Origin of the sequence: Lysinibacillus sp. NPDC095746 (assembly GCF_044763535.1) — a bacterium.
Classification (GTDB): Bacteria; Bacillota; Bacilli; order Bacillales_A; family Planococcaceae; genus Lysinibacillus.
In genome coordinates this window covers 1-57671 of record NZ_JBIWGL010000017.1, presented here as the reverse complement: position 1 = coordinate 57671, position 57671 = coordinate 1, and the positions used below count along the sequence as shown (strand labels likewise).

51 protein-coding genes, 2 rRNA genes and 2 riboswitches (1 of these 55 running past the window's edge) are annotated in these 57671 nt (G+C 38.7%); of the genes, 7 read left to right on the top strand and 46 right to left on the bottom strand.

Annotation, left to right across the window (positions count from 1 at the left end; translation table 11 throughout):
* On the top strand, positions 1–39 hold the 3' end of the coding sequence (locus ACIQ7N_RS13900) for a helix-turn-helix domain-containing protein (protein ID WP_132363424.1). It extends 351 nt beyond the left edge of the window; 39 of the gene's 390 nt are visible here — the last part of the coding sequence; the start codon falls outside the window, past its left edge; its stop codon occupies positions 37–39.
* Positions 40–159: 120 nt separating this feature from the next.
* Here ACIQ7N_RS13900 and ACIQ7N_RS13895 read toward each other — a convergent pair whose 3' ends face one another.
* The gene (locus ACIQ7N_RS13895) at positions 160–1035 is read right to left on the bottom strand and encodes a radical SAM/SPASM domain-containing protein (protein WP_402932973.1); all 876 of its coding nucleotides are present in this window, start codon (positions 1033–1035) and stop codon (positions 160–162) included.
* A gap of 186 nt (positions 1036–1221) precedes the next feature.
* On the opposite strand from ACIQ7N_RS13895, the gene ACIQ7N_RS13890 reads away from it, so the two are divergent.
* Positions 1222–1386: a hypothetical protein gene (locus ACIQ7N_RS13890; protein ID WP_402932970.1), complete on the top strand. Its 165-nt coding sequence runs from the start codon at positions 1222–1224 to the stop codon at positions 1384–1386.
* Between the two features lie 301 nt (positions 1387–1687).
* On the opposite strand, the gene ACIQ7N_RS13885 is transcribed toward ACIQ7N_RS13890, so the two are convergent.
* The 3 genes from ACIQ7N_RS13885 to ACIQ7N_RS13875 form a co-directional block, all read right to left on the bottom strand.
* Positions 1688–3085, bottom strand: coding sequence for a SpoVR family protein (locus tag ACIQ7N_RS13885; protein ID WP_402933085.1), 1398 nt, complete (start codon positions 3083–3085; stop codon positions 1688–1690).
* 31 nt (positions 3086–3116) lie between these two features.
* The gene (gene yhbH, locus ACIQ7N_RS13880) at positions 3117–4274 is read right to left on the bottom strand and encodes a sporulation protein YhbH (protein ID WP_248717192.1); all 1158 of its coding nucleotides are present in this window, start codon (positions 4272–4274) and stop codon (positions 3117–3119) included.
* A gap of 157 nt (positions 4275–4431) precedes the next feature.
* The gene (locus tag ACIQ7N_RS13875; RefSeq protein WP_402933082.1) at positions 4432–6327 is read right to left on the bottom strand and encodes a PrkA family serine protein kinase; all 1896 of its coding nucleotides are present in this window, start codon (positions 6325–6327) and stop codon (positions 4432–4434) included.
* Between the two features lie 586 nt (positions 6328–6913).
* Here ACIQ7N_RS13875 and ACIQ7N_RS13870 point away from each other — a divergent pair.
* A complete protein-coding gene (locus ACIQ7N_RS13870) occupies positions 6914–7912 on the top strand; it encodes a M23 family metallopeptidase (protein WP_402932968.1) in 999 nt (332 codons plus the stop codon).
* A 308-nt stretch (positions 7913–8220) separates the two neighbouring features.
* Entirely contained in the window at positions 8221–9915 is a 1695-nt protein-coding gene (locus ACIQ7N_RS13865; RefSeq protein WP_402932965.1) for a methyl-accepting chemotaxis protein, read from the top strand.
* Between the two features lie 164 nt (positions 9916–10079).
* Here the strand turns inward: ACIQ7N_RS13865 and ACIQ7N_RS13860 are convergent, their stop codons facing one another.
* The 6 genes from ACIQ7N_RS13860 to ACIQ7N_RS13835 form a co-directional block, all read right to left on the bottom strand.
* Entirely contained in the window at positions 10080–10763 is a 684-nt protein-coding gene (locus ACIQ7N_RS13860) for a hypothetical protein (protein ID WP_402932963.1), read from the bottom strand.
* A gap of 283 nt (positions 10764–11046) precedes the next feature.
* The gene (locus tag ACIQ7N_RS13855) at positions 11047–12543 is read right to left on the bottom strand and encodes a sodium:solute symporter family protein (RefSeq protein ID WP_402932960.1); all 1497 of its coding nucleotides are present in this window, start codon (positions 12541–12543) and stop codon (positions 11047–11049) included.
* A gap of 24 nt (positions 12544–12567) precedes the next feature.
* Positions 12568–13320: an SDR family NAD(P)-dependent oxidoreductase gene (locus ACIQ7N_RS13850; protein WP_402932957.1), complete on the bottom strand. Its 753-nt coding sequence runs from the start codon at positions 13318–13320 to the stop codon at positions 12568–12570.
* Positions 13320–15062 carry a methyl-accepting chemotaxis protein gene (locus tag ACIQ7N_RS13845; protein ID WP_402932954.1) on the bottom strand — a complete coding sequence of 581 codons (1743 nt, stop codon included), beginning with the start codon at positions 15060–15062 and terminating at the stop codon, positions 13320–13322. Before ACIQ7N_RS13845 ends, ACIQ7N_RS13850 begins: the two co-directional genes overlap by 1 nt.
* Positions 15063–15170: 108 nt before the next feature.
* A riboswitch (cyclic di-GMP riboswitch) is annotated at positions 15171–15256 on the bottom strand.
* Between the two features lie 213 nt (positions 15257–15469).
* Positions 15470–15664, bottom strand: a complete 195-nt coding sequence (locus tag ACIQ7N_RS13840; RefSeq protein WP_132363440.1) for a hypothetical protein — start codon at positions 15662–15664, stop codon at positions 15470–15472.
* Positions 15665–15928: 264 nt separating this feature from the next.
* The gene (locus tag ACIQ7N_RS13835) at positions 15929–16423 is read right to left on the bottom strand and encodes a YehS family protein (protein ID WP_402932951.1); all 495 of its coding nucleotides are present in this window, start codon (positions 16421–16423) and stop codon (positions 15929–15931) included.
* A 205-nt stretch (positions 16424–16628) separates the two neighbouring features.
* Here ACIQ7N_RS13835 and ACIQ7N_RS13830 point away from each other — a divergent pair, with 205 nt between their 5' ends.
* Positions 16629–16826 carry an alpha/beta-type small acid-soluble spore protein gene (locus ACIQ7N_RS13830; RefSeq protein ID WP_053483023.1) on the top strand — a complete coding sequence of 66 codons (198 nt, stop codon included), beginning with the start codon at positions 16629–16631 and terminating at the stop codon, positions 16824–16826.
* A 344-nt stretch (positions 16827–17170) separates the two neighbouring features.
* Here ACIQ7N_RS13830 and ACIQ7N_RS13825 read toward each other — a convergent pair whose 3' ends face one another.
* Both ACIQ7N_RS13825 and ACIQ7N_RS13820 read right to left on the bottom strand, forming a co-directional pair.
* Complete coding sequence (locus tag ACIQ7N_RS13825; RefSeq protein ID WP_402932948.1) at positions 17171–18385, bottom strand: MFS transporter; 1215 nt, start codon at positions 18383–18385, stop codon at positions 17171–17173.
* Positions 18386–18699: 314 nt separating this feature from the next.
* A complete protein-coding gene (locus tag ACIQ7N_RS13820; RefSeq protein ID WP_402932946.1) occupies positions 18700–18837 on the bottom strand; it encodes a response regulator in 138 nt (45 codons plus the stop codon).
* A 215-nt stretch (positions 18838–19052) separates the two neighbouring features.
* On the opposite strand from ACIQ7N_RS13820, the gene ACIQ7N_RS13815 reads away from it, so the two are divergent.
* Entirely contained in the window at positions 19053–19925 is an 873-nt protein-coding gene (locus ACIQ7N_RS13815; RefSeq protein ID WP_402933079.1) for a GNAT family N-acetyltransferase, read from the top strand.
* Between the two features lie 38 nt (positions 19926–19963).
* Here ACIQ7N_RS13815 and ACIQ7N_RS13810 read toward each other — a convergent pair whose 3' ends face one another.
* From ACIQ7N_RS13810 to ACIQ7N_RS13725, 18 genes are all read right to left on the bottom strand, one after another.
* The gene (locus tag ACIQ7N_RS13810) at positions 19964–20944 is read right to left on the bottom strand and encodes a tRNA dihydrouridine synthase (protein WP_402932943.1); all 981 of its coding nucleotides are present in this window, start codon (positions 20942–20944) and stop codon (positions 19964–19966) included.
* A gap of 274 nt (positions 20945–21218) precedes the next feature.
* Positions 21219–21407: a hypothetical protein gene (locus ACIQ7N_RS13805; RefSeq protein WP_132363450.1), complete on the bottom strand. Its 189-nt coding sequence runs from the start codon at positions 21405–21407 to the stop codon at positions 21219–21221.
* Between the two features lie 5 nt (positions 21408–21412).
* A complete protein-coding gene (gene rlmD / locus ACIQ7N_RS13800) occupies positions 21413–22780 on the bottom strand; it encodes a 23S rRNA (uracil(1939)-C(5))-methyltransferase RlmD (protein WP_402932940.1) in 1368 nt (455 codons plus the stop codon).
* A gap of 160 nt (positions 22781–22940) precedes the next feature.
* A complete protein-coding gene (cydS, locus tag ACIQ7N_RS13795; RefSeq protein WP_256469478.1) occupies positions 22941–23063 on the bottom strand; it encodes a cytochrome bd oxidase small subunit CydS family protein in 123 nt (40 codons plus the stop codon).
* 13 nt (positions 23064–23076) lie between these two features.
* Entirely contained in the window at positions 23077–24102 is a 1026-nt protein-coding gene (locus ACIQ7N_RS13790; protein ID WP_274068025.1) for a cytochrome d ubiquinol oxidase subunit II, read from the bottom strand.
* Entirely contained in the window at positions 24099–25445 is a 1347-nt protein-coding gene (locus tag ACIQ7N_RS13785; RefSeq protein ID WP_132363456.1) for a cytochrome ubiquinol oxidase subunit I, read from the bottom strand. Before ACIQ7N_RS13785 ends, ACIQ7N_RS13790 begins: the two co-directional genes overlap by 4 nt.
* A gap of 462 nt (positions 25446–25907) precedes the next feature.
* Positions 25908–26822, bottom strand: coding sequence for a diacylglycerol kinase (locus ACIQ7N_RS13780; RefSeq protein WP_402932936.1), 915 nt, complete (start codon positions 26820–26822; stop codon positions 25908–25910).
* Between the two features lie 134 nt (positions 26823–26956).
* Entirely contained in the window at positions 26957–27517 is a 561-nt protein-coding gene (locus ACIQ7N_RS13775; protein WP_402932933.1) for a thioredoxin family protein, read from the bottom strand.
* Between the two features lie 240 nt (positions 27518–27757).
* Complete coding sequence (gene gatB / locus ACIQ7N_RS13770) at positions 27758–29185, bottom strand: Asp-tRNA(Asn)/Glu-tRNA(Gln) amidotransferase subunit GatB (protein ID WP_132363462.1); 1428 nt, start codon at positions 29183–29185, stop codon at positions 27758–27760.
* 1 nt (position 29186) lies between these two features.
* Positions 29187–30650: an Asp-tRNA(Asn)/Glu-tRNA(Gln) amidotransferase subunit GatA gene (gatA, locus tag ACIQ7N_RS13765; protein WP_132363464.1), complete on the bottom strand. Its 1464-nt coding sequence runs from the start codon at positions 30648–30650 to the stop codon at positions 29187–29189.
* Between the two features lie 24 nt (positions 30651–30674).
* Complete coding sequence (gene gatC / locus ACIQ7N_RS13760; protein ID WP_010857153.1) at positions 30675–30962, bottom strand: Asp-tRNA(Asn)/Glu-tRNA(Gln) amidotransferase subunit GatC; 288 nt, start codon at positions 30960–30962, stop codon at positions 30675–30677.
* A 495-nt stretch (positions 30963–31457) separates the two neighbouring features.
* On the bottom strand, positions 31458–32591 hold the full coding sequence (locus ACIQ7N_RS13755) for a CamS family sex pheromone protein (protein WP_402932929.1): 1134 nt from the start codon (positions 32589–32591) through the stop codon (positions 31458–31460).
* A gap of 147 nt (positions 32592–32738) precedes the next feature.
* Complete coding sequence (gene ligA, locus ACIQ7N_RS13750; protein ID WP_402932926.1) at positions 32739–34745, bottom strand: NAD-dependent DNA ligase LigA; 2007 nt, start codon at positions 34743–34745, stop codon at positions 32739–32741.
* Between the two features lie 14 nt (positions 34746–34759).
* Positions 34760–37012: a DNA helicase PcrA gene (gene pcrA / locus ACIQ7N_RS13745; RefSeq protein ID WP_402932924.1), complete on the bottom strand. Its 2253-nt coding sequence runs from the start codon at positions 37010–37012 to the stop codon at positions 34760–34762.
* A gap of 227 nt (positions 37013–37239) precedes the next feature.
* Entirely contained in the window at positions 37240–37929 is a 690-nt protein-coding gene (pcrB, locus tag ACIQ7N_RS13740; RefSeq protein WP_132363472.1) for a heptaprenylglyceryl phosphate synthase, read from the bottom strand.
* 110 nt (positions 37930–38039) lie between these two features.
* On the bottom strand, positions 38040–38360 hold the full coding sequence (locus ACIQ7N_RS13735) for a YerC/YecD family TrpR-related protein (RefSeq protein ID WP_004225717.1): 321 nt from the start codon (positions 38358–38360) through the stop codon (positions 38040–38042).
* Positions 38361–38375: 15 nt separating this feature from the next.
* Positions 38376–39431: a DUF3048 domain-containing protein gene (locus ACIQ7N_RS13730; protein ID WP_402932922.1), complete on the bottom strand. Its 1056-nt coding sequence runs from the start codon at positions 39429–39431 to the stop codon at positions 38376–38378.
* A 49-nt stretch (positions 39432–39480) separates the two neighbouring features.
* A complete protein-coding gene (locus ACIQ7N_RS13725) occupies positions 39481–41202 on the bottom strand; it encodes an adenine deaminase C-terminal domain-containing protein (protein WP_402932920.1) in 1722 nt (573 codons plus the stop codon).
* Positions 41203–41402: 200 nt separating this feature from the next.
* On the opposite strand from ACIQ7N_RS13725, the gene ACIQ7N_RS13720 reads away from it, so the two are divergent.
* Entirely contained in the window at positions 41403–41858 is a 456-nt protein-coding gene (locus ACIQ7N_RS13720) for a YgaP-like transmembrane domain (RefSeq protein ID WP_402932917.1), read from the top strand.
* Positions 41859–42292: 434 nt separating this feature from the next.
* Here ACIQ7N_RS13720 and purD read toward each other — a convergent pair whose 3' ends face one another.
* From purD to ACIQ7N_RS13640, 16 genes are all read right to left on the bottom strand, one after another.
* Positions 42293–43552 (bottom strand): phosphoribosylamine--glycine ligase, encoded by a 1260-nt coding sequence (gene purD, locus ACIQ7N_RS13715; protein WP_402932915.1) that lies wholly within the window; start codon positions 43550–43552, stop codon positions 42293–42295.
* A 68-nt stretch (positions 43553–43620) separates the two neighbouring features.
* Positions 43621–45147, bottom strand: coding sequence for a bifunctional phosphoribosylaminoimidazolecarboxamide formyltransferase/IMP cyclohydrolase (gene purH, locus ACIQ7N_RS13710; protein ID WP_402932912.1), 1527 nt, complete (start codon positions 45145–45147; stop codon positions 43621–43623).
* A gap of 355 nt (positions 45148–45502) precedes the next feature.
* Positions 45503–46072, bottom strand: a complete 570-nt coding sequence (gene purN, locus ACIQ7N_RS13705; RefSeq protein WP_402932909.1) for a phosphoribosylglycinamide formyltransferase — start codon at positions 46070–46072, stop codon at positions 45503–45505.
* Positions 46072–47127: a phosphoribosylformylglycinamidine cyclo-ligase gene (purM, locus tag ACIQ7N_RS13700; protein WP_274068015.1), complete on the bottom strand. Its 1056-nt coding sequence runs from the start codon at positions 47125–47127 to the stop codon at positions 46072–46074. Before purM ends, purN begins: the two co-directional genes overlap by 1 nt.
* An 86-nt stretch (positions 47128–47213) precedes the next feature.
* A complete protein-coding gene (gene purF, locus ACIQ7N_RS13695; RefSeq protein WP_274068014.1) occupies positions 47214–48638 on the bottom strand; it encodes an amidophosphoribosyltransferase in 1425 nt (474 codons plus the stop codon).
* Complete coding sequence (gene purL / locus ACIQ7N_RS13690; RefSeq protein WP_402932905.1) at positions 48614–50848, bottom strand: phosphoribosylformylglycinamidine synthase subunit PurL; 2235 nt, start codon at positions 50846–50848, stop codon at positions 48614–48616. Before purL ends, purF begins: the two co-directional genes overlap by 25 nt.
* Positions 50835–51518: a phosphoribosylformylglycinamidine synthase subunit PurQ gene (purQ, locus tag ACIQ7N_RS13685; RefSeq protein ID WP_132363492.1), complete on the bottom strand. Its 684-nt coding sequence runs from the start codon at positions 51516–51518 to the stop codon at positions 50835–50837. The genes purL and purQ overlap by 14 nt, the downstream gene beginning before the upstream one ends.
* A 2-nt stretch (positions 51519–51520) precedes the next feature.
* Positions 51521–51769: a phosphoribosylformylglycinamidine synthase subunit PurS gene (gene purS / locus ACIQ7N_RS13680; RefSeq protein WP_079562648.1), complete on the bottom strand. Its 249-nt coding sequence runs from the start codon at positions 51767–51769 to the stop codon at positions 51521–51523.
* Positions 51770–51771: 2 nt separating this feature from the next.
* Positions 51772–52482: a phosphoribosylaminoimidazolesuccinocarboxamide synthase gene (gene purC, locus ACIQ7N_RS13675; RefSeq protein ID WP_142510087.1), complete on the bottom strand. Its 711-nt coding sequence runs from the start codon at positions 52480–52482 to the stop codon at positions 51772–51774.
* 171 nt (positions 52483–52653) lie between these two features.
* Complete coding sequence (gene purB, locus ACIQ7N_RS13670; RefSeq protein ID WP_248717224.1) at positions 52654–53949, bottom strand: adenylosuccinate lyase; 1296 nt, start codon at positions 53947–53949, stop codon at positions 52654–52656.
* Between the two features lie 13 nt (positions 53950–53962).
* Positions 53963–55087 carry a 5-(carboxyamino)imidazole ribonucleotide synthase gene (gene purK / locus ACIQ7N_RS13665; protein ID WP_402932901.1) on the bottom strand — a complete coding sequence of 375 codons (1125 nt, stop codon included), beginning with the start codon at positions 55085–55087 and terminating at the stop codon, positions 53963–53965.
* A complete protein-coding gene (purE, locus tag ACIQ7N_RS13660) occupies positions 55084–55572 on the bottom strand; it encodes a 5-(carboxyamino)imidazole ribonucleotide mutase (RefSeq protein WP_132363500.1) in 489 nt (162 codons plus the stop codon). Before purE ends, purK begins: the two co-directional genes overlap by 4 nt.
* A gap of 200 nt (positions 55573–55772) precedes the next feature.
* A riboswitch (purine riboswitch) is annotated at positions 55773–55871 on the bottom strand.
* A gap of 92 nt (positions 55872–55963) precedes the next feature.
* On the bottom strand, positions 55964–56158 hold the full coding sequence (locus ACIQ7N_RS13655; protein ID WP_132363502.1) for an NETI motif-containing protein: 195 nt from the start codon (positions 56156–56158) through the stop codon (positions 55964–55966).
* A gap of 454 nt (positions 56159–56612) precedes the next feature.
* Positions 56613–56891 (bottom strand): hypothetical protein, encoded by a 279-nt coding sequence (locus ACIQ7N_RS13650; RefSeq protein WP_132363504.1) that lies wholly within the window; start codon positions 56889–56891, stop codon positions 56613–56615.
* Between the two features lie 433 nt (positions 56892–57324).
* Positions 57325–57440: ribosomal RNA gene (gene rrf / locus ACIQ7N_RS13645) — 5S ribosomal RNA — on the bottom strand.
* Positions 57441–57577: 137 nt separating this feature from the next.
* Positions 57578–57671: ribosomal RNA gene (locus ACIQ7N_RS13640) — 23S ribosomal RNA — on the bottom strand; the annotation flags it as partial.

The window sequence follows — 57671 nt, the reverse complement described above, 5'->3', positions numbered from 1 at the left end:
GATTCACAATCAAAGAAAAACAGCTCCAATAATCAATAACGTTGGAGCTGTTTGATGGCTAGCCAAAAATTATTTTTTCAACCAATATCATCCATTGGTGATGAACCTGTTTTAACCATATAAAAGATCCATTTAGTCTACAACCAAATGGATCTTTTTTTACATTCCAAACTTTTGACGATAGCCACATTTTCTGCATAGCTCTTCTACAGCTTCTCTACGTGAAAATCCGTCGACAATATTATTTGCCCGTTGTCCTTGAACAATGTCTGTAAAGGATTGCTCATTCACATTTCCCAAATTAATAACGCCCTCACCATCAAGACAGCAAGGCACTACTGTACCGTCCACTAAAATAGCGGCTTGGCTTCGTAGTGCATGGCAAAAGCCTTTGCCTTCATCCTCCGCTTCCAGTAAACTTGGCCACTTGAATTCATGATCCTGATTTAAATAAATATTATTAGCAATCTTTACACCTTTACCAGGCTGCACTTTTTCTTCGATGCGATAATCAAGATTATATTCATTTTCTAGAATTTCAAGCGTTTCACGATTTCTCCGTGCCGCAAGATCTGTTACATGATCCTTTTGTAAATTCCATAATCGATATGAAATAATCGTATTATAGTCTTTCGAAGCACGCACAAAATCTAATATATCCCCTAAATATTTCTCACGATTTTCCGATCCCTCATGACCGTCGAAACTATGCAAAGAAAAATTGATTTGGCGTAAGGCTGGTTTCCCTAGTATCTTTTCACGATTCTTTTTAATCAGTGTACCGTTCGTTGTAATGTTAACTTTAAAACCTTTCTCATGTGCTGCGTCAAGTAGCTGATCAATACGTGGGTGTAATAGTGGCTCTCCTTTTACATGCAAATAAATATATTTCGTATGAGGCCGTACTTCATCCAATATTTTATTAAATTGTTCTACTTTAATAAGTCCCTTTGCACGAGCAGTTGGTGGACAAAAGCTACATGCTAAATTACAGACACTCGTTATTTCTATATAAACCTTTTTAAATGTTCTCAACGTTATTTCACCGTTCCAGTTCTTCTTATATTCAAATCCTATTCATTTTATCAAATTTTACGATAAGGAACAGTTTTTCAGTCTCCATCCCCTCACATTATTTATACTTTTTAGGGCTACATGAACAAGTAAGCTAGAGAAAGATTAATAACATAATAGTAATGCTAAAATAAGGAGGTGAAAATTATGCCTGATAATGAACAATCAAAAGATCCATCTAAAAATCATATTACCATCCATCTTACTATTAATATTGGCAATAAAGAAATCCATTTTGAAAGAGCTGAAGGTGGAGGACAAATAAATAAGGATGTCGGTACTAAGGCCAACGAAGGCGGTCAAAATGCATAAATGGCAGTACTAGAAATACAAACCCCTAATTTGCTGATGGGAACGGCTGAAGCGGTATTGCTGGTGACAATAACGATGAAGCTTGCGGGCAACAAGGCATAAAAGTAAGAGACAGTAAAGTGAATCATAGTGAAAGTAGTGAAGATGAAAATAACAACGGAATAAAGTTTACCGCGCTCATCGAACGCCTCCAGGAAAACGCCTTGGTGGAACATAGGCGATGAACCTTGATTCTGGGCTGCAAAAAACTTCTATCTGCAGGGATATTTCATACCACAGATAGAAGTTTTTTCGTAATACCTCACACATTGCGTTTATAATTTTTTGTCCCATCATATGAATAAAGCATTGGCTTTCCATCCACATTTGTTTCTAGATGTACAGAACGACCCCATAGCTGATAAATATATGGCAAAACGTTTTCTAAATAGTGTGGATCGAGCTCCATCCCTTCATAGCCATGTACTAAATAGAGCTCTCCGTTTCGAAGGTAATCTCCATTTTTAACGACGATATATGGGAATCCCCCGTTTACACGCATCGATACAAGCTGATCTCGTACCATTTCATGCTCTTTATCTGTAATACGGTATTCACTGCCCTTTTTCTGGAACAAATATAGATCTTCTCGTTTCGCTAAATCCTTCGTTAAATAGTTACGGATAAAAGAGATATCAGATTCTATCTCTCTAACCTCAAACATTTTCTCTCGACCAGAGTTTGGCTGAACACCTCGCTTTCTCATCTCTTCCGTTGGATGATTATAGCGGTTCTCAATATCCTCAAAAATTTTCACACCAAGGTAATAAGGATTAATGGATGTTTTTGAAGGCTGCACAACACCTGCATTTAATTTCGCATATTCAATCGTTTCCGCTGTTGTTAGCTTAAGCTCACGCATGATGCGTTGATGCCAAAAGGAAGCCCAGCCCTCATTCATTATTTTTGTCTCTAATTGTGGCCAAAAATAAAGCATTTCCTCACGCATCATCGTTAATATATCTCGCTGCCAGTCCTCGAGCTCTCGACTATGCTCCTCTAAAAATAGCAATATATCTTTTTCTGGCTTTGGCGGGAAGTGCTTTATTTTTCGCCTTACCGATCTATACTCACTTTCCTTATCGTCTAAACGCCAAAGATCATCATACGGTGACTTTACTTGAGGATTTTCCTCTTCAAGGTCATCTTCGGTATCCCAAGACAATTTTGGTCGTAAAAGGGAAGGATCGATATGCTCCTGAATCGCTAAAACCGCATCTAGAAACTGTTCGACCTCTTCCTTTCCATATTCTCTTTCATAGCCAGCTATCCGTTCAGCTGTTGCAGTCATACTCTCCACCATATCTCTTCTAGTATTGGAGAAGCGTACATTATTTTTAAAGAAATCGCAGTGGGCCAATACATGCGCAATAATCAATTTATTTTGTGTTAACGTATTAGTATCAAGTAAAAATGCATAACAAGGGTTAGAGTTAATCACTAGCTCATAGATTTGACTTAGCCCTAAATCATATTGAAGCTTCATTTTGTGGAATTGTTTACCGAAGCTCCAATGTGAAAATCGAGTAGGCATACCATATGCGCCAAATGTATAAATAATATCTGCTGGACAAATTTCATAGCGCATTGGAAAGAAATCTAAGCCAAAGCTTGAGGCAATTTCTGTGATTTCATCAATTGCTCGTTCAAGCTCGTTCATCTCCACTTTTCCGCCTCCTCCTTAACATGATTTAAGATTCATCTTTTTTGAAAAAGCTCTTTAAGGCATCATACACATCGCCTTTTTTTCTCAAAATATGATATCTAAATTTAGGATCATCTATTTTTTTGTAAGTGTACATAAGTGTAGAAAAGCGGTTATGCTGATTGACTTCACCATATCCAAACATGCTCGATACATCCATTAACTCTCCTACTAGCTTCAAGCACTTTTCATTATCCATTGATATATTTTCACCATCTGAAAAATGTACTGGATAAATATTATAGCGAGCGGGATTATACTTATCCCGAATTAGTTCCAATGCCTTTATATAAGCAGATGAACAAATCGTTCCACCGCTTTCTCCCTTCGTAAAAAACTCCTCTTCTGTTACTACTTTCGCCTCAGTATGATGCGCAATAAACTCAATTTCCACTGTTTCATACTTGGAGCGCAAAAATTTGGTCATCCAAAAGAAGAAGCTCCTTGCGCAATATTTTTCGAAGGAGCCCATGGAGCCACTTGTATCCATCATGGCAAGGACCACTGCCTTCGATTCAGGTTTTTCCACTTCATCCCACGTTTTAAAACGCAGATCATCATTATGAATTGGCGTAATGTCTGGTTTTCCTTGCATCGCATTACGCTTTAGCGCATTAAGGATTGTGCGCTTTTTATCGACATTTCCCATTAAACCTTTTTTTCGAATATCGTTAAACTCAATTTTTTCCGTCTTAATATCCGCTTTTTCTTTTTGCTGTAGGTTTGGTAGCTCAAGCTCGTTAAATAACACATTTTGAACCTCTTCAATGCTTACTTCAGCTTCATAATAATCCTGACCTGGCTTGTCACCAGCTTCTTTTCCTTTACCATTAGCCTGATTACCTTTGCTGGGATCACGCGCAACCACATCACCTACATTACTGTCTCCTTGACCTTGCCCAACATGCTTGGAGTTATCATAGTTATATCGAATTTTATATTCATCAAGTGAACGTATCGGTATTTTAATTACCTCGCGACCATTGGACATGACAATACTTTCTTCACTAACTAAATCAGGTAAATTATTCTTAATAGCATCTTTTACTTTTTCCATATGCCGTTGCTGGTCCTGGTGCCCTTTACGATGGAGGGACCAATTTTCCTGAGAAATGGCAAAACGTTTATGATCGTTTTCAGTCATTTTTATCCTCACCCATCTATCAAATTCGCTTTTTCTATACTATGCTAGTCATTCGCTTTCTTGAACTTATATGAAGATAAAAGGAGTGCCCTAAAATGGGACACTCCTATTCATTCCTATCAATAGTCTTATAGTTTCCACTGAATAGGTCAAAGCACTAACGATTTAACAGACTACCAACATACTGCAATAATTCATTAGCAGACGTTGTATTATAGCCATGCTCATCAACAAGTCTTGCCACAACCTCATTAATCTTTTTCAGCTGTGATTCATCCGGCATTTTTGAAGATGTTGTAATTTTTACGACATCCTTAAGATCCGCAAATAATTTTTTCTGTATTGCTTCCCGTAATCTTTCATGAGAATTATAGTCAAAACGCTTACCTTTTCGAGCATAAGCAGAAATACGGATTAATATCTCCTCACGGAATGCTTTTTTTGCATTTTCCGAAATGCCTATTTGCTCTTCAATAGAGCGCATTAACTTTTCATCAGGATTCATTTCCTCACCAGTCAGTGGATCGAAAATTTTATTTTTATTACAAAACGCCTCTACATTATCGAGGTAATTATTCATCAATGTTTTCGCAGACTCTTCATACGAATAAACGAATGCTTTTTGCACTTCATTCTTGGCAATTTCATCGTACTCTCTTCGAGCAACTGCAATATAGTTCATATATTTTTCTCGATCTTCCTGAGAAATGGAAGCATGCTGGTCAAGCCCATCCTTTAGTGCACGTAGAACATCTAACGCATTAATAGATGGTATCTCTTTTCGGATAATAGCAGAAGAAATACGATTAATAATATACCGTGGATCAATACCGTTCATGCCTTCGTTCGGAAACTCTTTTTTAAGCTCCTCTAAGTCAACGGAATTAAATCCCTCCACATTTTCTCCGTCGTACAGTCGCATTTTTTTAATAAGATCCACACCTTGTTTTTTCGGTACTTCCAGCCTTGTTAGAACCGAAAAGATTGCTGCGGCCTTCAATGCATGCGGCGCAATATGCACATGTGACATATCGCTTTCTTTAATCATTTTTTCGTAAATCAATTCTTCCTGACTAACTTTTAAGTTATACGGAATCGGCATGACAATAATACGTGAATGTAACGCCTCATTCTTTTTATTTGAAATAAATGAACGATACTCCGTTTCGTTTGTATGCGCAACAATTAACTCATCTGCACTAATCAATGCAAATCGTCCTGCTTTAAAATTACCTTCCTGTGTTAAAGACAATAAATTCCATAAGAATTTTTCATCAAGCTTTAGCATTTCTTGGAACTCCATCATACCTCTGTTTGCCTTATTTAACTCACCATCAAAGCGATAAGCACGAGGGTCAGATTCTGAACCGAATTCTCCAATTGTTGAGAAATCAATACTACCTGTTAAATCGGCAATATCTTGCGATTTTGGATCTGACGGCGTAAATGTTCCTATGCCCACACGTTTGTCTTCAGAAAAAGTAATACGTTCAATCATCACATTTTCAATACGTCCATCGTACTCTTTTTCAAGACGCATCGTATTTAAAGGCGATAAGCTTCCTTCAATTCGTATACCATACTCCTCATAAAAATCATTACGCAAATGATGTGGAATTAAATGTAGAGGATCCTCATGCATTGGGCATCCCTTAATTGCGAAAACTGCACCTTCATCAGTTCTCGAAAAATGCTCGAGTCCACGTTTCAGCAAGGTTACTATTGTTGATTTACCACCACTTACTGGTCCCATTAATAACAAAATACGTTTTCTAACATCCAATCTTCGCGCTGCTGGATGGAAATATTCCTCCACCAGTCTTTCAATTGCTGTTTCAAGCCCAAAAATTTCTTGCCCAAAAAATTCATACATTTTTTGCCCATCGCGTTCCTCTACACCAGCACTTTTTATCATATTGTAGACGCGTGAATGGGCCGTTTGAGCAACTTCAGGTCTTTCCTTGACGATGTTTAAGTAATCTGCAAATGTACCTTCCCACTTTAGCCGATTTTCTTCTTCGCGATAGCTTTTCACTTTATCTAAAATGTTGATAGCCTTCCCTCCATTCAGGGCTTGATTTATAACATAGTATGAAGGAAATGACATTATGATACCCATTACTTTTTCTTTGTCGAAATTTCTTCTTATTGCCTTTAATTTTTTCCTCTGAAAAAAAGAAGTTTAAACGCTAACGATAAAATTAAACGTTTCGCCTTTCGTTTTTCGGCTTATTAGTTGATTGGAGTGGAGAGTGCGACTCTTGGGGATCAGCAATAGCGGAATGAAGGCATACATCCTGTTGCTGCCGCTACGTTTCACTTCGCTTTCGCACAAAAAACATCTGTTGCTGCCGCTACGTTGACACTTCGCTTTCGCACAAAAAACATCTGTTGCTGCCGCTACGTTGACACTTCGCTTTCGCACAAAAAACATCTGTTGCCCCAAGCGGCTCGTCGGACGGCCCCCCAGGAAGCTTTGCTCTGAGCGAAAGCGAAGCGGCCAGCCGGAACGAAAATCAACATTACGTGCGTCGTCTTTTACAAAAATTGCTCATTTCTACCGCTTCATTTTCCCACAAAAAGTGCTGAATGAAGATTAAAAATTCGGTTATTCTAACGTTAGAAAGGAGGTCCACTATTTGAATCGCCATTTTATATTCCTTTTATTATGGATGTTATTATGGAGTTTTACTCTCCCCTCTGTTGCTTTAGCAAAAGAAGAACCCACCCAAGAAGAAATTGTGCAACAACGTATGGCCTATTATGTACAATTTGATGAATTACTTATTCCATGGCATTTTTTGGCAGCCATTGATCAATATGAACGAAATTTACAATCCGTTCGTAAAGATATTCCGAAACGGGATGGTATCATTGCCATTCAATTTTCTGATGAATATTGGTCAGGTGCTTTAAATCCTGTACGAGATGATACTCGCCCAGAAACAATTAGTTACTTTGGCGGGATGGGACTAGATGGCAATGGTGACGGAGTTGCTAGCCCAAAGGATGATGCCGATATAATTTTCTCCATGGCTACATTTTTAAGTAAATTTGGAACAACTGATGAGGACTTTAAATTAGCTTTATGGGAATATTACGGAAGTGAACAGGCCGTAAATCAAATCTTCACCATTTCCAAAATGTATAGTCATTTCAAATCAACTGAGCTCGATGACCACACATTCCCAATCCCTACTAATTACGATTACAGTTATCGGAGTACATGGGGAGATAATAGGGGCTGGGGTGGACGCCGTATTCATGAAGGAACAGATATTTTCGCTAGCTATGGTACTCCCGTACTTTCTACCTCTTATGGAGTAGTGGAAATAAAGGGCTGGAACCAATTTGGTGGTTGGCGCATAGGAGTTCGCGATAATCATAACTCATATCATTATTATGCCCATCTTGGTAGTTATAATAAGAAGATTAATGTAGGCGACTTTGTCGAGCCTGGAACTGTTCTCGGTTATGTTGGTAGTTCTGGTTACGGTAAAGAAGGAACGTCCGGAAAATTCCCGCCTCATCTTCACTATGGCATATATAAGTTCAATGGCCGTACAGAATGGGCATTTGATCCATATCCTTCATTACTACAATGGGAACGACTAGCTAAAAAAGCAAAACAACAATAATGACCAGCTGAAAAATGGCGAGATGAAGATGTGTTTTCTTTTCTGATTTGAGAGCGCTTGGTGCACTTGTGCAGCAAGTGCTTTTTCTTAAATAGGAAAAAATACATAAAAACAATAAAAAAAATCCATAATTGCGCATAAGACACTATATTTTTAACTACCTCCCCCATTAACACCAAAATATTTTTGTACTAAAAAACTATTTTTCACTTTTCCAATAAAAGGGCTTATTTATCTAAAGAATTAGTTATAAAATAATATTTGTACTATAACAACTTTATAGACCATTTAGCAAAGGGTGGGAAAAGATGAAAGGTATTTTTCAGTTTAAAACACTTAAAGCTCGAATATTAAGTGCATTTCTTCTTTTATTAGTATTAGTGGTTTGTTTTACAGCCTATTCTTATATTTCTAATAATAAGATGGAAAAACAAGCAGAAGGTTTAGTAAAAGAAGATTTACAAGTCTTAACGGCAAGTAAAAATTTAGCAATGTCTATGAGCGTTCGTCTCTCTGCAGCTTTAAGTTATGTTGTATCTGGTGATGAAAAATACATAGAAACGTTTAATGAATATCGTAAAATCGCAGAGGAAAATTACAGTATTGTAGAGAAATACGAAAATACACCTGAGCGTGATGCGCTAGTAGAAATGGCACGTACATGGAGCAATCGCGTTAACACCGAAGTATTCGATGTTTATAAAAAAGGTGATAGAGAATTAGCATTAAAAAATTTAACAGCTATGAATAATCTTGTAACCGAAGTTCGTATTGGTTATGAAGACTTAGCCAATAAACGCTCGGATGCCATTACTACGGTAGGTGATGACGTAGTATCCACAAGTTTAAGCAATAAAACAGTTGGACTGATTGTTAGCATCGTATTGACAATCGCAGGTGTCCTAATCGCTATTATCACTGCTAGAGATATTTCTAAGCCTATTACAATTGTCACAAAGCGTATGAGTGAATTAGCGGATGGCAATTTACAACATGAACTACTTCCAGTAACTCATCGTGATGAGATTGGTCAATTAATGCTTTCCGCCAATGAAATGAATGAAAAATTAAAGCAAACGATTAGCTCAATCTATACCATTTCCGAAACAGTAGCAGCGAGTAGCGAGGAGCTTGCCCAATCTTCGAATGAAGTGCAAACAGGTACAGAACAAATTACCGTGACTATGCAGGAGCTAGCCTCTGGCACAGAAACGCAAGCATCTACAGCAGGTGATTTAGCCGGAACAATGTCTTCTTTCCAACGTAGTATTCACGAAACAACACAGGAAGGCATTAAATTAAAAGAACATTCAAGTCATGTACAAGAACTAACAACAACTGGTAAAGACTTAATGATACAGTCAACACAACAAATGGCAGCTATTAATGAGATTGTGTTAAATTCAGTGAAAAAAGTTGAAGGCTTGAATGTGCAGTCTGCTGAAATTTCCAAACTTGTTTCTGTCATTGATGACATCTCAAATCAAACAAATTTACTTGCCTTAAACGCTGCCATCGAAGCGGCTCGCGCAGGAGAGCATGGTAAAGGTTTTGCAGTTGTAGCTGATGAAGTTCGTAAACTGGCAGAACAAGTACAATTCTCTGTCACTGATATTTCAACAATCGTCAACCGTATTCAAGGAGAAACTGGCAACGTAACAGCTGCTCTGCAATCCGGCTATGAGGAAGTAAAAAGAGGAAACGCCCAACTAAATCAAACAAACGAAACATTTGACCAAATTTCGGAAGCCGTTGAAGAAATGATCCTTAACATAAATACCATTTCAGGCAATCTTAATAAAGTTGCTCAAAATTCCGAGTCTATCAATGTCTCTATTGATGAAATGGCTTCTATTTCTCAAGAGTCTGCAGCTGGTGTAGAACAAACAACAGCAACAGTAGAGGAAACTGCCGCTACTATGGAGGAAATTTCAAGAAGTGCAAATCAACTCGCTAGTATGGCTGAAGAGCTAAATATCCAATTACAGCAATTTAAAATTTAAAGTACCGGTTCTTAATTTGGGGAATGTGAACGTGTTAGGTTTTTAACAGAGATTTCTTTGTACCCCGAGCAGTTTGGGACACTTACTTAAGGTTTAAAATATCAATCTATAAAAAAGCTATCTCGACATTACGTTCGAGATAGCTTTCATTTCTACATATTAATTTATTGCCACTGTCTAATGGGTACCCTTTCAAGCTCATAACGTTTGATAATAACACTGATCTTCTGAAACCATTCCTCACATAACTGTAATGCTTCTTGATACTCATCCTCTTCTCTTGATATAGGCTCACCATCATCGAGAAAATCATATTCTAGAATAGGATCAGATAAGTTATCAGCTACAATTTTCAACGTCAATTGAGACACAGCGGTATCCTCAAGGTCCTCATCATCGAACTCCTCTTCTATATCCAGATCTTCACCAAGTAATGAACCACCTATTAAACTATTGCTAGTCCTAGCAATATACATGTCGTCCTCTACTATAGCAACTTCATATATTTTATTGAATGGGATTTCTTTTTTAATCAAATCTTCTTCTAAATTTTCTCTACTTACGAGAAAAAGTGTATTTGTTAGTTCATTTAGTAATAAAGCATTTAAACAATCATTTGAGATGATGCAATGCGTATGAGGGATAGCCATAAGCTCCTCCTCACTCGCCTCTTTCATTTCATTTAATCTATCGTTATAGATATACCATTCTTTAACATATTGAATAATTCCTGCTATTAATACTCCTAAACCAATTAAAAAATAGATGTTGCTAAAGATAGCCGCTTCGACTAACTTTGCTAGTAATAAATAGGTCATTCCTAGAAATATAAGAAAAAAGGTTTTCATCCATATCCCACCCTCAAAAAGATAATCGATAGGTTTATTTCATCCATGTTAATAGAAATTTTATTCTAACGATTATCTTTTCATTCTTAATTTCTGCGGGAATCCGTTCTTCTGTCATTAGAATGGAGGATATCTTGATTGCCCCATCACGTACAGCCTTATTATCTATGTGAAAACTTACTTTTTTTTGGCCAAAACAGCTAGTGTTATTTTCCGCATAAAAAAACATGAGGGCATTGAAAATCAATGCCCTCATATTTCCGTTTTTATTTATCAATAATTATCAATTTGAATGTTCCTTTAATTCCTCTTTACTGCCTACATTGTCTAAAGTCTTATCTTTTTCAATTTTATGCATCTCGAGAACATGTTGTGAAGGTGGAATAATCAAACTAACAATAACAATTGTAATACCTGTGATCACAACGCCTGAGAAAACAGGTGCCTGCCACAGCTCATTTAATAAACCTAAAAACCCCTCTGATTGGATAGGAAGACTAGGCACATGTGTTAAAGATGTAAGAATGTAATAAACTAACCCGACAGATATACTCGCCCAAACTGCCGGTGTACTTACTCGCTTCCAAAACGGCCCTAAAACGATTGGCCAGAAAATTGTCACGAATATAATATCCCATGCCAAATATGCTAAATCAATTACTTTCTGGAAGCTGACCGCTAGAACTAAACCTAGCAAAGCGCTTAAAATAATAATAAGTCTTGAAAATCTTAATAGTTTTTTAGGATCTGGGTTACGATTAATAAAGTCTAAATAAATGTTTTTCGTAACAATTCCTGAAGTTGCAACATAACACGCGGCTACAGTAGACATCCCCATCGCTGCCATTGCTGTTAAAAAGATGGCTGCTAATAACGGTGGGAAATATCCTTGAGCAAAAGCAAGCATTAATGTCTCTGGATTTGTGCTACCAGGATAAATCGTTTTGAACGCTTCTCCTAACATACCCGGAATCCAGCTGATCGCGATAATAATAGTTCCAGCTATAATCATACTGCGCTGTGCTACTTTTGGACTTTTAGCCGCGGCTACCCTTTGTCCTAAGTCCACTGCCGGAATATCACCAAGTGCTAACACAAGATATAGCGTCCAAAACTCTGCTCCAGCCTTATTGAAGAGTTCACTAATATTCCACCACTCCGGGTTAAATGTTACATCAGGGTAATAGAATAAGATAAAAATTGTGATCCCTACTATACCTGCTACTGCCAGTGCCCCCTGAACAATTTCCGTATAGGCTACAGCCCATAGGCCACCAATTACAGAATATAAGGCAGTTAATGATACAAAAAGTAATGCTGCTGGAATGAAATCAATTTGCAACAGCTGCTGAATAATATACGTACCACCAACTGTTAACGCAGCAGCATTAAAGACTCCAAAGGCAATTGCCATGACGACGCCTGTATAAGCACCTAGCTTTTTACTGCCATATCTTAATCCATAGTAATCTGCCAATGTCCAGCCCTTTAATCTACGTAATGGCTTCGTCCAAATGAGTGCTCCAAGAATCATACAAGTCCCTAAACCGCCCATTGTCGCTGACCCTTCAAAGCCGCCACTTGTGTAACCAGAACCCACTGCTGCAAAGAAGAATGGGGCTGCTAATAAGGCAGCCACTAGACTTCCTGTGACAACAGATAAAGGCATGCTCCACCCAGCAACAATTAAATCCTCCGCAGTATTAACTCGTTTGTATCCTTTATATCCAATGTAATAAATAAAAATTAAGTATAAGCTAAAGATGATTATATTTAACATAGTATTGCTCCTCAGTTTTTCACATTAACCGTTCATAACGACTCCGCCATTTGGTGTTAATATTTGACCCGTATAGAAATTCGCATTTTCTGAAGCTAAAAATAATACGGTCTTTGCGATTTCTTCTGGTTGAGCCAATCGTTTTAACGGATATTTAGCAGACTCTTCCTCAACATAATTTTCTCCAAATTCCTTTAGGATGTCTGTAAATGTACCACTAGGAGCTACTGCATTGACTAGTATAGAAGGTGCCAACTCACGTGCTAAAGCCTTCGTAAATGCATTAATACCACCCTTTGCAGCAGAATAATGCGTAAATTCCTCACAACCTAAACTACCAATATCAGAAGAAATATTAATCATTTTTCCGTTGTTTCGTTCTTTCATTCTTTTTGCTGCTTCTCGACAATTGTAGAAACAACCATATAGATGAACTTTGATCATTTTATCCCACTGCTCATCTGTTAAATCCGTAATGCTTGAAGCCTGCGCGAACCCAGCATTATTGACAAGAACATCAATTTCGCCTAACTGTTTGTCCATATATTGATACATAGCTTGAACTTGTTGAGAATTCGATACATCTGCTTTATATTTTATAGCCTGTACACCAAACTTTTCTGCTTGCGCACGAACCTCCTCTGCCTCGTTTTCATCACCAATATAATTGATACATATATTGGCCCCATGCTCGGCAAAGCCCAAAGCAATGGCTTTGCCGATTCCTTTACTTGAACCCGTAATTAGTACATTTTTTCCTTTAAAATTAATGTCCATTATTGATCATTCTCCAATTTGAATTTTGCTACAAGTACTTGCAATTCTTCTGCTGTTTTTCCTAATGAAGAAGATGCTTCTTTCACCTCTTGCATGGTCGTCAATTGCTCTTGCGTTGCACTTGACACATTCGCCGAGAATTCAGAAGACTGCTCCGCAGATTGCTTAATATTATTGACAGATGCTGCTACTTCCTCCGAAGAAGCTGAAATTTGTTGAGATGCAGCTGAAATTTCGCGTATCTGACTGGCAACTTCTTCTGATGAAGTGAGAATTTCTTTAAAGATTTCCCCTACTTCGTTTGTAAACTCCATACCAGCCTTTACATCTTCTTTCCCTTTTTCCATAACAGTGATAGAGGCATTTGAATCAGCTTGTATTGTACTAATTAAATTGTATATTTCCGTCGCAGACTGTGATGATTGTTCCGCTAATCGTCTAACCTCATCAGCGACAACCGCGAAGCCTTTGCCATGCTCTCCTGCTCTAGCAGCTTCGATTGCCGCATTCAAAGCTAGTAAATTTGTTTGATCGGCTATGGCTGTAATAAGATTTACGATATCACTAATTTTTTTCGTATTGAGATGTAATCCATTTATTGTTGTACCGATTTGTTCAACAGAATCATTAATCAACTCCATTTGTGCAATGACCTGCTGAACAACATGATTTCCACGTTCTGAAGCTTGAGAAGCAGAAATAGATGATTCGGCTGCCGTATTAGCAGAGTCAGCAATTTGCTGGATGCCTGTCGCTGTTTCCTCCATAGCAGCAGCCGTTTCCTCAGTCATAACCATTGAAGCCTCAGCGTTTTGCGTGATTTGTCCCATGTCTTGGGCAATAATTGTTGAGCTGTTATATGTTTCTGCTGCATTAATAGTTAGCTGATTAGCAGCTGAAGAAACGTTGTCAGATGTATTTCTAATATTTAAAATAATATGTTGTAAATTGGAAACCATCGTTTGAATAGATTTAGATAAATTTCCGATTTCGTCCTTCGTTATTTCTAAATCTACATTTATTAATTGTCCATTCGCTACTTGATTTGCAGCGTTCACTACTTTCTTAAGTGGTTTTAATAGACGATCAATAATTATGTAGAGTAAAACTAATAGAAGTAAAATTCCAATAACAGCTAGAACGATTTGTTTTATGACACTTGTTTTAATGATTGTATTTATGTAGTCCGCAGAATAATCAATACCTAATAAAGCAATGAGCTTGCCATTGTCATCATTAATAGGGGTAAACACAGTTCGCCATGAACCATAAGGATCTTCGAAAATATCAGTTACAGCAGTGCTATTATTTTTAATTGCCAATTTAGCCGTTTTTACATGTTCATCTGCTAAATCAGTAAAGATTTCACCCGCTTCATAGACCTCGTTCAAATTAGATGTATAGCCGATCGGGTTAACGCCATCTGCGTCCTTCACATCCCAAATATAGCTCCAACTCATAATACCTTGTTCTTCTTGAATCTTATCGAGTTGCTTTTGAATTTTTTTAAATTTAGCATTCGTCTCTCCCTTTTCAGTCAATAAATCTTTAACATCATTCCTATCAAGATTCATAGCTGTCAATAAACCAACACTTTTCAACTCTTGCTCTAAATCAACAGACATTCGATTGTTTAATTCTCTAATACTTTGTGTAGTAATAATAGCAATTAGAAGCAAAACAATAATAGAAACCGTTAGTAAAAGTTTGCTTTTTAATGAAACATTTTTAAACAACTTCATGATTATTACTTCCTCCTTGATCGTATTTTGGGCAAAAAAAATAACCTATTTCAAAAGAAATAGGCATCAAAGAATATGACTAGCTATAGATGTACTTAACTAGTACTCCTTTGCAGCTCAGCCATCATAGTATTCATTACCTTAGACCTGTAGCTTTGCGTCTCTACCTTTCAGCAGATTTGCCCATCTTTTTCCTCCTCAAATTAACACAATGGGTAAAAGTAGTCAATGTAACTAGATAAAAAAACACATAATATTTACTATTTTACCAATTCAATAAAATGAATAATATTACACAATTTTCTCGGCACATCCACAATTCTCTTCAGGGAAATAAAAAACAGCTACAACGCAAAATTGTAGCTGCTACTATAATTTTTAAATAATCAATTACCCCTAAATGATTATTATTTTAGTGTCATGTATAAAACCGACGGTATAAATGCTAAAGCAAACATGCAGGAATACCACATAGATGTACGGCGTAATGAAAAACGAACTTGTTTCTTTTCTGCATAAAAAATGTCTAACATTACTGAAGCAACAACAAGCGGAATCGTAACACATGCGAAAGCAACTAATAAAATGTTTAATCCAAACATAAAAGCACCCCTCTGTTCGTGAACATTTATTTTTCCTCTTTGTGACAACTTTATGTATTTTTAGTGTACACAATTCCGTCACAAATTGTCAACTATATCCAACTAAGAAAAATGCGCTTTTTGCAGAATATTTTTATCACAACGAGTATTTTTACGTAAAATTTTTCACAAAAAACAACTGCAAAATTGCAGTTGCTTTGTTAATCATTAATCTATTAGTTTTTCTTTAAAATTCATACTTGACAATCCACAGTGAATGTTATTTTAATTTCTATACTTATCTGTCAGCCCTCTTAAAAAATTTCTCACAAAGCGATCGCCACATTCTTTATAGTTACGATGACTTGGATTTCTTAAAATAGCACCTAATTCGCCTTTCGAAACGCTAACGCCTCCATCATATAAAATATCGAGCATCTCCTCACTCGTTAAGGCTAACGCAATCTTCACTTTCTTTAATAGCATATTATTAGGGCTTTCTTTTCCTGAAACAGGTAGTGGTCCTTCTGCTTGACCTGGCTTAGGCTTTTGCGGACCTCGTTTAAATGTAATAAATCCATTTAAAAAAGCCTCTAACATTTTATTATTACATTTAATGTATTCTTCTGGTGCTTCTTCCTCATCATAAACTTTAATGAGCATGTTCAATACTTCTTCTTTCGTATAGTCCATGCCACCTAGCTGAAAAATTTTAACCATATCTGTATTTTTGATATCTAATGCATATCTTAAACGAATTAAAATATCATTGTTCGTCATTTTAACAACCTCCATTTTTAACGGTAAAAGCGCTTCTAATAATCCTATCCTAATTGAAGCATTACTTTATTATAGCAGAGACATTCACAATTTTAGTTAGCTTTCCAAAAGTTACTTTACTATAGTATTTAGAATGTGCATTTTATTTTTTAACATGTATGATTAGCTAACTCTCGACCATTCTAATCACAAGGAGGTGAGATAAATGGCTAATCGTAGTTCAAATAAGCTTCTAGTTCCCGGTGTACATGAAGCCGTTAATCAATTGAAATATGAAATCGCACAAGAATTTAATGTACAATTAGGGCCAGAAGCCTCTTCTCGTGCAAACGGTTCAGTCGGGGGGGAAATAACAAAACGCCTCGTAGAAATGGCTGAAAAACGTTCAAAAGGTTTATTATAATAATAAAATTAAAAAAGAACGAATCGCTTTTTTTAAATTGGCATTCGTTCTTTCATGTTTTAACTTCTTTCAGCATGTGTCTTTAAACATCTGTACCTGCCGCTACGCTTCCGGTCAAAAACATCCGCTGAAAGAGGTTAAAGCCTCCGGGAGATGTCACGGAATCGGAAAGAAGTTCTTAGAGAATGTCAGCGCATCCATGCGATAACAGCTAACTGACCTGCAACTGACCTGCATCGTGCTGTTGCTGACGCAGCGTTAGCACTACGCTTTTGCGCAAAAAACATCTGCAGGCCTAAGCACAAAGCCGATTCCAGACACAATTATGCCAAGGCATCATTGATTTATTTAATTCCAACCGGTTGTAAAGCCTCGCTTGCCCCTTTTTTTAGAGTAAGCATCACGATAAAGGAAATACAATATAGGGCAGCTAAATAGATCATAACGACCGTCATATCATAACTTTGAAGAATATAGCCGACAAAGATTGGTGAAAATCCTCCAATTGCTCTACCAAAGTTAAAAATCGTATTTGTTGCTGTACTACGAATTTGCACCGGATAGAAGCTACTAATTAAAGCTCCATACCCTGCGAACATCCCGTTTGAGAAAAAGCCGACAATTGCACCACCTAATAAAATTGCGAAACTACCTGTGGCATAGGCATATAAAAACACTGCACATGCAGAGGTAAGTAAAAAGATTCCGAATGCACGCTTTGCGCCAAATCGGTCCATAACTCGCCCAAATGTTAGCATCCCAATAATCATGCCAACTGCTGTGCTAATTGTCCAAAGTGCCGAGCTTGAAACGGATAGACCTTGAGATTTTTGCAACATAGATGGCAACCAAATCATTAAGCCATTGTAACCAGCAATTTGAACAGTTGCCATAACGATTAATGATATTGTCGTCATCGAAGTTCGAGGAGTTTCAAATAGCTGCACCAACTTACCTTTTTCATGTTGCTTATCGATTTTTTTATTTTTCTGAGCAGCCACCCACTCTGGTGATTCCTCAAGATTTTTTCGCACAATGAATGCGAAAATGACAGGTAACACTCCCACAAAGAATAAAGCTCTCCATCCTAAAGTCGGAAGAATAACGGCACTTAGTAACGCTGCTAAAATAACTCCATATTGAGCACCTACACTAACATAGGAAGAGGCTCTTCCTTGCTTATTCTTCGGCCAAGCCTCGGCAACAAGAGCCATACCAATACCGTATTCGCCCCCTGCACCAAGACCAGCGATAAATCTATACATATAAATTTGTTCAATATTTGTTGCCAATCCAGTTAAAGCTGTACCAAGCGCAAACAACAAGACGGTATAAGTAAATACTTTTACTCGCCCATACTTATCAGCTAAAACCCCGAAAATAATGCCACCTAACAGCATACCAATATTCGTTACGGAAGAAATGAGCCCACCTGTTGCGAAATCAATGTTAAATTCCGAAATAATCATTGTCATCGCAAAGGAGATAAACATAATGTCCATCCCTTCCAACGTTAAACCAGCTACTGAAGCTACCACTGTTTTCTTACGATAATCCATCTTTACAATCCTCCAGTTTCTTGTTGATAAAAAGCTCTTTTTGAGGGAATGGATTATACAATTCTTGTCCATTCTCTTTTGAAGCCTCACGGGACTCCATTAAAAGAGGTTGAATGCAAAATAAAAGCCCTCCTGTCACAGAGGACAAAAGGGCATGCCAAATCAAAGATATTATTAGCCTTAAAATATCAAGTAGCCCTTTTCAGCCTCTCTGGACCGTATTAAAGGAAATTTATTTCGTTCTTTTATGTTGTTCTACATTTTATAAGTTTATTATAAAAAAAGCAATGCTTTATAGTAGAAAAAATTACCTTCTAGTTAGATAGGAGGCCATTTTCATCTATAAAAAAAAAGTCTTCAGACTGTACAACAGTATACCCATAGCGCTCCAAGTTTTCTTGAATAAGCGCACTTAATTCAGTATCGTCTTCAATAAGCATAAGTTTGTACATCGTTAATTCTCCTTTTGGGCAATGGGTAACAGGCTATTTTAGAAAGAGTTATTTAAAGCACTCAAAATATTATTACATATAATACCATTTTATGATATATAATGTATAGATATCGCATAGCAACCTTCTAAACTGCGAAATCCCATACTACGAGGAGGATTATTTTGGGCCAATCATCAACAGAAATTTTCATACGTAATTTCGAACATGGAGACATGCCTTTACTTAGAGAATTGTACCAATCTGTAACAGCAAAAGAAAATGCGACATTTTGGTGGGTCGGAGACGAAGATAATTGGCGTAACGTTTATTGCGCATTTGAAAATGGGAAAATGGTCGCTAAGGGGCAAGTTAGCATCATTAACGTTGTACCCCCCGGTCGTTCAATAGAGAATAACCACTCAATATACGTTAATCTTAAAACCATTTCTGACAGAGAACATGACATTGCTCTGCTCGATAAAGTCTATCAATATCTTTTTACAAGAGCACAACAATTAAAGGAAACTTTGCCTAAAGAATATGGAACAATTCTTTGCGTTGGTAACGACTCAGAAGAAACTGCAAACAATCAGTTTTTTATCCAAAAAGGCTACCTCCCTTTAAATAGCCTATATCGTATGAATCGTGATTTGAATAAACCTATTCCTGCATTAACATTACAAGAAGAATTTCAATTCTCACACTGGAAGATGGAGACATCTAGCGAGGAAAGAGATTATCTCGATATAGAAGCCGAAATTTGGCCAGACACTCCACTTGGTCTAAATAGATTATCTGAATACAAGAACAACAAGCTATGGACATCCATGGTCATATGTCAAACAGACGTTATAATTGGCGGACTGATGGCATGGCAAGAAGAAGACTACGGTGTAATAGAGGACGTTTTTGTTCGTGAACCATGGAGAAAGCGAGGTATAGCCAAGTATTTACTTACACAGGCTTTAAAATATCTTAAATCTCATCAGTTACAAAATGCTACTCTCATGGTATTAACTACAAATAAGTCAGCTTTATCTCTATACGAATCTGTTGGCTTTTATACGGATAAAGAAGAGATAAGATACTTTACAAAACTGAATTAGGCAACAAAAAAGAGGGGTTCTTTTCCCCTCTTTGTTATCTACCGTTCATCATCATCAACATTATTTGATTCAAAGTTATCAAGCAACGCACGCACTTCATCTGTTGACTTCGTGTTCATCAATTGATTTCTTAATTCACCAGCTCCACGGAAACCTTTAACATAAATTTTGAAAAAGCGATGAAGCCCAGAGATTGAACGTGGTAGTACTTCTGCATATTGATCTTGAAGATCAAGCTGCAGTCTTAAAAGATCAAGATACTCTTTACTACTATGCTCTTTCGGCTCTTTTTCAAAAGCAAATGGATTTTTAAAAATACCTCGCCCAATCATAACGCCATCAATACCATATTGTTCAGCAAGCTGTTGCCCAGTTTGACGGTCCGGAATGTCTCCATTGATTGTTAGCAACGTATTTGGTGCAATACGGTCACGCAATTTTTTGATTTCCGGAATTAGCTCCCAATGCGCATCTACTTGGCTCATTTCCTTTCTTGTACGCAAATGAATAGAAAGGTTCGCAATATCCTGCTTTAAAATATGCGTTAGCCACTCCTCCCACTCATCTACCTCTTTAAAGCCAAGTCGTGTTTTCACGCTGACAGGTAGTCCTCCTGCTTTTGCTGCTTGAATAAGCTCTGCCGCAACGTCTGGACGCAGAATAAGGCCACTACCTTTCCCTCTCGATGCCACATTCGGTACAGGACAACCCATATTAATATCGATGCCTTTAAAGCCTAGCTCCGCCATACCAATACTCATTTGACGAAAATATTCGGGATTATCCCCCCAAATATGTGCCACCATTGGCTGTTCATCTTCTGTAAAAATTAAACGACCACGCACACTTTTCATACCCTCTGGATGACAATAGCTATCCGAGTTTGTAAACTCTGTGAAAAATACGTCCGGTCGACCGGCTTCACTTACTACATGACGAAAAACAACATCCGTCACATCTTCCATTGGTGCAAGTACAAAAAATGGTCGCGGTAAGTCACGCCAAAAATTATCTATCATGTCAAACTCAAATCCTCTCAACTTCAAGCTCTCGATCAAAATATATGAAGCCAAATGTTCTACTTCTTTTACACTTATATCATGCTCAATAACTGATTATCAAACACAAATACATTTGGCATTTATAATTTGTGAAAGTCGGTAATGTTTATTTTCATTCACATATATCAAAAGTAACCTCTTCTATTCAAGCATAAAATTCAACCAAAACCCTTCCATGCTTACACAAAAAGGATGGAATATTCACTCCATCCTTTCAGAGTTCTATCATTTACTAATCAATCACCCGAGCAACATCCCTACCACAAGTCTTGCATTTCCCCTTCAATACAGGGGCATATTCTCCCTCTTGTATCGTGTACTTCACAATTGTCGTTACACCACAATTGCCACAAAATACGTTTTTCACGAGCATTTCTCTAATATCTTTCGGGATTGAGAGCCATTTTTTTGCTGCGTCCATTATGATCACTCCTTTAGAGTTAGTTCCGTAACAACCTCCACATGCGTCGAATGTGGGAACATATCTACAGGTTGAATCTCCTGCGTTTGATAGCCTCCATTCTCTAAAATTCGAAGGTCACGTGCTAATGTAGCTGGGTTACAGGACACATACACAACACGCTTAGGACGTTGCTCTAAAATCGTCTGAAGAAGAGCCTCATCGCAGCCTTTGCGTGGTGGGTCAACTACTAAAACGTCCGCTTCTTTACCTTCCTTATACCAGCGTGGAATAACTTCCTCTGCTGGCCCAGCCTCGAAATACGTGTTCGTAAAGCCATTTAGTGCTGCATTGCGTTTTGCATCTTCAATCGCTTGTGGGACAATTTCAACCCCCATAACAGCCTTTGCTTTTTGTGCAAGGAATAAAGAAATTGTGCCGATACCACAGTATGCATCAATTACTCGTTCATCACCCTGCAAGTTAGCGTAGTCTAATGCTTGTTTGTATAGAACTTCCGTTTGCTCAGGGTTTACTTGGTAAAATGAACGGGCTGAAATTTCAAAGCGAACATCGCCAATTGTATCAATAATAACGTCCTTGCCCCACAGATTTACGGTTGCATCACCGAAAATAACGTTCGTTTTGTCGCTATTAACGTTTTGCATAATGGATGTAACATTCGGGACAAGCTTCTGGATTGTCGCAACAGCGGCTTCTTTTTGCGGGAATTTTTTCTTTTTAGTTACGACAACAACCATCACTTCACCAGTTGCTCGTGCTTTACGAATAACTACGTGGCGTAGCATTCCCTCATGTGTTTGCTCGTTGTATGGTCGAATACCGATTGCCGCTAATTCCTTTTTCAAACCTGCAAGAATAGCGTCCGCTTCTCCAGTCTGAATTAAGCATCGCTCCATATCCACAATACTATGAGACTTCGTTTTGTAGAAACCAGCAATTGCTTGTCCTGCTTCATTTGAGGAGAAAGGTATTTGCGCTTTATTACGATAATGCCAAGGCTCTTCCATGCCCTTCACTGGTAGAACAGGCGCGTTAATTTTACCAATGCGCTGCATGACATTACGCACCATGTTTTCTTTCCATTTTAACTGTCCTTCATAAGACAGGTGCTGTAATTGGCAGCCGCCACATTGTTTGAAATATTCACAAGGCGCATCTACACGATCTGATGATGGCTCGAGAATTTCTACGACCTTCGCAAAGCCATAGTTTTTTAACGTTTTTACAACATGTATTTCCGCCGTTTCACTAGGAAGTGCACCTTGGATAAATAATGGATAGCCATCGACCTTTGCGACGCCATTGCCATCATGTGTTAAATCTTCTATATAAACTGTTAGTCGGTCATTCTTTTTCACGGGTGCTGACATTCGTACATCCTCCATTTCAATCTCTTTATTGTAGCATGTTGAGGCGGATGAAAAAAGAACAAGGCTTCATATTAACGGCTCAAATGTGGTCGACTCCTCTTCTAACTGATCAGAAATCACTTCAAACTGATCACCTTTACACGAGTAGAAAAAAGAGCCGCTATTCGCGACTCTTCCCCTCTTTCCTTACTGTATGGTAATCTCTAGGTGCCCACCAGAAAGCAGCAACTACACCTAGGATGACGACTATAAATGGTGCATAAAAAATCAAAAAGCTTGTCATAGTTGTATCCCTCCTATGCGTGATTATCTTCTTTTCCTGTCACATAATTTTTGTTAAAAAGGAATAATTTCAACAGCAAGAACAGTGATGGAATAAGCAGACATAGTCCCAAAATAAACGCAATGACGAGTGCAATCGCCATTTGTGTGCTTGTAAAGCTATCGTAAATTGTTAAATACGGATACAGCAAATATGGGTATTGAGCAATTCCATATGCAAAGAATGCCACTGCAAATTGGGCAATCAATAAACTAACCGCAAGACCGTAATTTTTTCGCATCCATAGTAACACTACAGTAATAATAAATAGCACGGCAGATATGGCAAACATCCACCATAAATTAACTAGGTTATTGTAACTTTCAGGGTTAATGAATTTCATTTCGTACATAATGCCGAGCGCACTCACCATTAATGGTATCGCCCAAGCAAGTGCGTATTTTCGCATTAAATTTGTAGCTTCTCGATCCTTAGCTTTATGTGCATACCAAGTTAAAAACACAGCTGAAATATACAGTACCGCTGCAATGCTTAGCACGACAATACTCCAAGCAAACGGGCTCGTATACAACGTCCAATAATTCAAGAACGGTTGCCCGTCAGCAATATCAACATAGCCGCCAGCAGCAATCGCAAATACAACAGAGAGTGAGGCTGGAATAAGTAAGCCTGCTATGCCATACGTCAACGTGTAACCAATATGCCCACGTGCGCCATATGATTCAAATGCATAATAGGAGCCTCGTATTGCAAGAAGCACTAGCGAAATACTAACTGGAACAAGTAAAATCGTTCCATAATAGAAAGCTGTTTGTGGGAAAAATCCAACAATCCCAACAAAGAAGAATACTAAAAAGACATTGGTTACTTCCCAAACTGGTGATAAATAACGTTTAATAATATTTGTTAAAATATGATTTTTTCCGATTAGTAGGCTGTAGGCATTAAAAAAGCCTGCACCAAAATCGATTGAAGCTACAATGACATAACCAAATAGGAAAATCCATAAAACTGAAATACCTAAAATCTCTAATGTCATAGGATGTCACCGCCTTTTTCAGCATGGCGATCTTCTAACTCTCGCTCAATTGGATTCTTTTTGAACATACGAATTAAAACGACCATACTTCCTACTCCTAATACGGCATACACACCTGTAAACAACAGCATCATTAAATCTACATGGTCACTCGTCGTGGCCCCTTCTGGTGTTCGCATTAATCCATATAAGATCCAAGGCTGTCGTCCAACTTCAGCAAGCCACCATCCTGCTTCAATCGCAATAATAGAAAGTGGTCCACCTGCAACAACAATCCATCTAAACCAACGTGAATGAATAAACTGCCAATCACGTGCTTTCCCGCATACATAAACCAGTGAAACGAGTGCCATAAACATGCCGATAAACACCATGAGATTAAAAAGGTAATGGATATATAGTGGTGGTCGATCTTCTTCTGCAAATTGATCTAAGCCAATTACCTCTGCATTTGGATTATTATGTGCTAAAACACTCAAAGCATAAGGTACTTTAATAGCATATTTTACTTCTTCCCCTTCTAATACACCAAATAGTATAAGGGAAGCTTTGTCTGCCGTTTCAAAATGCCACTCAGCCGCAGCTAGTTTTTCTGGCTGATACTCCGCTAAATATTTTCCTGAAAAGTCTCCAATAATTGCTGAAGCAATGGAGAAAATCAGACCAATCTTCATAAGTAGTAATAAAGATTTTTTATGATATATATGCTTAGAGCCTCTAAGCATACGATATCCTGCAATTGCTGCTAACACAAATGCGGATGTCATATAGGCTGTAACGAGAACATGCGCTACCTTTGTCGGCATTGCTGGATTAAACATTGCTAAAAATGGTTGAATATTCACTAGCTGGCCGTCCACAATATCAAATCCTTGTGGCGCATTCATAAACGCATTGACAATTGTTATAAACACAGCTGACATCGATGCACCGACAGCAACTGGGATTAACAGTAGCATATGCTTCTTCTGACTATCGAAGCGATCCCAAGTATATAGGTAGATGCCTAAAAAGATGGCTTCAAAGAAAAATGCGAACGTTTCCATGAAAAGTGGTAAGGCAATTGTCTGACCAGCAAGCTGCATGAAATTCGGCCATAGTAAGGATAACTGTAAGCCAATTGCTGTCCCTGTGACGACTCCAACTGCAACCGTAATAACAAAACCTCGTGCCCAACGTCTTGCCATTAAAATATAGTGCTCATCATTCTTTTTATACCCAGTCCATTGTGCGATCATAATCATTAACGGGACACCAACACCAATCGTTGCATAAATAATATGGAAGGATAAAGTTAGTTCCGTTAATGCTCTACTCCAAAAGACTGCTGATTCATTCACCATGTCATTGCCCCCCTAACCTCCAAATATTCTTCCAAGTATGGAAAGTAGCATAATAATTGCAACACCAAAGCTTAGCCAAATGAGCTTTCTTTCCTGTGATTTATACAAAGGCAACACTTCCTTTCCCTTATCTCTACCCCATTTTCCACTATTGCAACGAAAAAAACCTTTATAATGGACCGGAATTTCGGCCTATTATAAAGGTTTCAAATTTTGTTCAAGTAATATACGCACATTTGCCAAACATTTTTCTTAATTCATTCACAATACCAATTAAAGGATGAAAATATTCATATATATGGAGATGAATCCATTAATATGAATCATCATCATAACATGTGTTTGATTTTCGTTCCGGCTGCACGCTTTGCTGGGGGGCGTCCAGCCACTTAACAAAAGTCATCCCCAACTTTTGGTGATAAGGCTCTCACCTTAAATTAAGCAGTGATCTTCATATGTTTATTACATACGGTCTTCTTCACGAATATCTGCTAGTGGAACAAAAATCTCAATATGGCGCTTTAAGTTTTCAAATGTAGCAGGCGCATCCCCACCGTACTCACCATCTAAGTTTAAATGAATTTCATCTTCAGTAGATACTTTTACAACACTTGCCTTTTTATAAATTACACGATCATCATTTAAATGCTCGCCTCTTAATGCCATTGCAGCAAGCTGAATAAATTCAGGTAAGCTTACTTTTTTCAATACTAATAAAGTAAAGTAGCCATCATTAATACTTGCATCAGGTGCTAGCTTTTCAAAGCCACCCACTGAATTTGTTAAGCCGCATAAAAACATCATGGCATCCCCATCAAACACTTCGCCATCATATTCGATACGCATATGAGAAGCTTTAATTGATGGGATCATTTCTACTGCTTTTAAGTAATAAGCTAGCTGTCCTAGCATTGTTTTCATTTTACTTGGCACTTCATAAGTTAACTCTGTAATACGTCCGCCAGCGGCAATATTAATGAAATAGCGTTCCCCATTTAATAAACCAACATCAACCGGCAACGTTTCGCCTTTAATAATGATGTCAACTGCAGCTTCAATATTTCGTGGAATATGCACGGCACGGGCAAAGTCATTCGTAGTGCCCATCGGAATTAAACCTACTTTCGGGCGGTTCTCAAATGAACTCACACCTGAAACAACTTCATTTAATGTGCCATCTCCACCAACTGCAATGATGATATCAAAGCCACGTTCAACTGCATTTTTTGCTGCAATGGTTGCATCGCCTTCACAAGTTGTTGCGTGACAAGATGTCTCATAGCCCGCTACCTCTAATTTTGCCAATACTTCTGGTAAATGCTTTTTAAACACTTCACGCCCAGATGTAGGATTATAAATGATTCTTGCTCGTTTCATAACATACCTTCTTTGCTTCATAAGATTCTATTTCTTTCAACGAACTATTCGTTTAAATGTTGCATTAAGCTTTCAATAGTCAACAAAAGTAAGGCATGTCCTTATTTTCTGATATGCAGCCTTACGATTTATAATTATTGTAATGCAGCTGTTACTTGCTTTTTGAAATCCTCATAGACAAATGTCCAATATGCTTTATTCGTAATATTCTCGTCACGAATTTCAGCATATAGTGCTTTTTGTGCATCTTCAAATGTAGGATCTTCTTTATCAGGTAAAGTAGCTCGCTTACTCACTACTAGTTCCTGTAATTCTGGTGCACGCGGTCCCCATTTTCCAACAACCTGCCCTGCATCATCTAATAAAATATAAATCGGAATTGCACGGCCACCGTTTGTTAAATAGCGATCAATTAAATCTGTATCAGCATCACGTAATACTGCGCGCATATCTAACCCTGCTGCCTCTGCAACTCGACGAATAACTGGATTGTTTAACATGGCGTCCCCGCACCAATCCTCAGTAATTGTTAAAATTTTTGGTTGCTTGTCCTTTAGTAGTTCGATAAAACCATCGTTTAATGGCACTTCGAAGCCATCATAAATACGGAAGCTTTCCTCTTTTAACGTCGTCATATTATCCATATATTGTTGAATCGAAATCGCATCATCGAAATATTGTTGTTCAGTTTTCATTGATTGACCTCCTAAAGCTATATCATGTTCTATACTATATTTTGCTATGAATACTCTTTGAAGACAACTATTAAGTGTTAATTTGGTATTTTTTAGTGTCGATTTACAGCAAATATCGTTTTACTTGGTAAGGCATTTATCTTTGTATAGATACCCTAAAGAGTCTTTTGTATGTATATTTTTTAAAATAAAAAGCCAAGAAAACGAATTTGCTCTCTTGGCCTTCTATAATAATTGCAATTAACGTTTTGCAATTTCTTGTTGTAATAATTTATTGACCATTGGTGGGTTCGCTTGACCTTTAGTAGCTTTCATAATTTGACCAACTAAGAAGCCGATAGCGCGATCCTTACCGTTTTTGAAGTCTTCGATTGATTGTGCATTGTTGTCTAGAACTTCTGTAACGATAGCAAGTAATGCACCTTCATCAGAAATTTGAACTAAACCTTTTGCCTTAACGATTTCTGCTGCGGAACCACCATTTTCTACTAATTCAGCAAATACTTTTTTACCGATTTTAGAAGAAATAGTTCCGTCAGTGATTAATTTCACCATTTCCGCAAGGTTTTCTGGCGTTAATGCAGTATCTTTAAGGTCTTTTTGTTCTGCATTTAAGTATGCAGAAACATCACCCATAAGCCAGTTTGCTGAAAGCTTTGCATCTGCACCTTTAGCTACCATAGCCTCGAAGAAGTCTGAGATTTCTTTTGAAATAACAAGAACTCCTGCATCATATGGTGTTAAGCCTAATTCATCAGCATAGCGTTTTTTACGAGCATCTGGAAGCTCAGGAATTTCTGATTTTACTCGCTCTAACCATTCATCAGAGATCGATAGACGAACTAAGTCTGGCTCCGGGAAGTAGCGGTAATCGTCAGTTCCTTCTTTTACACGCATAAGAATTGTTTTACCTGTTTTTTCATCGAAGCGACGAGTTTCTTGCTCAATTACCCCACCTGAAAGAAGAACATCAGCTTGGCGTAATTCCTCGTGCTCTATACCACGGCGAACATAGTTGAAAGAGTTAAGGTTTTTAAGCTCTGTCTTTGTACCAAATTCTTCTTGACCATATGGACGAATAGAAATGTTGGCGTCACAACGTAGTGAACCTTCTTCCATTTTACAGTCAGAGACATCTGTATATTGGATAATTGATTTTAATTTTTCTAAGTAAGCATACGCTTCGTTTGCTGTACGAATATCTGGCTCAGAAACGATTTCTACAAGTGGTGTACCTTGACGGTTAAAGTCAACTAAAGAGTGGTCACCAGAGTGAGAAAGCTTCCCTGCATCTTCTTCCATATGAAGACGCGTAATACCGATACGCTTTGTATAACCGTCTACCTCGATATCAATCCAGCCGTTTTTACCGATTGGCTTATCGAATTGAGAAATTTGATAAGCTTTCGGATTATCTGGATAGAAGTAGTTTTTACGGTCAAATTTTGTTTCTTGTTCGATTTCCATGTTAAGTGCAAGTGCTGCACGCATTGCGAAATCAACAACATTTTTATTTAGTACTGGTAGAACACCAGGATAACCTAAATCGATTACTGTAGTATTTGTATTTGGTTCAGCACCGAAATGAGCTGGTGCTGATGAGAAGATTTTTGAGTTCGTTTTTAACTCAACGTGTACTTCTAAACCAATGACTGTTTCAAAGTTCATGTTATTTTCCCTCCCAAATTTGAGGAACTTGTTTATGGAACTCGGTTGCTTGTTCAAAAGCATGAGCTACACGGTAAATTGTTGCTTCGTCGAAGTATTTACCGATAATTTGTAAGCCTAATGGCAGCTCATTTTCAAAGCCACATGGAATTGAAATGGCTGGCACACCAGCTAAGTTCATAGGAATTGTTAAAATATCATTTGCATACATCGTCATTGGATCATTAACGTTTTCACCAATTTTAAATGCTGGTGTTGGAGAAGTTGGTCCAATGATTACATCAAAGTCTTCAAATACTTTGTCATAGTCTGCTTTGATAAGTGTACGTGCTTGTTGCGCTTTTTTGTAGTAAGCATCATACGTACCTGCGCTTAATGAGTAAGTACCAAGCATGATACGACGTTTTACTTCATCACCGAAGCCTTGTGCACGTGTTTCTTTATAAAGGTCCATCAAATTATTAACATTTTCTGCACGGAAACCATAACGGATACCGTCAAAACGAGAAAGGTTAGAAGACGCTTCTGAAGAAGAAAGAATATAGTATGCTGCAAGTGCGTATTTCGAATGAGGAAGTGATACTTCTTCTACTGTAGCACCTAAGCCTTTTAATACTTCTAATGCTTCAAGCACTGATTGGCGTGCTGCTTCGCCAACACCTTCACCAAGGAATTCTTTTGGCACAGCGATACGTAAGCCTTTTACGTCGCCTGTAAGTGCTGCTGCGTAGTTTGGAACTTCTACGTTTGCAGAAGTTGAATCGTTTGGATCTAATCCTGCAATGGCTTCAAGTAAAAGAGCGTTGTCTTCAACATTACGAGTAATTGGCCCGATTTGATCTAAAGAAGATGCAAATGCAACTAAACCAAAGCGAGATACACGACCATATGTAGGTTTCATCCCTACAACACCGCAATATGCTGCTGGTTGACGGATTGAACCACCTGTATCAGAACCAAGTGAGAATGGTACTTCACCTGCTGCTACTGCTGCTGCAGATGCACCTGAAGATCCACCTGGTACGTGGTTTAAGTTCCATGGATTTTTTGTCGTTTTATAGTATGAGTTTTCATTTGAAGAACCCATTGCAAACTCGTCCATGTTTAATTTACCGATAGTGACCATACCTGCTTCACGTAGCTTTTTAACTACTGTTGCATCGTAAATTGGCATAAAGCCTTCTAGAATTTTAGAAGCACAAGTTGTTTCTAATCCTTCTGTCACGATGTTGTCTTTAACACCGATAGGAAGACCGAAAAGTGGTCCACGCTCTTCAAATGGCACTTTGTCCATTTCAACTGCTTGTGCAGTTGCTTTTTCTTCGTTTAAAGCAAGGAAAGCTTGTACATCGCCGTCAAGCTTTGCCACACGTTCGTATGCTTCTTTTGTTAAATCAGCGATTGTTAGCTTACCCGCTTTAATGTCAGCTTGTAGCTCTTTTGCTGAACGTTCAAATAACGTCATGAGGAATCCTCCTATGTTTTAGTATTACATGATAGCTGGTACTTTTACTTGACCATCTTCTTGTTCTTTTACGTTTAACATCATTACTTCACGGTCTAAGCCTTTTGTTGCCACATCTTCACGCATTACGTTTACTAGTGGTAAAACATGAGTTGTTGGTTCAACATTCGTTGTATCTAACTCGTTTAGTTGCTCTGCGAAGTCTGTAATTTTACCAAGCTGTTCAGCAAATTTTTCTGCTTCCTCTTCCGTAATTGCAAGACGTGCTAAATTTGCAACGTGTTTAACTTCTTCTTTTGTTAATTTTGCCATTTTTCCACACCTCCGAATACTCATTCAATTCATTGTTTTTGTCGATGACAATAGGGTTGAATAAAGTTAACCATGCAAATTATCATAACATTTTTCATATTAAAAATCACAACTTTCACCAAAAATAAAGAAACTTTCACTACTATGACGAAGTGTTGTCTTTAGGGACTGTCTTTAAAGTCCTTCATATAGACTTTGCTTTTCCATGGATTGTGTGCTGTGCTCTCGAGACAGGGAGGCTTTCCGTCGATTCGAAGACTTTATCCGTCGCTCCGGGGTTTCTTTCCGTCGCTTTTGCTTTTCTATCCGTCACTTCAGCAGGGCTATCCGTCGCCCTTGTTTCTTTCCGTCGGTTCGAAGACTTTATCCGTCGCTCTGACGAATCTTTCCGTCGCTTTCACTCTAAAGAGTCTATCCAACACTCTGATTAATTCTTCCAATGAACTCATTTTTCTTTCCACACAAAAATATAGTCAGCTCGAGGCTGACTATATGTTAATAGATATGGACGTATGGTTCCTTTTCGCTGGCATTTTTAACGATCAATGCCTCTGGACCGTTTATTGAGGTAATATTTACTTCAACATTGATGTTATCAAATTGATTGATCAGAACCCCTGTTAAATATTGAGTAAATCCTATAATCTCAGACTTGCCGTAAAATTGGATTGGCACTTCAATCGTTAGCTTTTGAATTTTTTTATTTTGATAGAAGCCTTTTCCTATTACACTCGTATAATTCGAAAAGTATTTATCTACATCTTGTTTAAAATTCTTAAAGTTATTGCTAACATCCCTGTATACATCCTGTGATTCACTAGTTGGGAATAGTACATATTCTTCGTCAATACCTTTCCAATCAGCTACGTCGTTTTGTCCTGCTTTTGCTACGCCATAGCTAAAATACGTTCCTGGAATAATATCATTGCGAGCTTTTTGTTTAAACAAGCCTACTACAATCGGTATATCTTTCAATTCATCACGGGTTCTTAAGCGAGACACAATTTCAGCGGCCATTTTCTTTCCTTGCTCAACGAGTTTTGCCTCCGGAATTGGTTGCTCATAGTACTCTCCATATTTTTCTTTTTGATAGTAATAAATAGAGTTTAAGGAAAGTCCTATTGAAATACCGCCTAATTTCACTTTATTATCACTAGTTTTTGTTAAATAATTTTGCTCAACAATATGTGATAAATAGATTGGGGCCTTCGTTGCACGTTCTTCTGCTGGCATTGAGTCCGTCGTTGGAGGATTTAAACCATCCTTCGTTTGTGAACTACGTGCAAGCCAATCTGTCACTGTGCTTTCAGCTAAATACTGCCCCTCTTGGAAGAAGTAGTTTTCTGTGTCAAACTCATTTTGAGAAAGACGCATTAAACCTGTTTCTACTTCCTTCATATCATATTTCGTAAAAATATTTGAAACTACTAATCCTCTGCTAGCACTTTGTTTATAAGGTGTTAGCGTCCTATAGTATGAATCATCAATCTGTATGCTTGGAATAATCGTTGTTTCCGCTTTTTCCTGTTGCGTCTCCTGTGTAAGCTCTGTTTCCTTCTTATTAGAAGGCACACAGCCGACTAGCATTGCAGCAGCGACAATTGCTGGAATGAGTCGAAATGACTTCATTATGTTTGTACTCCTTTACTGTAAATCAAATTGTGCTCGACGAATTGTTCATACCTTACCTGTGGAACGAAGAGACATTTATAAAATGCCTCTTCGTTCCACCAAGTGGCTAGGACAATTCATCATACTTATCTTCACTACTATCCTTTATTGGACGAGGTTAAGTTGTTCGATCAGGCTGTCTTCATTCCAAACTTCAATACCTAATTGCTCGGCTTTTGCTAGTTTAGAACCCGCCTCTGCTCCTGCAATGACAAGGTCAGTTTTTTTGCTGACACTACCTGTAACGATACCACCTAACTCTTCTATTTTCGCCTTTGCTTCGTTACGTGTCAATTGCTCAAGTTTACCAGTTAATACGATTGTTTTACCCGCAAAAGGATTATCCCCTACAGCTACTTCTATTTTTTTACCTTTATACGTCATATTGACGCCTACTTCAGCAAGGCGCCCTATGACTGCACGAGCATCCTCATTTGAAAAATACTCGACTAGCGATGAAGCCATTTTATCGCCGATTTCATGAATCGCCACTAGTTGCTCCTCTGTTGCTGCCATCACCGCTTCCATCGTTTCAAACTCCTCTGAAACAATTTTTGCTGCTTTTTCACCAACATGTCGTATCCCTAATCCAATTAGTAAACGCTCCATCGAATTTTCTTTGGAAGCCTGAATAGCACTGACTAAATTCGTCGCTGATTTTTCTCCCATACGCTCAAGCTCAACAAGCTGGTTTACAGTTAAGTGATACAAATCAGAGATATCATGAATTAAATCGGCACGTAATAATTGCTCAACGACTTTATCACCAAGACCGTCAATATTCATAGCATTACGCGATACGAAATATTTAATGCTCTCCGCAATTTGTGCAAAGCATGCTGGATTTACACAACGTAATGCTACTTCTCCTTCAATACGAATAAGCTCACTATCACAAACTGGACAATGTTCAGGCATTACATATGGCACTGAGTCCTCAGGGCGCTGCTCCAGTATTACACCTACAACTTGAGGAATAATATCTCCGGCTTTTCGGATAATGACAGTATCTCCTAGTCGAATATCTTTCTCTCGAATTAAATCCTCATTGTGTAAGGACGCACGTTGAACTGTCGTACCTGCCACTTGAACAGGCGTTAAAATAGCAGTTGGTGTAACAACACCTGTACGCCCAACGGTTAAATCAATATCAAGTAATGTTGTCACTACTTCCTCAGCAGGGAATTTATAGGCAATTGCCCAACGTGGACTCTTTGCTGTATAACCAAGCTCATCCTGTTGCGCATAGCGATCTACCTTAATAACAATACCGTCAATTTCATAGGCTAAATTCGGACGGTTGTCAGTCCATTTTTCGATAAAGGCTAGTACTTCTTCAATCGTTGAGCAGCGTTGACGCTCTTTGTTTGACGGGAAGCCTAGTCCCTCTAAATAATCGAGCATCTCTGCATGACCGTCAATACCATATGCCTCGCCATCTCCCCCAATTGCATAAATAAAGGTTGATAGCTGACGACTCGCTGCTATTTTAGGATCTAACTGGCGTAAAGAACCAGCAGCCGCATTTCTCGGATTAGCAAATAGTTCTTCTCCATTTTCAGTACGAAGGGTATTCAATTTTTCAAATGATTTTTTAGGCATATACGCCTCGCCACGTACTTCAATTGTAAGTGGCTCCTTCAATCGAAGAGGTATTGCTCGAATTGTTTTTAAATTTGCTGTAATATCTTCCCCTACAACACCATCTCCTCGCGTTGCTCCTTGTACAAAAACGCCATTTTCGTATTTTAATGAAATGGCAAGACCATCAATTTTCAACTCACAAACATAGGAAAAGTTATCACCGATTGCTTGGCGCACTTTACGGTCAAATTCACGTAAGTCTTCTTCATTAAAAGCGTTTGATAGACTTAGCATCGGATAATCGTGAGTCACCTTCTTAAAGCCTTCTACCACTGCTCCGCCAACACGCTGCGTAGGTGAATCTGGGTAAATAAGTGACGGATTCGCTTCCTCTAATGCAATAAGCTCATGCAATAATTGGTCATAAACACTATCTGCTACGACAGGTTTATCCAACACGTAATAGGCATGACCGTATTCGTGTAATAATTTATTTAACTCCATAACGCGCTGTTCAATTTCGTTCATTTAAGTTCCTCCGCTTACCCTTTTTCAATAGGGGCAAATTGTGCTAGTAATCGCTTAATACCAATAGGTTGTGGAAAGGCAATATCTAGCTCTGTACTATCACCCTCACCTTTTACACTAACAACCATACCTGTTCCCCATTTTTTATGGATCGCTTTGTCTCCAGCCTTCCAGCCAAATTGGTCACCACCAGTTGTTTGTAAACGAGCAGTTGCAGGCTGTGTTTTCTGAACCGCTCCAAGTGTACGTTTTTGATAGCCACCTGTAGAACGATTACTTGAGGCAAACGGAACCTCAGGCTTCGAACCACCTTTGGATATTGATTCTGTAATATCTTCTGAAATTTCACCTAGGAAACGAGAAACATTATTAAAGCTAGAACGACCAAAAATCGTACGGCTTTGTGCACTCGTTAAATATAAACGTTCCTCGGCCCGCGTCACGCCGACATACATCAATCGTCTTTCTTCTTCCATTTCATCCATATCATCAAGTGAACGAGAATGTGGGAAAATATTTTCCTCCATTCCAATGATAAAGACGATAGGGAATTCTAAGCCCTTTGCAGCATGCATTGTCATTAATATAATGTTGCCCTTCGATGTGTCATCTTTATCAAGTGCATCAATATCTGCAATTAGCGCTAAATCAGTTAAAAAGGCAATTAAGCTTTTATCATCACTACGCTCTTCAAAAGCCTTTGTTACTGATAAAAACTCTTCAATATTTTCTAAGCGGCTTTCCGCTTCAATCGTCTTTTCATTTTGTAGCATTGCTCGATAACCAGATTTGTCAATGACCTGCTCTACAATTTCTGTCACCGATAAATATTCTTGCATCTCTGTAAAGCCTTTAATCATTGCATAAAATTGCTCAGCTGAATTAGCAGCCTTCCCTGAAAGACCCATGAATACAAGATCATTCATGGCATCAAAAATAGAGCGCTCCTGTTCAATCGCATAGCGCGCCATTTTTTCAAAGGAAGTTGCACCAATACTACGCTTTGGCTCATTAATAATACGTGCGAGTGATAAATCATCATCATTATTGGCAATAAGGCGCAAGTAGGCAAGTAAATCCTTAATCTCTTTTCGATCATAGAACTTAGTACCACCAACTATTTGATAAGACATATTGGACTTAACAAGCACTTCCTCCATCACACGGGACTGAGCATTTGTACGATATAATATCGCAAAGTCATCAAATGAACGATTATCCTTTTGAATAAGCTGTTGGATTGTTTGTACAACGAATTGCGCTTCCTCTTGCTCGTTATAAGCTTTGTACAACACAATTTTTTCACCTTCTGCATTTTCTGTACGCAGTTCTTTTGGATAACGTGTTGTATTATTTTGAATGACGTCGTTTGCCGCTTGGAGGATGCGTTTTGTTGAACGATAATTTTGCTCAAGCATAATGGCCTTAGCATTTGGATAATCCTTTTCGAATGAAAGAATATTGCTAATATCTGCACCACGCCAACGATAAATCGATTGGTCTGAATCCCCTACAACACAAATATTTTTAAATTTCTTAGCAAGCAACTGAACGAGTAAATATTGGGATTTATTCGTATCCTGATATTCGTCTACATGAATATATTGGAATTTGTTTTGGTAGTATTCAAGCACTTCTGGTACACGATTGAATAATGTAATAGTTGTCATAATTAAATCATCAAAATCGAGTGATTGATTGCGGCGTAGTCTTTTTTCATAACCTTTATAAACACGGGCAATCGTTTTTTCGTAAGGATTATTTTCATTGATTTGACCTGCATAATCGTCCGCAGTTTTACATTCGTTTTTTGCTGAACTAATCGCATTTAAAATCGCACGAGGTTCAAAACGCTTCGTATCAATATTTTCATCCTTCATAACATTTTTAATAACTGATAGCTGATCAGTAGAATCTAAAATTGAAAAGTTACGTGATATTCCAAGCTGATCTATATTACGTCGTAAAATACGCACACACATTGAGTGGAATGTCGATACCCACATACTATCGCCAGTTCCGTTACCGAGAATGCCATCTATACGCTCACGCATTTCACGTGCAGCTTTATTTGTAAATGTGATGGCTAAAATCTTTGATGGGTATACTTCTTTTTCAATTACTAAGTATGCTATACGATGTGTTAATACACGTGTCTTCCCTGATCCAGCACCCGCCATAATTAGAAGCGGTCCCTCAGTTGTTTTGACCGCATTTTCCTGCTCAGGGTTCATACCTGCTAATAAGTTTTTCGTTAACTGCTCCATTTCGCACCGCCTTACAAACGTTTATTTATCAATTATGCCTCGGCATAATTGCGTCCGGAATCGGCTTTGTGCTTAGGCCTGCACGATGCAGGTCAGTTAGCCGTTATCGCATGGATGCGATGATTTTAGGCTAACATCCTCTAAGAACTCCTTTCCGATTCCGTGACATCCGCCGGAGGCTTTAACTTTTTTTAGCAGGTGTTTGGACACCTGCTGAAAAAGTTAAATTATATCGTATTTTTTACAGCCTTAACAGTCGCAAGTGCAGCTTTTAAATCTTCGTATATAATATTACCAACTACTACTGTATCTGCATATTTTGCCATTTCTGCTGCTTGTTGAGCAGATGTAATGCCGCCACCGTAAAACAGTCGCGTATTTTTCAGTTCATTTTTCACAGCACTTACAACCTCAATATCGCCATAAGTACCGCTATACTCTACATAAAATACAGGTAGTCTAAAGAAATTTTCAGCCATACGTGCGTAAGCAACAACATCATCAATAGATAAATCCGTTTTCGCATTCGTTACTTCAGCTACTTTACAATTCGGGTTTAAAATACAATAACCTTCAGCGACTAATTCATCCCATACCATAATATCTCCATATTCTTTAATTGCTTCATGGTGTAAATTTTTAATCCACTTTGGATCATCACTATTCAACACGGTTGGAATGAAATAATAGTCATAGCCTGGTGTTACTGAATCAATCGCAGAAATTTCAAGCGCTATTGGCACTTCAAAACGTCTTACACGAACAAGTAAATCTAATACACCATCCAAAGTTACACCGTCTGTTCCGCCAACTATAATAACATCTGTACCTGATTCACAAATTTTTTCTAGCGCCTCATCTGATAAATCTTTAGCTGGGTCTAGCTTGAACACATGTCTCCATTCTAAATAATCCATCTATTTTACCACCTATCATTTTCTATCTATTCGTTTACAAGTATAGCTTATGACTGTCTACAAAAAAATGAAAAAGACTGGGTAATAGCTCTACCCAGCCCTTTTACCTACTATTCTTTTGGTGCTTGAAACGGCTTTTCATCTGGATACAAACGACCTAACATTTCATCATATGTATCATTCCCGTAATCAAAGCAACGACGTACACGTGAAATAGTTGCTGTACTTGCACCTGTTTCCTTCTTAATAGATTCGTAGGTTTTCTTTAAACGTAGTAAATGCGCGACCTCAAAGCGTTGTGCCAGCGATTGAATTTCACTAATCGTACATAAATCATCAAAAAATTTATAACATTCTTCGATGTCTTTCAGCTCTAACACTGCTTTAAATAATTGATCTGTTTGATGCCCTCGAATTTTTTCGATTTGCATGCAATCTTCCTCCCTTTAAGGCTGCGTTTTCACCATTGCTTGTAACCCTGGTGAAGTTGGTACGAAATTTACCCAAGACTTCCCTGGTACTAGCTTCACAAGCTCCCCAGACTCTTCTACAGCCATTGGTATTCCATCAATATTAGCCCATTTGACTTCTCTCATATTGCCATTTTGAAATACATACGCATTTCCACCAGAAGTTAAATCAATTTCTTGGCGCCCCTCATTATCAATCGTTCGATGTTTCATTTCAAAAAATAGCACATTTGAAAATGATAATGTGTCGCCTGTTAACATATCCTTTGTGTCAACGCCAGCCGATTGTCGTCCATAACGATTACTTTGCTTATCATACAAATACGAATTATGGAAATACTCACTATTTCCGTAGTAAATGTCAACTCGACTTGTTTCATTGCCTATTTTACCACGTTCATCGGGTTCATAAAAAGCCTCATGTACTTTTTCATGGTAACTCATTGAAGCGCCCACTTTTTTCGCACCATTTAATATACTTTCAGACGTAATATACGAGTTGTGTGGGGCAACACGGTCTTTTGAACGTTTAAAAAGTGTGCCATCATAATCCATACCATTTATATTGTCGACTACATTATTAGTAAGCATCGATTTTGCCTCTGGGCTATAACCATGTGCTACGTAAAATGCACCATAGCCTTTCGCAAGATCTACAAAATAAGATCGAGCACTACGAACAGGCCCTACATTTTCTGGCAGTTCACTTTGATAAACTGCTAATAAACGTGTAACATTGCCTTCTGCTAGCATTTCATAAACAATATCTGCCGCTTCTATCCCTGATTGTGGACGTGCTTTCGGGTGATTATTAACTGTAACAATAATTGGACGCTGCGTAATTTCTTCCTTCACAACTTCACCTGTTAGCGGAGCAACAAAAGCGCCTTCTTTAACTGGCTCTTCAATAGCAGTTCCATCGTCAACTTTGCTCGTACCATCATTCTTTCCTTCCGACGAATCTTTTGAACATCCTCCTATCAGTAAGGTGCTAAAAGCCATTGCGATAAATAGTTTCTTCGATTTGAACACAAGCATTACTCTCCTTTTATCAATTACATCTACCATAGGGAAACTTCAATTAACGCATCACTGCTGGTAATAATAACTTATTCTTCATAACATCAAAAATCCCTTTTGGCGTAATACGGATATATGGTAAATGTGTCGATTGTAAGAATAGTAAAGAGTAAATTGCGTCCCCTAAGTGGTAACCACGTTCCGCTAATGCTTGTTTTAAGAACTTCTCTTTTTCCGCTAGCTCCTTTACATCTCCATCATATAAAAGACCGCCAATTGTTAAAGGAACAGCAGCAATTACCTCGCCTTTTTCAACGAGGACAATACCACCACGCATTGCCTTCATTTCCTCAAAGGCTTTAATCATATCATCTTTATTTTTTCCAATCAGTAAAATATCGCCTGTATTCGAATAAGATGAGGCAAACCCTTGAACACTAGTAGCAAAACCTTTAATCATCGTGTTAACATGCCAATTACCGTCTCTATTCAAAAGCATTAAATAACATTCATCATGATCTGCAAGCTGCCCTTCTCTAGTAATGAATGAATTATATGGTTTCGTAATAACATCATTGACTAACTCAATTCCAAACGGCATCGAGAATTGAAAATCATGAGACGTTAATGAAAAATCTAAGTCCAATGCAGGTAACGCTGAATAATCAATTGTCGCAAGTTTCTGCACTTGTTCTCCATCACGTTTTAACCAAACACCCTTCGATAATACACTTTCAGGAACTGGTTGCCATTCATCTTGTAAAATATTTAGGGAAGCAAATCGACCCGTTGCGATAAAGCCATGTAAGTTGGACATATTATAATAACGTGCAACATTATAAGAAGCCATTTGATAAGCATCTAGCGGTGCTACACCTGCATCTAAAGCTACTTGAATACATTTATCCATCACACCATCCTCATGGAAAGAAGGTGGTGAGCCATCTGTTGTCATCATTAAATGGTCAAAAATAGGTAACTCTTTTTCAACTATTCCCTTTAATAAATTAGGTAGGTCTGGGCGTATTGAAGAATGACGTAGCGTTACAGCATATCCTTGCATAATACGTCGCTCTACCTCTTCCACTGTCATAGCTTCATGATCACCATCTGCACCAAGTAGCTTCATTCGTGCTAAAGTTCGTTCCGATGCTCCAGGGAAATGCCCTTCTATTTTTTTCCCGTAGCCCTTAGCCATTTGCATACGATAGAGCATTTGGTCATCCCCATGTAACAATCTTGGCCAGCCCGTTAATTCTCCTCCAAGTAACACATCATCACGTTCTAGCCATTCTAAAATGGACGTATTAGAAAAAATCTCTTCCTCCTGTTCCATTTCAGTTTGCGAATCAAAACGAGTCCACCAATAAAATGAAAACGGTAGCTTTTTCAAATCATCCAATATTGAAAACGCTTTCTTATTTTCTAAAGATAAAACGAAGCTTAAATTATCTGAAATAAAAGTTGTAGTACCTAGCTGTCCACAAAAATCAGCAAAGGATTGCGGATGGTATAACTGGAACGGATGAACATGCGGCTCAATATATCCGGGTACAATTGTTTTATTCGTACAATCAACCACTTCTGTCCCTTCTAATAACGGAGGCATTCTATCACCAGCATAGACAATACGATCTCCTAAAATCCAAATGTTCCCTACTATCCATTTTTTGAGCATGCTATGTAAATAACGTGCATTTGTTAAGACAATATCCGGTGCTTTTTTTCCATCAATTACTGCTAATTGCTGACGTAATTCTGTAATTTTCCATACTGGATCCATTCTATTCGCCCCTTCCTAAATTACGTAAAATTTCATTGTGTAAATCCTACGTGAAATCACATACTACTATTGCATAAACGCAATTTTTCATGAAATTAATGCTTTATGCAATCATCTTGTTTCAATCGTAACACAGCACTTTCATAAAACAAAGTGCACCCCGCTTTATTTTTCCCACAATGACTAAAGGAGGAAATATTATGATGCAAGAATCAAATTTAAGCGAAAAAAATGCCTTTTGTCGCTTTGCCATGGGGGCAGGTTTAACGGCATTCGGTATCGCTAAAATCTCAAGAAATCCTGAATGTACGAAAGGTCGATTGATGATTGCATTTGGTGCCTTGAAAATGGCTGAAGGTATCTTTAAGTATTGCCCAACCAAAGCTTTACTGGGCTCTAGTCTGGAGAGTGCTATGGGCAACAGCAACAGCAACAACAATAGCACCAGCAACTCTTCTATGCAAAGTATGTTCAGCGGCCAAAATTCTATGTCATCTGAACAAATCGATAAACTCATGAAGGATTTCTCCTCTGCTATTTCTGGAAATACGTCAGGATCAAACGCAACAGCATCAAAGCAATCTGACTCCAGCACTTCAAATCAACATTCCTCAGAAAGTAAAAATTCTACAACTAAAGCACAAAATCCTTCTTAGTCAAAGGAGCCGTCTCAACTGTATTGTTGAGACGGCTCTCACCCTTTTCATTCATACGTTTGAAAACAATAAGAAGTTTCACAGTATGATTAAATTATTTAATTTAGGTGCGTGATTAATCATTTTCATTGGGCCATGACCATAGCGTAGGGTTGATTTCCGTTCCGACTGGGCGCTTTCCTGGGGGTGTCCGATGAGCCGCTTCACTCGCGTTGCTCGCTCCAGGGTCTCATCTGTGACACTAATCCCCAAGGAGTCGCCCAGTCTCCACTACAATCAACTATTTGCATGGCATACGTTTTAACAAAGGGTCATCTCTAAATTAAAATATGGACCAAAATTTACTATAAATCACTCGTATCGTACTTCAATCAAGTTATATACATAGCATATATTTTAACAAATGTCGTCTACAACTTTTAACAGTTACGCAATTACTTCTTAAACGTACGCCAGCCGATATCTTTGCGGTAGAAGAAATTGTCCCATTTTTCTGTTGCAATACCTGCGTATACTATTTCTTGTGCTTCTTGTAAAGTAGATGCCTTTGCTCCAACTAATAAAACTCGGCCACCGTTACCAACAAAGTTCTCATCTACAAGTTTTGTACCTGCATGGAATACCGCGTGTGAAGCTGATAGAGCTTCTAGGTTAGGTAATGCATTTCCTTTTTCAACATCCCCTGGATAGCCTTCAGCGGCGATTACTACACCTAGCATTGCTTCTTCAGACCATTGCAAATCAAATGGCTTTTCATCCATCAATGCAGTCATAAATGCGCCAAAATCGGATGCCATACGTGGTAAAACTACTTGCGTTTCAGGATCTCCAAAGCGTGCATTAAACTCAATCACTTTAGGACCATTGTTCGTTAATATCAAGCCTGCATATAAAATACCGGTAAACGATACACCATCTGCCTCCATACCTTTCACAGTCGGTTCAACAATCGTTTTATATGCATCATCCACTACTTCTTGAGAGATTTGAGGTACTGGTGAATAAGCTCCCATCCCCCCTGTATTTGGTCCTTGATCGCCGTCATAAGCACGTTTATGGTCTTGAGCAATCACCATTGGATAAATCTGGCCTTTATGGACAAAGGACATAAAGGAGAATTCTTCCCCGTCTAGGAATTCTTCAATGACAACTCGAGAAGAGGATTCACCAAAACGTTGGTTCCCAATCATATCCTCTACAGCTTCAATTGCTTCATCTTCGGTCATTGCTACAACTACACCTTTACCAGCTGCCAAGCCGTCTGCTTTGATAACGATTGGTGCACCTTGCTCTTTAATATATGTAATAGCCTTGGCAGCTTCAGTAAACGTTTCATGGGCAGCAGTTGGGATATTGTATTTATTCATAATTTCTTTCGCATATGATTTACTGCTTTCGATTTGTGCTGCTGCCTTTGTTGGACCAAATACTCGTAAACCAATAGCAGTAAAGAAATCCACTATGCCTTCCGCAAGTGGTTGCTCAGGTCCTACAAAAGTTAAATCTACTGCATTTTCCTTTGCAAATTGTGCAAGACCTGCAAAATCCATAGTATCAATAGCAACGATTTCTGCATCGCTTTTCATGCCATCATTACCAGGTGCTACAAATACTTTACTAACAGATGGTGACATACTAAATTGTTTGGCGATAGCATGCTCTCGACCGCCGCTTCCAATGACCATTACTTTCATTTTAGAGAATCCTCCTCTTTGTGCGTAAAACCGAGATGTAGCCCATCTCGGTCAAGTTTTTGAATATATTAGTGCTTGAAATGACGTACGCCAGTGAATACCATCGCAATGCCGTATTCATTTGCCTTATCGATTGAATCCTGATCTTTGATAGAGCCACCAGGTTGAATAATGGCTGTAATACCGGCCGCTGCAGCTGCTTCAACAGTATCGCTCATTGGGAAGAATGCATCTGAAGCTAGTGCTGCGCCTTTTGCTTTTTCGCCTGCTTGCTCAAATGCGATTTTAGCTGCGCCAACACGGTTCATTTGACCAGCACCAACGCCAAGTGTCATTTGAGAATCTGTAACGACGATTGCATTAGATTTAACGTGCTTCACAACTGCCCAGCCAAGCTGTAATGCTTCCCATTCTTGTGCTGTCGGTTCACGGTCTGTGACAACTTTAATATCTGCATTAGAAAAGCCGTGGCGATCTGGTTCTTGTACAAGAAGACCTCCTTCAACAGATACAACATTGAATTTGTCTTGTTTTGCTTGCTCAAAAGGAATTGTTAATAAGCGAATATTTTTCTTCTTCGTTAAAATATCAAGTGCTTCTTGAGAGAAAGCAGGCGCAATGATAATTTCTAAAAAGATATGGCTTAATTTTTCAGCAGTTGCTGCGTCTACTTCCATATTTAAAGCAATAATGCCACCGAAAATAGATGTTGGATCTGCTTCATACGCTTTATCAAACGCTTCCTCTAATGTTGCGCCCGTTCCAACACCACAAGGGTTCATGTGCTTAACAGCTACTGCTGCAGGCATTTCAAACTCTTTGACAATTTGCAACGCGGCATTCCCGTCTTGAATATTGTTGTATGATAATTCTTTACCATGTAATTGCGTAGCATAAGCTAATGAAAAATCTGAGCCTAGTCGTTTTTGATAGAACGCTGCTTTTTGATGAGGATTTTCACCATAGCGTAAGTTTTGTTTTAATTCATATGTCACTGTTAAGCTCTCTGGGAACTCTTCTTCTGTTAAGTAGTTTGATATATATGAATCATAAGCGGCTGTGTGACGGAAAACTTTTGCAGCTAACTTACGACGTGTTTCAATTGTCGTTGCACCATTAGCTTTAAGCTCCTCTAATACGTTCGCATAGTCATTGCTATCCACAATTACTGTTACATATTGATGGTTTTTTGCTGCAGAACGTAACATTGTTGGACCACCGATATCAATATTTTCGATAGCGTCATCCCATGTTACATTAGGCTTTGAAATTGTTTCAACAAACGGGTAAAGATTGACACAAACAATCTCAATTGGCTCAATTCCATGCTCATTCATTTGTGCTTGATGAGAAGCATCGTCAAACTTCCCTAATAGTCCACCGTGAATCATTGGATTTAAAGTTTTTACACGACCATCTAAAATTTCTGGGAATTTAGTTACTTCATCTACTGCTGTTACGGCAACATTATTGTCTTGTAACATTTTTTTCGTACCACCAGTTGATAAAATTTCATAACCTAATGCTACTAGTTCCTTTGCAAATTCTAAAATACCATCTTTATTGGAAACACTGATTAATGCACGTTTTGTCACAACGAAATCCTCCTAATTTTTAGGATCATCACCATAACGTGTAGTTGATTTCCGTTCCGTCTGAGCGCTTTGTAGCTGTCGCTTTGCTTTCGCGCAGAGCAGAGCTTCCTGGGGGCGTCCGTTGAGCCGCTTCACTCGCTTTGCTCGCTCCAGGGTCTCATCTGTGACGCTGATCCCCAAGGAATCGCCCAGCCTCCACTCCAATCAACTTATTTACATAGTAGACGTTTTAACAAAAGTCATCCACATCTTTTGGTGATGAACCAATTTTATCGTGTTAGCCACGAAAATCTCTTGCTATTGTCGGACAGAGTTAGGTTTTGATTAGGCAATACCTAACTCTCTCATCAATCTATTACTTTAATAATTGCTCTAAAGCTTTTGTATAGAGTATATGCTCTTCCTTATGAATGGCCTTTTCTGTTGCCTCTCGATCACCCTCAACAACTTGAACTGCCGATTGGGCAATAATAGGTCCTGTGTCCATACCTTCATCTACAAAATGGACGGTTACACCTGTTATTTTGACTCCGTGTTCCATCGCTTGACCAATAGCATCCTTACCAGGGAAAGCCGGTAATAGTGAAGGGTGAATATTCACGATGCGCTGTGGGTATGCAGTTAGTAATACTTCACTAATTAAGCGCATATAACCTGCAAGCACAATCCATTCTACATGACAGTTATGGAGTGCCTCGATAATTGCCGTCTCATAATCTGCTTTTGAAGAAAACTCTTTCGGACTTAAAGCTAGCACCGGAATACTATAGTTCTCAGCACGTGTCACTACAAATGCGCTAGGCTTGTCTGTGACAACAAGTTCGATCTTTGCATGTAGTTCACCACGTTCAATTGCCTCTTGAATAGCTTGAAAGTTACTGCCGCTACCTGAAGCAAAAACGGCAATTTTAGTTGGTGCAGTCATTACACTAAACTCCCATCATGTGAGCCATTGAATACAACACCCTCGCCTTTCACAACGCGACCGATTTTGTATGCTTTTTCACCATTTGCTTCTACTGTAGCAAGTACTTTATCTACTTCATCTGCAGGTACAGCTAACACGAAGCCAATCCCCATGTTAAAGACATTATATAAATCCTTGTCCTCTAACTGGCCTTTTTCTTTTAAAAACTCAAAAATACGTAAGACAGGCCAAGAACCTAAGTTAATTTCAGTTGCTAAACCTTCTGGCATCATACGTGGTAGGTTTTCATAAAAACCACCGCCAGTTACATGGGCACAGCCATGAACGTCTGCTACTTTTAAAGCTCCAAGTACAGGTCTTGCATATAATTTTGTTGGCACTAACAAGGCTTCCCCTATAGGACCAAGATCCTCGTAGCCTTCCACAATCGAATCAACGGCGTAATGATTATCTGCAAAAACAATTTTTCGCACTAATGAGTAACCGTTTGAATGCACCCCACTTGAAGCAATACCAACAAGCACGTCACCCTCTACGATTTTCTCACCTGTTACGATGGCTGATTTTTCACAAGCTCCTACCGCAAAACCAGCTAAATCATACTCATCTTCTTCGTAAAGACCTGGCATCTCTGCAGTTTCTCCACCGATTAATGCCGCACCAGATTGCACACAGCCATCTGCAACGCCCTTTACAATTTGCTCAATTTTCGCTGGCTCTGCCTTGCCAAGCGCTACATAATCTAAAAAGTACAATGGTTCAGCACCTTGCGCTACGATATCATTGACACACATCGCTACACAGTCCACACCAATCGTGTCGTGCTTGTCCACCATAAACGCTAGCTTTAGCTTTGTCCCAACACCATCTGTACCTGAAATAAGAACAGGTTCCTTAAGATTTAGTTCTGACAAGTCAAACATACCGCCAAAACCACCAAACGTGCCCATCACACCTAGACGGTTTGTACGTTCAACGTGAGATTTCATTCGTTTTACAGCTTCGTAGCCTGCTTCAATATTTACACCTGCTTGTTCATATGCTTTCGACACGCAGAGTTCCTCCTTATCATCCAAATCGCCTTGGCACATCTGAATCTAGATTTGTCATCATAGTTATACGTGTTTAGATGTTTTTCTTAACGTAATAGTTCTTTTTCATGTGGTAAGATTGTATCTGGGAAAATTTCTGTAGGATATTTACCTGTAAAGCACGCTAGGCATAATCCACGGTTTTCATCTTCATATGGTCTTGCAATCGTCTCCACCATACCTTCAACGGAAAGGAATGTTAGGGAATCGGCTCCTATAGCATCACGGATTTCATCTACATTATGGCTAGATGCAATCAATTCTTCATGTGTGGAAGTATCGATCCCGTAATAGCAAGGATCCGTCATCGGTGGTGAAGAAATGACAACATGTACTTCTGCCGCCCCTGCATCTTTTAACATTTTTACAATACGTCGTGAAGTTGTACCGCGAACGATTGAATCGTCCACCATCACTACACGCTTATCTTTTACGACTTGAACAACAGGAGAAAGCTTCATTTTCACACCGCGTTCACGTAATTCCTGTGTTGGTTGGATAAATGTACGCCCTACATAACGATTTTTAATAAGACCTAGCTCATATGGAATGCCACTTTCCTCTGCAAAGCCAATTGCCGCTGAAATACTTGAATCAGGGACACCTGTTACAACATCAGCTTCAATATGTGCACACTCTCGAGCAAGCTGTTTGCCCATACGTTTACGTGCCATGTGGACGTTTATACCATCAATATCAGAATCGGGCCGTGCTAAATAAACGTACTCCATCGCGCACATTGCCCGTTTATCCATCTCTACAAAACGATCAGATTTTACACCCTCATCGTTAATAATTAATAACTCACCAGGTTCAACAGATCGAACAAATTCTGCACCTATTAAATCAAATGCACAAGTTTCAGAAGCTACAACCCAGCCATCTCCTAGCTTCCCAAGAGATAATGGACGTAAACCATGTGGATCACGTGCAACAAGCATTTCATCTTTAGTCATAATTAAGAACGAATATGCGCCCTTTAATAAAGATAGGGCATTTTTCACCTTCCCACGGAATGGTGAATGCGAGCTTTTCTTAATAAGATGCGCTAGCACTTCAGTATCAGAGCTAGAATGGAAAATACTACCTTGACGCTCTAAATACTGTTTTAAGTGCGTGGCATTGACTAAATTACCGTTATGAGCAATTGAAAGGCTACCAGTTGAGGAGTGAAATAATAACGGCTGTACATTTTCGATACCGCCCCCTCCAGCAGTCGTATAACGGACATGGGCAATTGCTGCTTTTCCGTCCACTGCCTTTAATTTCTCTTCGTTGAAAACATCATTCACTAGTCCTTCGCCTTTCACCGCGCGAAGATGCTGACCGTCAGAAACGACGATCCCAGCGCCTTCTTGGCCACGGTGTTGAAGAGCATGAAGCCCGTAATAACTAAGGTGTGCTGGATTTGAGTTACCCCAAATACCAAACACCCCACATTCTTCGTTTAAGCCTCTGAGTTCAGCAAGCATGGGATTGCTCCTTTCCAATTAGAACGGAATTCCTCCACTGTACCTTCTACAAGCACACCGTTGTCACCGTCGATTTTAACAAGCGCATCGTTTGTTACGACACCGATTTTCATTGCGTCTTTTACAATTTCTACAAATGCAGCTACATCTTCTTCTTTCACTGTTACAACAAAACGAGATTGTGTTTCACTGAATAATGCTGTTGTAGCAGAGCCTGTTAATGTTACATCAAGACCTAAGCCATTTGCGCCAAATGTTGTTTCAGCAAGCGCTACTGCAAGACCGCCTTCTGCTACATCATGTGCTGATTGTACGATGCCTGCTTTAATCGCTTTAAGCAATGCTTCTTGACGTGCGGCTTCAATCTGTAGGTCAATAGCTGGTGCTTTCCCTGAAATAACCCCATTATTTAATAATTTTTGAAGCTCCGAACCACCGAATTCAGTTTTTGTATCGCCGATCACAAATACTACATCACCAGCAGCCTTTACTTCTTGAGTTGTCACATGTGCTAAATCTTCAATTAGTCCAACCATACCGATTGTTGGTGTTGGATAAACCGCTTCGCCAGAACGCTCGTTATAAAGAGAGACGTTACCGCCGATTACTGGTGAATTCAATGCTGTACAAGCGGCTGAAATACCATCAGCTGATTTTTCAATTTGCCAGAAAATTTCTGGTTTCTCAGGATTACCGAAGTTTAAGCAGTCAGTAATTGCTAATGGTGTACCACCAGTTGCCACGATATTACGAGCTGCCTCTGCTACAGCAATGGCACCGCCTACCTCTGGATCTAGGAAAATATAACGAGAGTTACAGTCAGTAGTCATCGCTAATCCTTTGTTCGTACCGCGAACGCGGATAACGGCCGCATCAGAACCTGGTGCAACGACTGTTGATGTACGTACTTGATAATCATATTGATCGTAAACCCACTCTTTTGAAGCAACTGTTGGTGCTTTTAAAAGTGCATTTAATGTTTCTTTGTAGTCTGTTACTACTGGCTCTGTGTTTTCCATCGCTTGGAACTCGGCATAGTAAGCAGGCTCTGCAGATGGTTTATGATAAACTGGTGCATCTTCTGCAAGTGCATCAGCAGGTACTTCAGCTACAACTTCGCCATTATGTAATAGGCGTAGCATTTTATCATCCGTCACGCGACCAATTGCCACAGCATCTAAGTCATATTTCTCGAAAATCGCTTTAATTTCATCTTCGCGACCTTTTTTCACAACAAGTAGCATACGCTCCTGAGATTCAGATAGCATCATTTCATATGCTGTCATGCCTGTCTCACGTTGAGGTACTAAGTCTAAGTTCATTTCTACACCAGAGCCAGCCTTCGAAGCCATTTCTGCTGATGAAGAAGTAAGACCAGCAGCACCCATATCTTGAATACCTACTAGCGCGTCAGATTTTACAACTTCTAAACATGCTTCAAGTAAAAGTTTCTCCATAAATGGATCTCCTACTTGAACTGCTGGACGTTGGTTCTCAGATTCTTCTGTTAACTCTTCAGATGCAAATGTTGCACCATGGATACCGTCACGGCCTGTTTTAGCACCCACATACATGACTGTATTCCCTACACCAGCCGCGATTCCACGTTGAATATCTTTGTGGTCGATTAAACCTACACACATTGCATTCACTAGTGGGTTGCCTTCATAGCAAGGATCGAATTGAATTTCGCCACCGACTGTAGGAATCCCGATACAGTTACCGTAACCTGCGATACCAGCAACTACTTCTTCAAATAAATATTTACCACGTGCTGATTTTAATTCGCCAAAGCGTAGTGAGTTTAGCATCGCAATTGGACGTGCACCCATTGAAAAAACGTCACGGATAATACCACCAACTCCTGTAGCAGCACCTTGATAAGGCTCAATTGCTGATGGGTGGTTATGTGATTCCATTTTAAATACAACTGCTTGTTCGTCACCAATATCTACGATACCAGCACCTTCACCTGGACCTTGTAAAACTTGTGGACCCTTTGTAGGGAATTTACGTAACACTGGTTTTGAATTTTTGTATGAGCAGTGCTCAGACCACATTACGGAGAAAAGACCTGTCTCTGTCCAATTTGGTAGACGTCCTAAAATACCTTCTACCATTGCAAATTCTTCGTCTGACATCCCCATACCAGCGTATAACTTTTGCTCTTTAATTTGCTGTGCTGTTGGCTCAAACTTAGTTGTTGACATGATTTTCCCTCCACTGCTTCACAATTGATTTAAATACTGCTAGACCGTCTGCTCCGCCCACCAGTGCATCAACAGCTCGCTCTGGGTGAGGCATCATCCCTAGTACATTGCCACGCTCGTTTGTAATCCCTGCGATATCTTCTAAAGAACCGTTTGGATTTTCGCCTGAATATGTGAACACGATTTGATTGTTATCTTTTAATTGTTGTAAAGTTTCCTCGTCACAGTAGTAGTTACCTTCACCGTGAGCGATTGGAATATTGATTATTTGACCTAGCTCATATTGGTTTGTGAATAATGTATTATTGTTTTCAACTTTAAGCTGGATTGTACGGCACATGAATTTCAAATTTTTGTTACGAAGTAATGCGCCTGGTAATAAGCCTGCTTCAGTTAAGATTTGGAAGCCATTACATACTCCCAATACCGGCTTACCAGCATCTGCTGCCTTCTTAACCTCTGCCATAATATTAGATTGGTTGGCCATCGCACCACAGCGAAGATAATCCCCATATGAGAAGCCTCCTGGTACTAAAATGCCATCAAAGCCACTTAAATCTGTTGCTGTATGCCATACATATTCTACTTCTTCACCTAGCTCGTCTTTAATCGCATGATACATATCGATATCACAGTTTGACCCAGGGAAAACGAGTACTGCGAATTTCATGATTAGTTAGCCTCCTCGACTTCGTAGCGATAGTCTTCGATTACAACGTTAGTTAAAACCTTTTCACACATTTCTTTTACTAGAGTATCAATATCACGTTCTGTATCTTTAATTGCTAGTTCAAGATATTTACCGATTCGTAAATCTTCTACTTCAGCGTAACCCATTTTCACTAAAGAACCTTGTACAGCTGAACCTTGTGGATCAAGAATGCTCTCACGTAATGTCACGTAAATTTTAACTTTTTTCATTGTTATTTGCCTCCGAGTCTAGAAAGTATAATAGTATAAACTTCAGTTAAATTACCAAGGTCTCTACGAAAGACATCTTTGTCTAACTTTTGCTTTGTAGTTGCATCCCAAAGTCTACATGTATCTGGTGATATTTCATCTGCCAGTAGTACATTTCCGTCATTGTCACGTCCAAACTCTAATTTAAAGTCAATTAGTGTAACGTTGACATCTGCAAAAATAGGCTGTAAAACTTTGTTCACTACAAGTGCACCATCATAAATGGCTGTCACTTCCTCAGGTGTTGCAAGATCAAGTACGTCAATATGCTCCGTTGAAATGAGCGGATCGCCTAGCTCATCGTCTTTATAATAAAATTCAACGATTGGGCGTTTTAATGGTGTACCTTCCTCAATGCCAAGACGTTTCGCTAAGCTACCTGCCGCTATATTGCGAACTACGACTTCAATTGGAATAATATCTACCTTTTTTACAAGCTGCTGCGTATCAGATAATTGTTTTACGAAATGTGACGCAATTCCGTTTGCTTGTAATTTTTCGAAAATTAAAGATGTAATGCGATTATTTAATACGCCTTTGCCTTCAATTTCTTCTTTTTTCTCACCATTAAACGCTGTTGCACTATCCTTGTATTCAACGAGTAACACATTAGGCTCCTCTGTTGAGTACAATTTTTTTGCTTTACCTTCATACAAAAGTTGACCTTTAGTCATTTCGTTACTCCCCCTGATATTATGAAATACACGCGTATTGTTCAGAATTGAATCGTACGTATACGATTCAATTCTGTAACATCCGCTAGTGACTCTACTCAATCCATTTCGCCTTGGCGTAATTGTAGCTGTCGCTTTGCTTTCGCATAGATAAACAAAGCGTGAAGATTGTTAGTTAAGACCAAGACGTTCAAAAATCATATCTACATGCTGTAAATGGTAGTTGTAGTCGAAGCAATCATCTAGCTCTTCCTTCGTTAAATACGATGTAATTTTTTCACTTGCATCGACTAACGTACGGAACTGAACTTGCTCGTCCCATGCCTGCATCGCTAAAGGTTGTACTGTATCATATGCTTCCTCACGCACTAACCCTTTATCGATCAGTGCTAATAAGATACGTTGAGAGTAAATTAGACCAAAAGTGCGACCCATATTACGTTTCATGTTTTCAGGGAATACTGTTAAGTTTTTCACAATGTTACCGAAGCGATTTAACATATAGTTAAGTGTAATCGTTGCATCCGGTAAAATAACGCGCTCTGCAGATGAATGTGAAATATCACGCTCATGCCATAATGCTACGTTTTCATAAGCCGTTACCATATAGCCACGCATTAAACGTGACATACCAACCATGTTTTCAGAACCGATTGGATTACGTTTATGAGGCATTGCTGACGAGCCTTTTTGACCTTTTGCAAATGCTTCCTCAACTTCACGTGTTTCTGATTTTTGCAAGCCGCGAATCTCTGTTGCAAATTTCTCAATTGATGTTGCGATTAATGCCAACGCACCTAAATATTGAGCATGACGATCACGTTGTAATGTTTGAGTTGAAATAGGTGATGCTGTAAGGCCTAATTTATCGCATACATATTGCTCAACTTTAGGATCAATATTGGCATATGTTCCAACTGCTCCAGACATTTTTCCTGTTTCAATTACTTTTGCTGCTGCTTCAAAGCGTTCTAGGTTACGCTTCATTTCTTCATACCATAAGCCTAGTTTTAAACCGAAAGTTGTTGGCTCAGCATGAACACCATGTGTTCGTCCCATCATAACCGTATGCTTATGCTCTTTCGCTTTTGCTGCGATAATATCAATGAAATTCACGATGTCTTTGCGTAAAATATCATTCGCTTGTTTAATTAAATAAGAAAGAGCTGTATCAACTACGTCCGTAGATGTTAAACCATAGTGCACCCATTTTCGCTCTTCACCAAGTGTCTCAGAAACGGCACGAGTAAATGCTACAACATCATGACGTGTTTCTTTCTCAATCTCTAAAATACGATTAACATCAAATGAAGCATTTTCACGAATTTTAGCTACATCCTCTTTTGGGATGTCTCCGATTTCTGCCCAAGCCTCACATGCTAAAATTTCAACTTCTAACCAAGCTTGATATTTATTTTGTTCTGTCCAAATTGCTCCCATTTCGGGTCTTGTGTAACGTTCGATCATTGCGTTTCTCCTTCTATTCTGACCAAATGCCAGAACTCTCGATTTGTTGTAGTGTTTCTTCTAAGTTTTTTGTCATAATCGTTACGTGGCCCATCTTACGGTTCACCTTAGCTTCAGCTTTCCCATAAAGATGTATAGACCATTCAGGATATTTAGCAATTGAGTTACTAAGTGGCATGACATGCTGCCCTAAAACATTTACCATAATAGACGGTGCCCAAAGTTGTGGTTTACATAATGGCCAACCACAAACTGCACGTATATGCTGATGGAACTGTGAAACGTTACATGCTTCTATAGAATAGTGACCTGAATTATGAGGTCTTGGTGCTAATTCATTTATAATGATTCCACCGTCTTCTAATACAAACATTTCTACAGCTAATGTCCCTACTAAATTTAAATAATCAGCAATTTTCAAGGCTTCTCGTTCTGCAGACAAAGATGTTTCCTCTTTTATACGAGCTGGTACGATCGTTTCATGTAAAATTTGATGAACATGAATATTTTCTCCAACTGGCTGACAATATGATTCACCATTCCCGTTTCTTTGAACAATGACAGACACCTCTTTAACGAAAGGTACAAATCCCTCAACAATACATTGTGAATGGGAGAAAAGCCCTTTTGCTAACGGTAAGTCTTCTGTAGATTTTAAAAGCTGCTGCCCCTTGCCATCATAGCCACCTCTTGCTGTTTTGACTATACAAGGATAACTAATCCTATCAATATTGGCTAGTAATTCTTCATATGTATTTACAACCAAATAAGGGGCTACTGGACAACCTGCGTTCACTATCGCTTCTTTTTCAGTCACACGGTCTTGTGTGATGCGTACTAGCTCTGCTCCTTGTGGGACGTAAGCCATTTGTGTTAAACGTTTTAAGCCTTCATAATCAATATTTTCAAATTCATACGTTATAACGTCACTTACCTCTGCAAGTTCTTCTAAAGCTGACTCATCATCATATGGGGCTACAATACGTACATCCGCAACCTGTCCACCTGGTGAATCCATTGATGGTTCAAGAACGGCGATTTTAAAGCCTGCTTCTTTAGCAGCAAGTGCCATCATACGGCCAAGCTGACCTCCTCCGATAATGCCTATCGTCTGCCCGGGATAAATTATCTTTGTCACACTAAGTCACCTGTGCTTTCCAGTACTTGTTGCTTCGTGGCTTCACGTCTAGCATCTAGTTTATTAGCCAGCTCTGTATCTGTTGTCGATAAAATTTGCGCCGCTAGCAAGCCTGCATTCGTCGCTCCCGCTTTGCCAATCGCTACTGTTGCTACAGGTACACCGCCAGGCATTTGAACAATTGATAATAAAGAATCAAGACCGTTAAGAGCACGTGATTGCACAGGTACACCGATGACCGGTAACGTTGTTTTAGCTGCTACCATTCCAGGTAAATGCGCAGCTCCACCTGCACCAGCAATAATTACTTGAATACCTCGCTCACGTGCTGATTGTGCATACTCAAACATTAAATCGGGAGTACGATGTGCAGACACTACTTTTTTCTCGTACGGTACCTGTAATTCATCTAAAATATCACATGCATATTTCATTGTTTCCCAGTCACTTGAACTCCCCATAATGACACCGATTTTCGGATTCATGATTGTCGCTCCTTTTTAACGTTAGAAAAATGATCAAATATTTTATAGCTACTACAATTCTTTACTTTTTCTTTTTCATAACAAAGAAAATCCTCAAATAAACTACTCCCTACCATACACGTGAAAGCAGTTTACTTGAGGACTTATTATGAAAAGAATATGCAAATGGACATTTCTGCACATAAACCTTCCCGTAACATGCCAAAAGTGCTTTCCCGCATAGTCCAGCATTTACGGTGCCGGGTAGAGACACTAGAGCCAATCCTCTAGCATATATGTGGGATTTATTTGTTTTTCCTTCTCATATTTTAACAAGTCATTTCATTGTAGTCAACCAAAAATGCGAACATTTTATTTTAGTCATTTATAAACGTTCGGATTTAAGCAAAAATTACTCGGAATCTTGCCATAACATCGCTTTAAATTGTATTTTTTGACGTAAATACGTTGGTTCTCCATTGACTACGTGAAAAATCGGTTCTTCTTTTCTTCCCACTGCCATATAACCATCTCGACGCATTCTTGCCAAACAATCTTCAATTGACTCGTTTTCTTCTACTTCATACCAAATTTGTTTTTTTCCCAAATCTTTCTTCCTTTCAATCTTGTTTCCAATTATTTTCCCTTGTATGAATTCCATTATACCTTTAGTTTGTTCCTTTAGTATGTATGATGTATTAATAAAATGCTCTTCGCCAAAACGTGAAGTAGATTTTCGTTCCGACTAGGTATTTTCCTGAAGGGCGTCCGATGAGCCGCTTGGGCAAGCAAATGTTTTTTATGCGAAAGCGTAAGTGCAATGTAACGACAGCGGCACGATGTTGGTCACGAATGCGTAATTATTGGATGTAATATTTTTAGCCTTCTTTCCTCAACTTGCTCGCTCCAGGGTCTCATCTATGACGCTATTCCCCAAAAAGTTCACCCTTTACTTAATAAATATCATTCTCAACTTTTCGTGACGGCTATTAAAAGGAAATTATTGTTACTAATCGAAGACAAATTAAAAGAACTGCAGAAAAATAAACTGCAGTTCTTTATTAAGGATTTTGAAATCCGTAGATTCCAATTAAATATGCACCTAGGAACAGAAACATTAAAAAAGCATTGAGTACAATCAAAACTATACGAATATCACCTTTAATACCCAAAATTGCACTAATTATTCCTAATCCCCCTAACACAAATGGCGTAAATATACTTAGATCATAAAGGTAATTAAAAAAACTACCATACCATTTTGATGAATCATAGCCAAACATAAAGAGTGTAATTATTAAGGAAAATATTGATAAAGCAGAAAAAATGTTACGCCTCATTTTTTAATTCCCCCTTATTAAAGCATGATATGTGTGATAGATCTAATTTCAATTTAAAATTCGCTAATAAAGCTCGTCCGACTTTACTCTTTGAGCAATAAGTGATGGATATATCAAATATTGAGGCAATATACAATGTGAAGCATCGCCTGTTCTAGCGCCTACCTCTTCCTATTTTTAGACATTCCAGCAAGAATCTCTCTTGATGGCGTTCTATTCTCCTGTTCGTCATTTCTATCAGTCGTTTTTGTTTCTACGGGCACAAATGTGTTCTCCCCTCGAAACATTCCACAAACAGTTTGCTTTGCTCGTTTTTTTCGGAGGATATGTCGGGATTAGTTCATTCATTATGTAAATTTTAAATGAGTATATCATTTTATTTTTATTTTATAAAACAAAAAAGCCGAGGAATAAATCCTCGACTTTTTCAGGTGCCTAGCGACGTCCTACTCTCACAGGGGGAAGCCCCCAACTACCATTGGCGCTAAAGAGCTTAACTTCCGTGTTCGGTATGGGAACGGGTGTGACCTCTTTGCCATCATCACTAGACTATTGTAGGCTTTCAATATACATCGTATTTCTTCGTCAGCTTCTGTCGCTTCCTCGAACTACTCGTATCTTGAAACCCTTGAAAGAAATTATTCTTTCAAAACTGGATAAACGGCGCATTGAATGCTTCAAACATTTTGGTTAAGTCCTCGATCGATTAGTATTCGTCAGCTCCATGTGTCACCACACTTCCACCTCGAACCTATCTACCTCATCGTCTTTGAGGGATCT

What these genes read in the sequence shown, in the direction of transcription:
- ACIQ7N_RS13850 (WP_402932957.1), bottom strand. Translation starts at nt 13,320, where the DNA reads ATGGACATTAATTTTAAAGGAAAAAATGTACTAATTACGGGTTCAAGT.
- ACIQ7N_RS13810 (WP_402932943.1), bottom strand. Translation starts at nt 20,944, where the DNA reads ATGATAGATAATTTTTGGCGTGACTTACCGCGACCATTTTTTGTACTT.
- gatB (WP_132363462.1), bottom strand. Translation starts at nt 29,185, where the DNA reads ATGAACTTTGAAACAGTCATTGGTTTAGAAGTACACGTTGAGTTAAAA.
- gatC (WP_010857153.1), bottom strand. Translation starts at nt 30,962, where the DNA reads ATGGCAAAATTAACAAAAGAAGAAGTTAAACACGTTGCAAATTTAGCA.
- rlmD (WP_402932940.1), bottom strand. Translation starts at nt 22,780, where the DNA reads ATGTCAGCACCCGTGAAAAAGAATGACCGACTAACAGTTTATATAGAA.
- gatA (WP_132363464.1), bottom strand. Translation starts at nt 30,650, where the DNA reads ATGACGTTATTTGAACGTTCAGCAAAAGAGCTACAAGCTGACATTAAA.
- ACIQ7N_RS13780 (WP_402932936.1), bottom strand. Translation starts at nt 26,822, where the DNA reads ATGAAACGAGCAAGAATCATTTATAATCCTACATCTGGGCGTGAAGTG.
- ACIQ7N_RS13845 (WP_402932954.1), bottom strand. Translation starts at nt 15,062, where the DNA reads ATGAAGTTGTTTAAAAATGTTTCATTAAAAAGCAAACTTTTACTAACG.
- purF (WP_274068014.1), bottom strand. Translation starts at nt 48,638, where the DNA reads ATGCTTGCTGAACTCAGAGGCTTAAACGAAGAATGTGGGGTGTTTGGT.
- ACIQ7N_RS13815 (WP_402933079.1), top strand. Translation starts at nt 19,053, where the DNA reads ATGCCTTTACTTAGAGAATTGTACCAATCTGTAACAGCAAAAGAAAAT.
- purB (WP_248717224.1), bottom strand. Translation starts at nt 53,949, where the DNA reads ATGATCGAACGTTACACAAGACCCGAAATGGGAGCAATTTGGACAGAA.
- ACIQ7N_RS13865 (WP_402932965.1), top strand. Translation starts at nt 8,221, where the DNA reads ATGAAAGGTATTTTTCAGTTTAAAACACTTAAAGCTCGAATATTAAGT.
- ACIQ7N_RS13790 (WP_274068025.1), bottom strand. Translation starts at nt 24,102, where the DNA reads ATGACATTAGAGATTTTAGGTATTTCAGTTTTATGGATTTTCCTATTT.
- purL (WP_402932905.1), bottom strand. Translation starts at nt 50,848, where the DNA reads ATGTCAACAACTAAGTTTGAGCCAACAGCACAGCAAATTAAAGAGCAA.
- ACIQ7N_RS13840 (WP_132363440.1), bottom strand. Translation starts at nt 15,664, where the DNA reads ATGTTTGGATTAAACATTTTATTAGTTGCTTTCGCATGTGTTACGATT.
- ACIQ7N_RS13835 (WP_402932951.1), bottom strand. Translation starts at nt 16,423, where the DNA reads ATGACGAACAATGATATTTTAATTCGTTTAAGATATGCATTAGATATC.
- ACIQ7N_RS13885 (WP_402933085.1), bottom strand. Translation starts at nt 3,085, where the DNA reads ATGAACGAGCTTGAACGAGCAATTGATGAAATCACAGAAATTGCCTCA.
- pcrA (WP_402932924.1), bottom strand. Translation starts at nt 37,012, where the DNA reads ATGGAGCAGTTAACGAAAAACTTATTAGCAGGTATGAACCCTGAGCAG.
- ACIQ7N_RS13650 (WP_132363504.1), bottom strand. Translation starts at nt 56,891, where the DNA reads ATGAGGCGTAACATTTTTTCTGCTTTATCAATATTTTCCTTAATAATT.
- ACIQ7N_RS13775 (WP_402932933.1), bottom strand. Translation starts at nt 27,517, where the DNA reads ATGAAAACTGAACAACAATATTTCGATGATGCGATTTCGATTCAACAA.
- purN (WP_402932909.1), bottom strand. Translation starts at nt 46,072, where the DNA reads ATGACTGCACCAACTAAAATTGCCGTTTTTGCTTCAGGTAGCGGCAGT.
- ACIQ7N_RS13735 (WP_004225717.1), bottom strand. Translation starts at nt 38,360, where the DNA reads ATGCAAATCGAAAAAATTCGAGGGCATCAAACAGATCAATTATTTAAA.
- purD (WP_402932915.1), bottom strand. Translation starts at nt 43,552, where the DNA reads ATGAAAGTAATGGTCATTGGAAGCGGCGGTCGAGAGCATGCTATCGCC.
- pcrB (WP_132363472.1), bottom strand. Translation starts at nt 37,929, where the DNA reads ATGGATTATTTAGAATGGAGACATGTGTTCAAGCTAGACCCAGCTAAA.
- purE (WP_132363500.1), bottom strand. Translation starts at nt 55,572, where the DNA reads ATGAATCCGAAAATCGGTGTCATTATGGGGAGTTCAAGTGACTGGGAA.
- ACIQ7N_RS13805 (WP_132363450.1), bottom strand. Translation starts at nt 21,407, where the DNA reads ATGGACGCAGCAAAAAAATGGCTCTCAATCCCGAAAGATATTAGAGAA.
- purS (WP_079562648.1), bottom strand. Translation starts at nt 51,769, where the DNA reads ATGAAAAAAGTTAAAATTTACGTGACATTACGTGAGAGCATTCTTGAT.
- ligA (WP_402932926.1), bottom strand. Translation starts at nt 34,745, where the DNA reads ATGAACGAAATTGAACAGCGCGTTATGGAGTTAAATAAATTATTACAC.
- cydS (WP_256469478.1), bottom strand. Translation starts at nt 23,063, where the DNA reads ATGACAAGCTTTTTGATTTTTTATGCACCATTTATAGTCGTCATCCTA.
- ACIQ7N_RS13720 (WP_402932917.1), top strand. Translation starts at nt 41,403, where the DNA reads ATGATGCAAGAATCAAATTTAAGCGAAAAAAATGCCTTTTGTCGCTTT.
- ACIQ7N_RS13725 (WP_402932920.1), bottom strand. Translation starts at nt 41,202, where the DNA reads ATGGATCCAGTATGGAAAATTACAGAATTACGTCAGCAATTAGCAGTA.
- ACIQ7N_RS13825 (WP_402932948.1), bottom strand. Translation starts at nt 18,385, where the DNA reads ATGGATTATCGTAAGAAAACAGTGGTAGCTTCAGTAGCTGGTTTAACG.
- ACIQ7N_RS13860 (WP_402932963.1), bottom strand. Translation starts at nt 10,763, where the DNA reads ATGAAAACCTTTTTTCTTATATTTCTAGGAATGACCTATTTATTACTA.
- ACIQ7N_RS13820 (WP_402932946.1), bottom strand. Translation starts at nt 18,837, where the DNA reads ATGTACAAACTTATGCTTATTGAAGACGATACTGAATTAAGTGCGCTT.
- ACIQ7N_RS13755 (WP_402932929.1), bottom strand. Translation starts at nt 32,591, where the DNA reads ATGAAGTCATTTCGACTCATTCCAGCAATTGTCGCTGCTGCAATGCTA.
- yhbH (WP_248717192.1), bottom strand. Translation starts at nt 4,274, where the DNA reads ATGACTGAAAACGATCATAAACGTTTTGCCATTTCTCAGGAAAATTGG.
- ACIQ7N_RS13890 (WP_402932970.1), top strand. Translation starts at nt 1,222, where the DNA reads ATGCCTGATAATGAACAATCAAAAGATCCATCTAAAAATCATATTACC.
- ACIQ7N_RS13855 (WP_402932960.1), bottom strand. Translation starts at nt 12,543, where the DNA reads ATGTTAAATATAATCATCTTTAGCTTATACTTAATTTTTATTTATTAC.
- purQ (WP_132363492.1), bottom strand. Translation starts at nt 51,518, where the DNA reads ATGAAATTCGCAGTACTCGTTTTCCCTGGGTCAAACTGTGATATCGAT.
- ACIQ7N_RS13785 (WP_132363456.1), bottom strand. Translation starts at nt 25,445, where the DNA reads ATGGTGAATGAATCAGCAGTCTTTTGGAGTAGAGCATTAACGGAACTA.
- purC (WP_142510087.1), bottom strand. Translation starts at nt 52,482, where the DNA reads ATGACTAAAGGTCAACTTTTGTATGAAGGTAAAGCAAAAAAATTGTAC.
- ACIQ7N_RS13830 (WP_053483023.1), top strand. Translation starts at nt 16,629, where the DNA reads ATGGCTAATCGTAGTTCAAATAAGCTTCTAGTTCCCGGTGTACATGAA.